This window comes from Salinivibrio sp. SS2 (assembly GCF_001722075.1).
Lineage (GTDB): Bacteria > Pseudomonadota > Gammaproteobacteria > Enterobacterales > Vibrionaceae > Salinivibrio > Salinivibrio proteolyticus.
In genome coordinates this window covers 1-55931 of record NZ_MEBP01000106.1, presented here as the reverse complement: position 1 = coordinate 55931, position 55931 = coordinate 1, and the positions used below count along the sequence as shown (strand labels likewise).

The window sequence follows — 55931 nt, the reverse complement described above, 5'->3', positions numbered from 1 at the left end:
ACTGCTCTTATTTGGTGTGTTCGTTCTAGTCGTTCTGCATGCGGAATATGTCACTGGGCTGGGCGCCCCCGTTGAGTCCAGTTGGGGGAGCCAATTTTATGTCCGATGACAGACTTAGTTATGCAAGCTAACCGTTCCGCTATGCGGAATATGTCACTGGGCTAGGCGCCACCAACTAGGCGTTCCCGATGACTTCAATCGGAGGAGCCAATTTCAAAAAATCTGTTCCCCCTTAGTTCAGTTGGTAGAACGGCGGACTGTTAATCCGTATGTCGCAGGTTCGAGTCCCGCAGGGGGAGCCACTTTGTGAGAAATTATACGTTTCGCATTGTCTGTATCATTTCTGCTACGCAGAATATGTCGCAGGACTAGGCGTCCCCGTTGACTCCCGCAGGGGGAGCCACTTTCCTTATCGCATCGATATTGTCTCTAAGTGTTTACCCTATCTGCTGCGCAGATTATGTCGCAGGACTAGGCGTCCCCGTTGACTCCCGCAGGGGGAGCCACCTTCCTTATCACATCGATATTGTCCATAAGTGTTTACCCTATCTGCGGCGCAGATTATGTCGCAGGTCTTTCTTAATCACTCTCCAAGCCGCTGCGCTTTTTTGCACCACCATAAAACTGATCGTCTTATTGTTCCATCCACTACCCTCAAGTAAGCGTTGTGGTGGTCCGTTACGTAGTCCTTACACGAGCCAACACAAAAACCCTGCTTTACAGCGGTTGTTATAGCCGCGCCAAAGGCCGATAATAGGCAGATCACAAAAACATTAAATGATTAAACAGCATGGCTGAGTATTTGTTGCTTTTAGTGGGCACGGTATTGGTCAACAACTTCGTACTGGTGGAGTTTTTGGGCCTGTGTCCATTTATGGGCGTTTCAAAAAAACTGGAAACTGCAATAGGTATGGGTCTGGCAACGACGTTTGTGCTGACCCTTGCCTCGGTGAGCTCATATTTGGTTGAAACCTATATACTGGTCCCACTTGAACTGGGTTATCTGCGAACACTGAGTTTTATCTTGGTCATCGCAGTCGTTGTGCAATTTACCGAAATGGTAGTGCACAAAACTAGTCCCACTCTGTACCGCTTGCTTGGCGTGTTCCTGCCTTTGATTACATCGAACTGCGCCGTTCTTGGGGTCGCGCTGCTTAATATCAAGCAACAACACAGTTTTATCGAATCCATCATCTATGGGTTCGGTGCAGCTTGTGGTTTCTCGTTGGTGCTGGTGCTTTTTGCCGCCATGCGTGAGCGTATTGCGGCCGCTGACGTACCCGCTCCGTTTCGCGGCGCCTCAGTGGCAATGATCACGGCCGGGTTAATGTCTCTCGCCTTTATGGGCTTTACAGGATTGGTGAAGTTGTCATGAGTGGAATTGTTATTGCCGTTGTGGTTATTGCGGCACTGGCAGCCATCTTTGGTGCCATCCTCGGTTTTGCGTCGATCCGCTTTAAAGTGGATGCGGACCCAATCGTGGATCAAATTGACGCGATTTTACCCCAAACCCAATGCGGCCAATGTGGCTATCCGGGCTGCCGTCCCTATGCCGAGGCCATTGCAAACGGCGATGATATCAATAAGTGCCCGCCCGGCGGCCAACAAACCATTGAGAACTTAGCCGACTTGATGGGTGTCGAAGCAACAGAACTTGCGCATGACGAAGAAAAAAGCGTCAAAAAAGTCGCCTTTATCCACGAAGAAGACTGTATTGGTTGTACCAAGTGTATCCAAGCCTGCCCAGTGGATGCCATCGTGGGTAGTACAAAAGCGATGCATACCGTTATCGAGCAAGACTGTACCGGATGTGACCTGTGTGTGGCCCCTTGCCCCACAGATTGTATTGAAATGATTCCGGTACAAGACACACCGGAAACTTGGAAGTGGAAACTGGAACAAATTCCTGTGGTTGACGTAACAAATAAACAGGGAGCACAAGCTTGATGTTAAGCCTTATTGAGCAAATCAAACACGGCCAAGTTTGGAACTTCCATGGCGGCATTCATCCTCCTGAAAACAAAAAACAGTCCAATCACAGCGCCATTTTACCGGTAGCCATGCCAGAAACCTTGGTACTACCGCTTAAACAACACATTGGCAGCAAGGGTAAACTGCTGGTCAAGGTTGGCGATCAGGTCTTAGCCGGCCAGCCACTGACCGAAACCGATATGCAGCAATGCGTTCCCATCCACGCCCCAACGTCAGGAAAAGTGATCGCGATTGAAGACAGAACCATCGCGCACCCATCGGGCTTATCGGATCAATGTGTGGTTATCGCACCGGATGGCAAAGATACTTGGGGATCAAAGCCACATTTACGGCAATATCGCGAACAAGCTCCAGAACAGCTGATCAACCATATTCGTGCCATGGGCATTGCCGGCATGGGAGGCGCAGGCTTCCCGACTGCACGCAAACTACAAAGTGGCGTCGCCCGCACCGAGATCCTGATTATCAACGCGGCAGAGTGCGAGCCTTACATCACGGCAGATGATCGTTTGATGCAAGATTGTGCCAACGAAATCATCACCGGCACCCAGATCCTCATGCATATTGTCAAACCCAAACTTGCCGTCATTGGCATTGAGGACAATAAACCCGAGGCCATCGCAGCATTAAAAGCAGCGGCAGCACAAGCTGAGCAAGAGATCTTAATTCAAGTAGTGCCCACCAAGTATCCATCAGGCGGTGAAAAGCAACTGATCAAACTGATCACGGGTAAGGAAGTACCCGCCAAAGCGTTTCCCGCCAGTATTGGTGTGCTAATGCAAAACATCGGAACGACCTACGCGATTAAGCGTGCGGTAATTGATGGCGAGCCCTTGATTCAACGTGTCGTCACCCTTACGGGGAAAACGTTACAAACACAGCAAAACCGCTGGGCATTATTAGGCACACCCATTGCGTTTTTGCTTGCCCAGCATGGCTACAAGCAAGATAAAAAATTACCCCGTGTGATTATCGGCGGCCCCATGATGGGCTTTACGGCGCCTCATGACGAGGTTCCCGTCACCAAAACCACTAACTGTATATTGGTCCCCACTCGCTGTGAAATCGCCCCTGCTCAGCAGGAAATGGCCTGTATTCGCTGTAGCGCTTGTGCTGACGCCTGCCCTGTCAATTTGCTTCCTCAGCAATTGCAGTGGTACGCCAAAGACCAAGACTACGACAAGTGCCAAGATTACGATTTATTCGATTGTATCGAGTGTGGAGCTTGTGCATACGTGTGCCCAAGCGAAATCCCCTTGGTGCAATACTATCGCCAAGCAAAAGCTGAAATACGTGAAATAGAAGCAGAGAAAGAGGCCGCCGAGCGCGCACGTCAACGCTTTGAGGCCAAAAAAGCACGTATGGAGCGCGAAAAGCAAGAGCGTGAAGAGCGACACCGCCAAGCAGCAGAACGGCGTAAGCAAGCCGCTCAGCAGAATGCAGGCAACAATGATGCACTCGCAGCCGCTGTTGAACGTGTTAAAGCGAAAAAAGACGCCCAGCAAAACAGTGACGTAAAACCCGCCGTTGCAGCAGCCATTGCTCGCGCTAAAGCAAAACAAGCAGAGGCCGCTAAAGCGGGACAAGAAACGCCCGACAACAGCGAAATGATAAAGCTGCGAGAGGCACGCAAGCAGCAAGCTCGTGAGCGAAAGGCAGCAAAAGCTGCTGCAACGCCTGTAGAGGCAGATCAAAACAGCGAAAAGAAAGATGCAGTCGCCGCTGCAATCGCCCGAGCTAAAGCGCGTAAAGCGGCTGAGCAATCTGATGCGCCTGCGAAACCAGCTTCTGCAACATCAGGCAGCACCGATGCAGATGATAAAAAAGCGGCGGTGGCCGCGGCCGTCGCCCGCGCTAAAGCCCGAAAAGCGGCACAGCAAGAATCAACGGACAGTGAGGTAAGCCATCAAGCGCCCACACCATCCGCTGAGCAACAAAACGATAAGAAAGCAGCTGTGGCAGCCGCCGTCGCGCGCGCTAAAGCGAGAAAAGCTGCCCAACAAACCAGTGAAGATAAGGAATAATTGCCGTGGCGTTTTTTATTGCTAGCTCTCCGCACGCCCACAACAAGCGTTCAACCAGTCAAATCATGCTTACAGTCCTTCTGTGTGCGCTACCTGGTTTGGCGGCCCAGTGGTACTTCTTTGGTTGGGGAGTCATCATTCAGTTGGCACTTGCCATCTCGACAGCATGGGCAGCTGAAGCGGTCGTTATGCGACTTCGTCAACGCTCCCCGCTTGCTTATTTGCGTGATAATAGTGCGCTACTCACCGCATTTCTGCTCGCTGTGGCCATTCCACCGCTCGCGCCTTGGTGGGTCATCGTGATTGGTACGCTGTTTTCAATTGTTGTAGCGAAGCATATTTATGGCGGCTTGGGGCAGAATCTATTCAACCCTGCCATGGTTGGCTATGTGGTGCTTTTGATCTCATTTCCTGTTCAAATGACCACTTGGCTTCCGCCAGAGAGTCTCGCCGCCAATCCACTCACCTTAGGCGATGCTTTATCTGCAATTTTCAGTGGTTTTACCTTAGACGGCTTTAGCGTTAACCAATTACGCATGACCGCTGATGGCATCACTATGGCCACGCCACTCGATACGATTAAAACAGCACTCGCTGGGGGTAAAACGGTCAGCGAAGCACTTCAACAGCCTATTTTCAGTGCCATTGCTGGCGAAGGTTGGGCATGGGTAAATGCCCTATATTTGGTGGGCGGATTGGTGCTAATTCAACGCGGCATCATCAACTGGCATATTCCAGTTGCCATGCTATCCACCTTGCTGGCCTGCGCGTTACTCGGCCATTTGATTGCGCCCGACCAGTTAGCCTCTCCGCTCGTTCACCTCTTATCGGGTGCAACCATGCTCGGGGCGTTTTTTATCGCCACGGATCCTGTTTCTGCCTCCACCACTGATAAAGGGCGTTTGTGGTTCGGCGGTATTATTGGGGTATTGGTTTTCTTAATTCGTACTTGGGGCGGTTACCCAGACGGTGTCGCTTTCGCCGTGATTATTGCCAATTTGTGCGTCCCTTTGATTGATTATTACACCAAGCCACGTACCTATGGCCACACCCATAAACGTGCAGAGAAGAAGTCACAATCATGATTGAAACCATTCGCAAACACGGTGGGATCCTTGCGATAGCGGCACTGCTCTCCACCGCGTTAGTTGCTATTACGCATACGCTCACCGAAGACACGATTCAAGAGCAACAACAAAGACAATTGGCGAAGGCTCTGAACCAAGTGATCCCTGAGTCAATGCACGACAACGCCTTACACAAGACCTGTCGTTTGATTCAAAATGCCGATGCACTAGGCACCGACGAAGCACAGCCTTTTTACGTTGCCACCCAAAATGACACAGTCACCGCAGTGGCCATCCAAGCCATTGCTCCCGATGGTTACAATGGCGCGATTAGCGTGCTCATTGGGATGGACGCCACCAGTCATAATGTACTGGGTGTGCGTGTTCTTGCCCACAACGAAACACCCGGGCTGGGTGATAAAGTCGATATTCGTGTTTCAGATTGGGTGCAAAGCTTTGCGGGTAAAAAAGTGACGGCAGAGAACGATAATCGTTGGGCTGTGCGCAAAGATGGCGGACAATTCGACCAATTTACCGGTGCGACAATCACGCCTCGAGCCGTGGTTAAAGCGGTGAAAAAGGCTGCTTGGTATGTCAGCCAAAATCAAGATGTACTGATCAATCAGCCGATTAATTGTGGAGGTCAATGATGAACGCCGCCCATAAAGAGTTGATGAAAAACGGCTTGTGGAGCAACAACCCGGCCTTCGTGCAACTGTTAGGTTTATGCCCGCTGTTGGCGGTATCAGCAACCGTCACTAACGCTCTCGGTTTGGGAGTGGCCACCCTCGCGGTCCTCGTCGGCTCAAACCTTATTGTGTCTGTCATTCGTGATTGGGTGCCCAAAGAAGTCCGCATCCCGATTTTCGTGATGGTTATTGCCTCTTTGGTAACCTGTGTGCAGTTGGTGATGAATGCCTATGCCTTCGGCCTTTATCAATCGCTAGGGATTTTTATCCCGTTAATCGTCACCAACTGCATCATTATTGGTCGTGCAGAGGCCTTCGCCTCTAAAAATCCTGTAGGACTATCAATCAGTGATGGCTTTTGGATGGGAACAGGAATGACCGCTGCTCTCGTGATTCTTGGCGCCATCCGCGAAATCTTGGGCAATGGCACTTTATTTGATGGTGCTGACCTATTGCTTGGGGACTGGGCAGCTGCGCTCAGGATTGAGATTTTTCAATTTGACACCAGCTTTTTGCTCGCCATTTTGCCCCCCGGCGCTTTCCTTGCGGTCGGGTTTCTCATTGCGCTGAAAAATATTATTGATAAGCACTTGGCCAGCAAAACAGAAAAAGACCAAAAGCCTGTTATCGAGCGCGCGCGGATCACAGGGAATCAGTAACTGAGTAGCACAATGAACAAACAAAAGCGTCAAGAGATACTAGAAAGACTGAGAGACAATAACCCTAATCCTCAAACGGAGTTGAACTGGTCAACCCCTTTTGAGTTGCTTATTGCAGTGTTACTCTCAGCACAAGCAACAGACGTGAGCGTGAATAAAGCCACGGCAAAGCTCTACCCGGTAGCCAATACACCACAGGGATTACTGGATTTAGGCGTTGAAGGCGTTAAACAGTACATCAAGACCATCGGGCTGTTTAACTCAAAAGCAGAAAACGTGATTAAAACCTGCCGCATCTTGGTCGAAAAGCACCAAGGCGAAGTGCCTGAAAACAGAGAAGCCTTGGAAGCCCTACCCGGTGTCGGTCGTAAAACGGCCAACGTGGTGCTCAATACGGCATTCGGTTGGCCCACTATTGCGGTCGATACGCATATTTTCCGCGTCTCCAATCGCACCAAGTTTGCTGTGGGCAAAAACGTGAACGACGTAGAAGAAAAGCTGCTCAAGGTGGTGCCAAAAGAATTCAAAGTTGATGTTCATCATTGGCTTATTCTGCATGGACGCTACACCTGCCTGGCGCGCAAGCCGCGCTGCGGGAGTTGCATCATTGAAGATCTGTGTGAATACAAAGAGAAAGTCTACCCCGAAAGCTAACCGCTACAGGTTAGTGACTGGTAAACGCAAAAAGGAGCAACGTCATGTCGAACGGCAGAATTTTACATACCATGATCCGTGTAGGAGACCTTGATCGTGCCATCAAGTTCTACACTGAGGTGATGGGAATGCGCCTACTGCGCACCAATGAAAACGAGCAATACAAATATAGCTTGGCTTTTGTCGGCTACAGTGATGAATCTGAAGGGGCGGTGATTGAGCTCACTTATAACTGGGGCGAGAGCGACTATGATCATGGCAACGCATTTGGTCATATCGCTATTGGTGTCGACGACATCTACGCGACCTGTGAGCAAATCCGTCAGGCTGGTGGAAACATTACCCGCGAGCCAGGCCCAGTAAAAGGTGGCAGTACTGAAATTGCCTTTGTGACTGACCCAGACGGTTACAAGCTCGAGCTGATCCAGAACAAAAGCGCGTCTGCCGGCCTAAACGGCTAACTCACGCGGTTAATTACCACGACTTAGACCGTGGTGAAAATCGAAAGCCCAGCAGTCATGCTGGGCTTTTTGACATTCAATCAGGGCTACAGCAAGGTCCGTCCCAAAGAAATCACCACGCGTCGGTTCTTACTTCGCCCAATCGGGTCTTCATTATCCGCAATTGGACGTCGCTCCCCATAGGCTTCCACCGTAATCCTATCTTCAGGAAGTCCAAGAGACGTAAAATAGTCGCGTAGCTTTTTGGCTCGCCGTTCAGACATTTGTTGGTTAGCGGCACGTGTCCCGCGAGAGTCCGAATACGTTGCCACAAGGATAAGATCGATATCGTCACTGTAACGAACAAACTCTGCGATCTGTGTCAGGCGCTGCATACTCGCTTTCGTCAGTTCATCACTGTTTTCCTGATACCGCAGCACCGTAAATGAAATATCTTCAAACGCATATGGCAGTAGGCTGTTTAAGCAACGGCTAAACTCATGATATGGCGCACCAAACGCCACTGCAGACAGCGCAATATCAACACGCTGCTGTTGTCGTTGCCAATCTTGAAAGCTAAAGGTAGGGAAGCGCCCATCTTCTAATTGACTGAGCATCGCCCACGCCGTTTGTCCGCCAACATAACCATCAAATTGCTTGAAGAACTTCAGTTGATCCATATATTTCGCCGGCTCACCAGGCATCCAGTCTGCGGGCATAGAGAGCAAAGAAACATCTGCGGTTTTTCCCATCGGACGTTGCATATCCAGCTCAAAGTCTAAATTCATCTCTTTACTGGCGCGAGAGGTAAATGATGCTTGCCCATAGCGAGGGATGGTGTGCTCCAAGCGACACTCAATCGGCGTATCTATCGTGACCGTCCAATTAGACGCCCCTAATGGCGCGACGTAAAGCTTGTTCGCCCACGCGGGCAACGCCAACCATAGGCCGCTGACTGCAAACACTATCCCGAGCACCGACGGGCGACTCATTGTCCTAAAAACCGATTTTCGCATCATACTCTCTTTACGCTTTAGCGCAGTGTGTAACTTAAGATATCGACGTGAGTCACGCCGACTTTAGCTTAACGCCGCGATTTGCGATAATCACGCTTTTATTCTTCCCAGTAAAGTGACGACTGCATGAGCCAAGATCTCGATCCAAATAGTCTTAAAGCCCGTTTCCGCGGCTATTTTCCTGTTGTTGTGGACGTAGAAACCGCAGGATTTAACGCAAAAACCGATGCTTTGTTAGAAATCTGCGCCGTCACCCTAAAAATGGATGAACAAGGCTGGCTGACCAAAGATAAAACTATTCACTTTCATGTCACGCCATTTGAAGGCGCAAACCTTGAGCCTGCGGCGCTCGAATTTACCGGTATTCGTGATCCATTTAGCCCACTGCGTGGCGCGGTTGATGAAGGAGAAGCTCTGCGCGAGATTTTTAAGCTGATCCGCAAAGAGCAAAAGGCGGCAGAGTGCCAGCGCGCGATCATGGTCGCCCACAATGCAAACTTTGATCACAGCTTCGTCATGGCCGCCGCTGAACGCGCGCAATTAAAGCGCAACCCTTTCCATCCTTTTGCGACATTTGATACGGCAGCTCTCAGTGGGCTTGCGCTCGGGCAAACCGTATTAGCAAAAGCCTGCCAAGCCGCTGAGATTGCATTCGACAATAAAGAAGCACATAGCGCCCTTTATGATACTGAACGCACCGCAGAGCTCTTCTGTGAGATAGTTAATCGCTGGAAACGCCTAGGCGGCTGGCCACTTGCCATCACGCCCGAGAACAGCGACGCATCGACCACATCGGAGACATAAGATTATTAATCCATGCATGACGCGACCCAATCGGGTCGCTTTTTTCACTCAGACACCTTCCCTCGACTCTGCGCTCTTAAGCCTTAAATACGCCCTACTCAGTTTGTTAACAATATGTTTGGCGTCACATTTTTGCGATCTAATTATCACCTTACCTAAACACTTCCACAGAGAGAACTTAAACAGGCACACAAAGCATGCGCAACAAAGCACAGCTAGAAAAAAGGCGTAAAATCAATAAAGATTTCACTAAATCACTGAGTAGAGTTTTTACTTAAAACGTCTAATACAAACACATGCTAACAATTCTCGCATATCACTTAGTTTTCCCTTTTGAAACCTCCCTTTAACAAATAGCAAATCGGTGCCACTATTAGTCGTGAATAACATCCGACCACTTTTGTAGCTCAGAGAACATGGGCGCGGAAGGGGGCGGCCCCAAAGGACAAGAAGCTAAATTAATCAAGGAGTGAGGCGCGCTATGTCATCACTATTTAAAAAATCGCTAGTGGCAACCAGTTTATCTTTGCTAGCCGTGCAAGCTCACAGTGCCGGCTTCCAAGTGTCAGAAACCTCGGTATCCGGTTTGGGGCGAGCCTTTGCCGGTGAAGCCGCGATTGCGGATAATGCGGCAGTCGGCGCACGAAATGCTGCCGCCCTAACCCGCTTCAATACCACCGCGTTTTCAGGTGGTCTAAGTATCATTGACCCAGATGTGCATGCGGATGTGCAAAGCGCTAATAATGGTGCAGTACCAAAAGCGACTCTAGAAGCTCTAGGAATGTCCACAGAAGCGAAAGATATTGCGCCGACGGAGTACGTGCCAAGCTTCCATTTAATCCATCCTATCGATGAAAAATTTGTCGTCGGCTTTTCCGCTTTTTCTAATTTTGGTCTATCTACTGAATATCCAAAAGATTTTGCAGCTGGCGTCGGTGCAGGGGATACAGCACTCGTCACGATGAACTTTAACCCTAACATCGCATATAAACTAAACGAACGATGGAGTATCGGTGCCGGTATCAGTGCAATTTATGCGGATGCAGAATTAAATCGATTTGCTGGTGCTGGGGCAGGAACCCCATCATTGCCTGGGACCTCGTCAGCAACAGATCGCATCGCGCATCTTAAAGGTGATGGCTGGGGGTTTGGCTGGAACCTCGGCGCTTTATGGGAAGTTAACGAAGATAATCGTTTCGGACTTTCTTATCGTTCACAGTCTGATATTACCCTTGAGGGGAACTATGAAGGGCTAGCTACCGCTTCTGTGGGCAAGCCTGGGCAATCAGTATCAGGGGAGCTTGAACTCAACCTTCCCGAGATCATTGAGTTTTCAGGCTTCCATCAGTTAAATCAACAGATTGCTCTTCATTATAGTGCCATGTATATCGGCTGGGATAGCTTCCAGGAACTAAAAGCAACCAGCTCCGCGTCCAACTGTAATGATGGTACCGCTGGGCAGTGCTTACAGAAAGATGAAAACTGGGATAATAGCTGGCGCTATGCGCTGGGTGCTACCTATACCATGGATAAACATTGGGCGTTCCGTGCGGGTTATGCTTATGATGAGAGCCCTGTCAGTGCAGAGGATCGCACGCTGAGTATCCCTGATTCTGATCGCCACTGGTGGAGTCTGGGCACGACGTACACCGCAAACGATAATCTCTCTATCGATGCAGGTTTTGCATACTTGGATGGTGACCAAGTAGACGGGAGCGAAGATGGCTTTGCTTTCTCAGCCGGTGGTGACGCGTATATCTACGGGTTACAGTTGAACTACTTGTTCTAACCTCAATCAGTAAATACTCGTATCAAACGGCCAGCTTTATGTTGGCCGTTTTTTTGTTCATGTCGAAGTAATAAAAACCTTTTCTGCTTCATCAATCAACCTGCCGCATAGGTAGACAATCAAGTAAACTGGCAAGCCAATTTTTTAGCGCTTTAGCGACCTTCACTTTTTTTGATGAAATAAAATAACAAAAAAAGTCGATTCCCCCTCGACACAGACAAATTTTTGCGCAAACTGGGTGGCTTAATTACAAAACCATAGATAGACCCCGCAGCATAGCTGCAGTCACAATGCCCATAACAGGAAAGTTTTCATGAACCCGGTAGTTATTTCGGTCTGTGTCATGCTGGCACTGGCGCTAATGCGCGTCAATGTCGTGGTTGCGTTGACATTTAGCGCCGTCTTAGGTGGATTGGTTGGCGGCTTGAGCTTGTCAGACACCATCAGCGCCTTTGAAGGTGGACTAGGTGGCGGCGCCACTATTGCTCTAAGTTATGCCATGCTTGGCACATTTGCCGTGGCGATTAGCCGCTCAGGGATAACAGATGTGCTCGCCCATGCGGTGATCCGTAAACTCAATGCACGCCCAACCGACGCTGCGACAACCACATTCAAGTATCTTGTCTTAATTTTACTCGGCTTACTCGCCATTTCGTCTCAGAACGCGATCCCCGTACACATTGCATTTATTCCTATTGTGATCCCACCGTTACTGCATGTGTTCCAACGCTTAAAGCTCGATCGCCGCTTGGTGGCTTGTGTGCTGACCTTCGGTTTAATTATGCCGTATATGGTATTACCCGTTGGCTTTGGTGGCATCTTTTTGAACAACATTTTGCTCAAAAACCTGAATGAAAATGGCCTCGATGTGGTTGCTGCTCAAGTACCAACTGCAATGTTGCTTCCCGCCGCTGGCATGGTCGTGGGCTTACTGATCGCCACTTTTATTAGCTATCGCAAGCCACGGCAGTATCAGGAAGGCGCAATTCTCGATGCCGAACCTGAAAACAATCAGGTTGAGTCACGAAATCTTTGGGTCGCTGGCGTCGCAATTGTCGCCGCTCTAAGCGTTCAGTTGATGGCGGGCTCAATGATTGTGGGCTCATTAGCCGGCTTTATGGTATTCACCTTTGGCGGCGTGATCCGCTGGAAAGACACCCAAGATGTGTTCACCAAAGGGGTCCATATGATGGCCATGATCGGCTTTATCATGATTACGGCAGCGGGATTTGCGGCAGTGATGAAGGCCACCGGCGGGGTTGAATCGCTCGTCAGCTCCTTATCTGGCTCAATTGGCGACAACAAGCCGCTAGCCGCGTTTCTGATGTTGGTCGTTGGCTTGTTGGTGACCATGGGCATTGGCTCATCGTTCTCGACCATTCCGATTATCGCGACCATCTATGTGCCATTGTCTTTGGCGTTTGGTTTCTCGCCAATGGCGACTATCGCATTGGTCGGCACGGCTGCCGCGCTTGGTGATGCGGGTTCCCCGGCATCCGACTCGACGTTAGGTCCAACATCAGGGCTCAATGCCGACGGACAGCACGAGCATATTTGGGATACAGTGGTTCCTACCTTTATCCACTATAACCTACCTCTGATTGCCTTTGGCTGGTTAGCGGCGATGGTGCTGTAATCGCAAAGGCCTCTGTCAGCGATAAAAAAGCCACGTTTCTCAACGTGGCTTTTTGCATGCTTCAGCGAATGAGTGTCTTCTCAATCACTCATTTTCGCTCGCGTCACGACGCTCTGCCGCTTCTTTGACGAGTGGCTGTAACTCACCCTTTTGGAACATTTCCAAAATAATGTCACAACCGCCGACTAATTCACCCTCAACCCACAGCTGTGGAAAGGTTGGCCACTGGGCATAAACGGGTAGTTCAGCGCGGATATCTGGGTTTTGGAGTACGTCTACATAAGCAAACTTTTCACCACATGCCATCAGCGCTTGTGATGCTTGTGATGAAAAACCACAACTTGGCAGCTTAGGAGAGCCTTTCATATACAGCAGAATCGCATTTTCTTCGATTTGCTGCTTAATCTTATCAATCGTTTCCATTGCTTCCTCGAACACTGTCTTTGAGTCTTACCCTTGATTCTACTTGCTAACCGATTGGAAAAAAATGCCTAAATCCATTGTGGGATTAGCAACAAAAATTTTGCCGCCATCCTTTTAATAAAGTAAAAACTTGCTAAACTAGGCGGAGCAAAACGAAAAAGAGTAGCCACACCGCCATGAGGTAATGTTTTACAGTGGTATCAGCTGAGAACATTCCCTCTTTAGATAATGTCGGTGTCGGACTACAGGAAGCACTCCCCATATAAAAACGGAGATATAAGCAATGTCATTCCAACTACCTGAACTGCCTTACGCGAAAGACGCGCTAGAGCCACACATTTCAAAAGAAACCCTCGAGTATCACTATGGCAAACACCACAACACGTACGTGGTTAAGCTGAATGGTCTGATCGAAGGGACTGAATTCGAAGGTAAATCACTTGAAGACATCATCAAAACCTCTTCAGGCGGTGTCTTCAACAACGCAGCTCAAGTGTGGAACCACACCTTCTATTGGCATTGCCTAAGCCCGAACGGCGGTGGCGAGCCAACTGGTGAGCTAGCAGACGCAATCAACAAAGCGTTTGGCTCTTTCGAAGAGTTCAAAACTCAGTTCACTACCTCAGCAGTGAACAACTTTGGCTCTGGCTGGACTTGGCTGGTCAAAAAAGCGGACGGTTCTGTGGCAATCGTGAACACCTCAAATGCTGAAACACCAGTGACTCACGACGGTGAAACGCCACTGATGACTGTTGATGTTTGGGAACACGCTTACTACATCGATTACCGTAACGTACGTCCAGACTACATGGCTGCGTTCTGGAAACTGATCAACTGGGAATTTGTCGCGAAAAACTTCGCCGCTTAATGACGTAACGTCACATACCCAGTCAAAAGGAGGCGATTATCGCCTCCTTTTTTGTGGTTCATGTTCATCATTACACAATGGCTAAAGCTCACCGGCGACGACCACTAAATGATGGGCAATAAAAAGCCGCCCAAATAGGCGGCTTGGTTTGGCGAAATAGTCCTCATTAATCTTGCGCGGTTTCCGCTAAGATAATGCGTAGCGAGCGACGCAGTGGCTCAGCCGCCCCCCAAAGCAGTTGGTCACCCACGGTAAAGGCGTTGAGGAAATCATCACCCATTGCCAGTTTACGTAGGCGGCCTACCGGGATCGATAACGTGCCTGTCACCTTCGCTGGGCTCAAGTCAGTCATGGTCACTTCACGTTCATTAGGTACTACTTTCACCCAATCATTGTGCGAACCAATCATCTCTTCGATTTCATCCATTGGTACCGCTTTTTTAAGCTTCACCGTTAAGGCCTGGCTGTGACAACGCATTGCACCAATACGTACGCAAGTGCCATCGATAGGGATTGGATTGTCTTGTAGACCTAAGATTTTGTTGGTTTCAACAGTCGCTTTCCACTCTTCCTTACTCTGACCATTATCACGTTTCACATCAATCCAAGGGATCAGTGAGCCCGCTAGTGGCACGCCAAAGTTATCGGCAGGGAAATCATCGGAGCGAAGGGTCTGGGCGACTTTACGGTCGATGTCGAGAATCGAGGTCGCGGGACTGGCAAGATCGGTGTTAACCGCATCATTAATCACACCCATTTGACTGATCAGCTCGCGCATATGCTTCGCGCCAGAGCCAGACGCGGCTTGATAGGTTTGTGCCGTCATCCACTCGACTAAACCTGATTGGTAAAGACCGCCTAGGCCCATTAGCATCAAGCTAACGGTGCAGTTACCGCCCACAAAGGTGCGTGTACCGCCGTGGATCCCCGCTTGAATCTGTTTAAAGTTAATCGGATCCAAGGTGATGATACTATCATCTGCCATTCGCAATGATGAGGCTGCATCAATCCAGTAGCCTTTCCAGCCAGCTTGACGCAACTTAGGATAAACCGCGTTGGTGTAATCCCCGCCTTGGCAGGTGATAATAGCATCTAGGGTTTTGAGGGCCTCAATGTCGTAAGCATCTTTAAGCATGCCCGCATCTTTGCCGAAATTCGGGGCCGCGATGCCAACTTGTGAGGTGCTGAAGAAGACAGGCTCAATATGGTCAAAGTCTTTTTCTTCTACCATACGCTGCATCAGCACAGATCCCACCATGCCACGCCAGCCAATTAAACCTACTCGCATCATAATTTCACACTCCATGTTGTGTGACTGAACCAAACGCTTAACCAGATAAGCACGGTTCGGTCAGTGAAAAAACGCTTTTGATACTAACACGTCGATTTACGATAGTCAGGTCAAGGTCGTTAACTGTTCAATTCCTCATCAAACCAAAGGAATCCAGACAGACGTGTATGAAGACATTTAACGTATGCGCGACGAAAAAACACACAGTCAGCAACAAAATGAAAACTGAATTTTAATCAATTTAAAACTAACTCTTTCCCTAGGTTTAACCTGAATACGGTAATCGCAACCTAATTCGCGGAAGACTCACATTACTGGCAAAAATGTTTCCCATCTCTTTGTGGTGTTAGCTAGAGTATGTCGCCTCACAAACGGAATAGGATACTGACACACGGAGAGTGATGTGAGTTTAGCCCTAGTTAAAGGGGGTAAATTGCGCAGGGAGTAGTCGCGCTATCACATTAGGTCCACCTTCCAATAATGATGTCGATACGTTCGCCCCACGGCTTTGCAAGGAGTGCGACGTGAAGAAGGTTAAGGTTATGACAACACAACAAGCAAGACTGCCATCAGTCTTTCAAGTGATTCTCTCGCTCGGTATATTTCTCGCGCTAGCGTTTTCATTTACGGCAAAACTCGATCTCCCGATCCAATTGGCCCTGTTTATCGGCTGGTTCGTGATCATGGTATTAGGCCTAAAACTCGGTCATCAATATAAAGACCTTGAGGCTGCTGCCACGAAAGGGATCTCAAATGGTTTAGGCGCTGTGCTTATTCTGCTTTCGGTCGGTGCCTTAGTCGGTACATGGATTGCAGGTGGTATCGTTCCAACCATTATCTTCTATGGTCTAAAAGCAATTCACCCTTCTATTTTCCTTCTTGCGACCATGTTGATTTGTTCCCTCACCGCATTGGCTACCGGAACCTCTTGGGGTTCGGCAGGTACAGCCGGCATCGCAATGATGGGCATTGGACAAGGGTTGGGTATTCCTGCCCCCATGACCGCAGGCGCCGTGCTTTCTGGTTGTTACTTTGGTGACAAAATGTCGCCGCTCTCAGATTCGGTGATTTTGGCCTCATCAATGTCAGGCGTTGAGATCGTTGAGCACATTAAAGGCATGCTGCCTATTGCACTGATCAGCTACATCATCACCGGTATCCTCTTTACCGCTGTAGGGTGGCACTACGCGGGCAACGTGGACATGGGCCAAGTTGAGACCGTGATGTTGGCCATGGAAGATCAATTTGTGATCACGCCGCTCTCTTTCATTCCAGTTTTGGCGGTATTGGTATTGCTTGCGATGCGTCTACCCTCGTTCCCTGTGATTAGCTTTGGCTCGTTACTGGGTATTGTATGGGCTGTGATGCTACAAGACATGACTCCCGTGCAGGCAATCAACACCGCGTGGGCGCCTTTTCACATCTCCTCGGGCGTCGATTTTATTGATGCCATCTTAAACCGTGGCGGCATGGAATCGATGCTAGGCTCGGTTGCGGTGATCGTGTTTGGTCTTGGTTTCGGCGGATTGCTGGAAAAAGTCGGCGTCTTACATACCATTGCGAATCTGTTTGAGCGTCGTGTTAACAGCGCAGGTAGCCTAGCCACCTCAACCATTGGTACGGCGTTTATGGGGAACATTTTTGGCTCAGCGATGTATGTATCTCTGATTCTGACACCAAAAATCTGTGCCAAAAACTACGACCGCTTAGGTTATCAACGCAAAAACCTATCGCGAAATGCTGAGTTCGGCGGCACGCTGACATCAGGCATGGTGCCGTGGAGTGACAATGGTATCTACATGGCCAGCATTCTGGGTGTCGCAACCCTGTCTTACGCCCCGTTCATGTGGTTAAGCTTTGTGTGTATCGCTGTCACCATCGTAACCAGCTACATGGGATGGTTTGTTGACAAAGTAGATGACAAACAAACTGCGGCGGAAACCATGACGCCTGCAGCAGAGAAAGCATAATCTTTTTTTGTTACGCGGCGAAGCACGCTCGCCGCGGGCAATCTGAAGATAAAGAAGGCGCCGAATCGGCGCCTTCTTTGTTTGCATACCAAGTACTCAACTCTCGCTAGCGCAATGAATCGAGGTACTCAGGTAAAAAGAGCGAAATTTGCGGAATGTAGGTAATCAGCATTAAGAACACCAGTAGCAAGCTTAGCCAAGGCAGCGCCGCCTTGATTGCCCAACCAATGGACTCACCAGTAATCCCCGCCGTCACAAATAGGTTTAGCCCAACCGGTGGGGTCAGCATCCCGATTTCCATATTGACCACCATAATGATCCCCAAATGAATGGGGTCGATGCCCAACTGCATGGCGATGGGGAACAAAATCGGCGCCATAATCAACAAAATCGCCGACGGTTCCATAAAGTTTCCCGCAATCAATAGGAGAATATTGACCACGATTAAAAAGCCCCATGCAGGCAGCCCCCATGCCACAATGCTTTCAGCAATGGTATGTGGAATACGCTCAGTGGTCAGCACATGAGCAAACAACATCGCATTGGCAATGATAAAGAGCAGCATAATGCTAACCTTAGCGGCATCTTTTACTACATGGGCCACTTCTTTATCGGTTGCCGAGCGTATCATCACCCAAGGCAGCTGGACGATATTACGCCCCCAAGCACGAATTGATGACTCGCCCTCAACACGCCACGGGGTGTCTTTCAGCGGTCCGATATCACGGTATCCCCACACACTCACCAACCATGCGTACACAGCCGCAACTGAAGCCGCTTCAGTCGGGCTGGCTATGCCACCATAGATAGAGCCCAACACAATGATGATAAGCATGAGTCCGCCCATCGCTCGCGCCCCTGAGCCAAGCACTGCGCTAACGCCTGGGAAAGGTTGTGAGGGTAAGCCTTTAATGCGTGCGACAATGTAAATCGCGACCATCAGGATCCCGCCCATCATTAAGCCCGGAATAAAGCCCGCCATAAACATCTTCGAGGCAGACACTTCCGTTGCCGCCGCATATACCAGCATCACAATTGACGGTGGGATCAATATCCCCAAGGTGCCCGCATTGGCGATTACCCCAGCGGCAAACGCTTTTGGATAGCCTGCTCTTACCATCCCAACAATCACAATCGAGCCAATGGCTGCAACCGTTGCAGGCGATGAACCAGAGACTGCCGCAAACAGCATGCACGCCATGACAGATGCCATCGCCAATCCACCACGTACATGGCCGACGCAATCAACCGCAAAATTAATTAACCGACGCGCCACTCCTCCAGTTGAGAGAAAGGCAGAAGATAAGATGAAAAAAGGAATCGCCAACAGCGTGTAATGGTGCGTCGTCGCTTCAAAAAGTTTCAGAGAAATCGAGGCAAGGGAATCATTGGAGAACAGCAAAATAGTACTGACACTCGATAACCCCAGCGCAATGGCAATGGGCATGCCCATGAACATGCACAAAAACAATAACCCAAACAAAACCGCAATGGTCATTTTGATTCCTCCTTGCCTTCCGCTGGACGGCGTGTTGGCATACCCTCAACACCTTCTTCAGCGAGATGCATGCTCTCCTTCGCTTCATCAGCAAAGCCAAAACCCAGACGCTTGCCTTGAATGACTTCGATAGCCACAGTGATCATGCGCAGTCCAAGCAAAGCGAACCCGATCAGCAAGCACAGCATGGCTTTCCACTTTTCTATCGGAATGTCTTCCATTTCAATCGCAATTAGCTTCATCTTGCTCAGGTAGACCCAACTGCCATAGAAAAACAGCATGCAGTACACCATGGCGAGCGCCAGTGCAATTAAGGTCACTGTCTTTTGCAGTGACGGTGAAAAGGTTTTCACCAAGGCATCTACCCCAATATGCGCGCCTTCTCGGATCCCCCATGACGCGCCAATCAGCACCATCCAGGCCGATAAATACAAGGTGGCCTCTTGTGCCCAAAGCAAGCCTTCGTTAAAGAAGAAACGCAGCACCACCTCCACAAAGACCAACAAGGTCGTCGCCACCAGCAGTAGCCCAATGACGGTTTCTTCGAATCGATGCAAGAACTTGATCATCCTACACTCCCTACGGATGAACCCGGTCAGACCGGAGATAAAACAAAAGCCGGGGTATCCCCGGCTAGATATTATTGATTGGCTTGTACCGCCGCTTGAATCAAGTCAGCACCAATCTCATCCTCAAATTGCTGCCACACTGGCTGCATAGCTTCGACCCACTCACCACGCTCTTTGTCGGTCAAAGTGAGAATTTGGCTGCGTCCTGAGTCAATGATCTTCTGGCGGTCATCATCTGCTTTTTGTTGCGCAATTTGATTGCCATAAGCCACTGACTCATCCAACGCTTTTTTCAGCACTTCACGGTCAGCATCTGGGAGTTGCATCCAAAATTCCGCCGAGGTGGTAACCATGTAATCAAGCACACCATGATTTGAGGCTGTGATATAAGGCTGAACTTCAAAGAACTTCTTCGAATAAATGTTTGACCAGGTATTCTCTTGGCCATCAATGGCTCGGGTTTGTAGAAGGGTAAAGACTTCTGAGAAGGGCTTTTTAAGCGGCACCGCGTCTACCGCATCAAATTGTGCCGCCAACACATCCGAGCTCATGATACGGAATTTCTTACCAGACGCATCACTCGGTACCCGTAGTGGCTCACTGGCAGACAATTGCTTGAGGCCGTTATGCAGATAGCCCAGCCCGATCATGCCTTTGCTTTTGACCGACTGCAGCAACGATTGCCCCGCATCTGATTGCTGAAAACGGTCAACCGCTTCCATGTCCTCAAACAAAAATGGCAAATCGAAGACTTGGAGTTTTTTGGTGTACTTGGAGAATTTAGATAAAGAAGGGGCAATAAACTGGACATCACCAAGTAGGAGCGCTTCCATCTCCTTGCCGTCACCAAACAATTGTGAGTTTGGATACACTTCCACTTCGTATTTGTCACCAATACGCTCAGCGACAAGATCTCGGAAATGCAGCGCCATTTGTCCTTTGGGCGTGTTTTCTGCCACCACGTGGGAGAACTTAATCACTTCAGGGGCAGCGTGAGCTGCACTCGCTAACGTGACTGATAGTGCAATTGCAGACAATGTCAGCTTTTTCATTGTTCAACCTCTTTCCTTGTGCCAGTGAGGTCACTCATGACATTTGAGTGACGTTTAAATAACGTTTCGTTTACGTTTTAGGCGCTCAAGGTCAATCTGTGAACAAGGAAGAAGGAACAATTCAGCGTGGATCGACGAAAACGGGATCGGACCAAAAAGAAATGGGTGAAAATTCACCCATTACTGATTAGCCTCATCGATCACTTTGGTCTTGATGATTAGTCGTCGCGACTGGTTAATCGTCGCTGCAGTTGATCACGCAGATTAGGCGGGGTGCCTTTGATAGTCAGGGTATCGGTCTCTGGATCATAAAAGACGCGTTCACCTAACAGCATGGCATCGAAGTTTACCGATAAGCCGCCACCAGCCCCTACAAATTTGGTAAGTTTTCGCATGGTCGTCCGATCGGCAGGAAATTGCTCTTCAAGCTCATAACCTTGTTGATTGGCATACTGGTAGAAATCGACACCGTCAGGCGTTGGCGGTAATTCTTGAGCAAGCTCTTTCACTACCACTTCATCGCCTGATTTAAGTTGATCATTACAATAATCAAAGACCTGCTTGCGATACGCGTTCTTTTCTTCTTTTTCCAAACGCGCATCATCGCAGTAATCTTCCACGGCCTGCATCAACACTTGGTTTTGCTGTTTACTGTCCATGCCCACTTGCGCTTGCAAGAAGTCGAGGAAAAAGTCAGCAATTTTGCGTCCGACTCGGCCTTTGATGAAGGACAAATATCGGTTGGAGTCTGCGTCGGTCTCCCATGTGGAGAGATCGATGCGCGCCGCAATATCCATCTTACTCACGTCAAGGTACTCAGTCGCATTGACGTCAAGCTCATCCGTCACCCGCAAACTGTGCTTAGATTCGACCACTCCAATAAACAGATAATCGGTCGCAAGCGCACGATAATGCGCCATGATTAATGTACCGCTGTCGGCAAAGGGGTACTTAGCAAGTTCATTACGCAAACGTTCGACAGCTTTTTCAGAAAAAGTACGAAAGTCGAGGGCTTGGTCACGATATTCCTTTAACCACTGCTGAAATTCACTGTCAGTGTCAAATAAAGCAAACCCTTTGCCTGCTTTTGCGTGATATACCCGATGTACATCGGCCATCAGATTGTCAGTTTGATCGTTGAGCGGTAACGGTCCGTCACGAAGATGAACGTTAAGCGAATCATCATCTTGCTTAACGATTTGATGCAATATTACGTTAGAAAGCGTGAGGCTCATGATTGAAAAGATTTTCAGTAAGACTAAAGTGTGGGTTATTATACGCAGCTTTGGTTTTATTACGACAAGACGAATTTATGCCTGTAACTTCAAAGTATGACGACAAACAAGTGGAACGCATCATCAGTGATGTTGTCAATGTGTTAGAACAACACGATGCGTCAACAGATTTGTCGCTCATGGTGGTCGGTAACGTCGCCACCAATATCCTGAATCAGAATATTCCTGCCGCGCAACGTCAGGCTTTTGCCGAGAAATTCGCCCAAGCGTTGTTGTCTTCTATCGACAAACAATAACGCACCGTGCAGCAGCATCTTAAAAGAGAAGAATAAAGACGTATGGTTGATAGCGGAACATCGTATCGTGACAAAGTATCTCAGCTGATTAGCTGGGGGCATTGGTTTAGCTTTTTTAATATCATTGCCGCTATGTTGCTTGGCACACGCTATATCAGCCAGTCAGGATGGCCCGAAACACTGTTAGGACAAACGTACCTGATTTTTAACTGGGTCGGCCATTTTGGCTTTCTTGTGTTTGCGTTGTACATACTGATCATCTTCCCGGCGAGTTTTATCATTCCCTCACAGCGCTTAATGCGCTTGTTTGCCGTACTGGTGGCAACCACGGGTATGATGGTGTTGCTGCTCGATATTTATGCCTACGAAACCCTCCACCTCCATCTTAACCCCTTGGTGTGGGAGCTGTTGTTAAGCGGCGAAAAAACTGACATGAATGCACACTGGCAATACCTCTTTGTTGCCGTGCCAGCTATCTTTATTCTCCAATTAATCATGTCAGAATGGGTGTGGCGTAAACTTCGTAAACTGACGCGCAAGCGCATCGGGATCCCGGTCGCGACCGTGTTTGCAATCTGCTTTATTTCTAGCCATCTGATCCATATTTGGGCCGACGCATTTATCTATAGTCCCGTGACTGCGCAACGCTCGACCTTCCCTGTCTCCTATCCAATGACAGCGAAGACCTTTATGGAAAAATATGGCTTGCTGGATAGGCAAGAATACCAACGTCTCCGCGAACAGCGGGGTCAGGAAAATAGCGAGGTCATTCGCTATCCCCTAGAGCCTCTCGCGTTTGCACCGGATGCGAGTAAATATCAGAAAAACCTATTGATGGTAATGATCGAGGGGCTGCGCGCCGACATGCTCAACCCAGTGACCATGCCGCATCTTTACCAGTTTGCCAATGAGAACCTGTGGTTTAAAAATCACTTCAGCAGCAGCAATGACGACATGGCTGGGCTGTTTGGGCTCTTCTATGGTCTTCCCGGCAGCTATGCACAAAGTGCACGCACGGAAGGCCTGCGTCCGGTACTCATGAATACATTGAATAATCGTCGCTACCAGATTGGACTATTCAGTGGCGATGGTTTTACCAATCCAATTTATTACCAAAGTATCTTTAGCGCCGACTTACAAAGCGATGATCTGCCTGATCTCCCAGCTTGGCAAGCCGATGCAGAAGCAGTCTCTCAGATGCAAGCATGGCTTGCGGCGCGTGATACATCGCCTTGGTTTGGTTATCTGGAGCTCGCTACCGTGAGTGACTACGAGCAAAGCGGTGACTATCCACAACCATTCCAGCCGTCATTAGATAGCGCAATGGCCGGCGTCGATACCCAAACGGCGCTGGTATTGAAAAATAGCTACAACAATGCCGCGCACTATGTCGATGATCAGCTTGGCGCTTTATTGGAAGACTTGAAACAATCGGGACAGCTCGAAAACACGGTGGTTATGATTACGTCCAACCATGGTATGGAGTTTAACGAAACCGGTTTAAATACATGGGGTTCCAATACCAATTACAGCCGTTATCAGTTGCAAGTGCCTTTAGTCATGCATTGGCCAAATCAAGCACCAGAACAAATTACTCATTACAGTAGTCACCTAGATGTGGCCCCCACCTTGATGGAGTCCATGCTGTCAGTGAGCTCACCCGCTGAAAACTACAGCAGTGGGACCAATTTGTTCGAGCTGAAAAATCGCCCGCGTAAATGGGTTATTGCTGGAGATAGCCGTGATATCGTGGTCGTGCAGCCACAAAAGACCACGGTAGTGGACAAATTTGGTAACTATAAAGTGTATGATAAGCACTATACCCCCTTGCCGGAAGGCAAGCCGCAGCTGTCTGTATTGATGCAAGTCATGCATGAATTGAAGCGTTTCTATCACCCAGAAGAGCATGACCGTTAATTTCAATCACGAAGTGGCGCATTAATAGCCAAACGATTGAAAAACAGGAAAACAATACCGTTGAGTAATTGACAGCTGTGAGGGTGATTCGTAATATAGCGCTTAGTCGGTCTGTAGCGCAGCCTGGTAGCGCACTGTCATGGGGTGTCAGGGGTCGCTGGTTCAAATCCAGTCAGACCGACCAATCTTCTCGCCCGCCACTCTCTGAGTGGCGGGCTTTTTCATTTCTACGGTTGGCTTGCGGTTCGACCGACAAAGGCGGCAACAATGGTGTCATCACCTAGCTGTCGGGAAAAGACATAAGCATTGTCTTGGGCAATGGCCCGATGTACCCCTGCGCCTACGGCGGGATGCTGCTGTCTAAACTGAGCCACCTTACGCCAATGGGCTAACAAACGCTGTTGCTTTGGAGTACGTGACCACACCATGTCAGAGCGCGTGCCCTGGTGGAAATCATCTCCATAGGGACCCAAGTCTCGCCCAACCTCGTCGCCATAATACACTTGAATAGCCCCCGGTGTGAGCAAGAGTGCATTGGCCGCGCCGCGTTGCATCGCCATATCTTTGAAGCGGCTATAGAACAGCTCGGTATCATGTGACGACATATAGCTCACAGGAATAAAATCCGCTTCGTTTTGCATGGTTTGGGCGTAAGCATGATAAGTGTCTTCCATTTGGCTGAGACAGTACGCACCTTTGTCCATCTGTTTTTGCAGGTCAAAGTTGATGAGCGCATCAAAACCTTGATCGAAATACGGGCTGCGATAGGCGCTGTGGCCCCACACTTCTCCCATCATCCAAAAAGGCGCGCCGGACTGCTGATGCTTCTGTCGCCACGATGCCAAAGCGGCACTGGCTTTCTGTTTGAGCGCTCGCCAGATCTCACCATCGACATGTTTAACCGTATCGACGCGAAACCCATCTATCCCAAAGCGTTCAACCCACTGAGTTTGCCACTCAAGTAAATAATCGCTAACCGTATAGCCATCTTGGGCTTTTACACGTGTGCCAGGGTTATCAAGCAACCACTGAGGCGGCGTCACTGACTGAGTCGATTCAGTTTTAAAGTCAGGAAGCCCTGCCAAAGTCAGGGTTTGATCGCTGGATCCAGGTGCATCGTAGCCCGGTAGTCCCGCACGTACCCAATCTTTACCCCACCAGTGCTGCCAGTTTGCACTTTGATAATTCACCGCTTGGTGAAAATCATGCCAATTTTGCCCTTTTTTGGGGTGCCAATCTTGCCATTGCGGTGGTAACGCGTCCGCATTCACCACCTCAATGCCATCTTGTTGTAAGTCCGCTAAGGTGGCGTAACCAGGATGGTTAACCACTGCATCAAGAAAGACCTTCATGCCACGTTGATGTGCGGCCTCTACCAGTTTTTTCAGCACCGCATCATCGCCAAAGTTTTGGTCTACTTGCGTAAAGTCTCGCGCCCAATAGCCGTGATAAGCATAAAAAGGAAACGCGCCTTTACTGCCGCCTCCAACAAAGCCGTGTACCTGCTCGACAATGGGTGACAGCCAAATCACATCCGTACCCAGTGATTGAATATAATCGAGCTTTTCGAGTACCCCCTGTAAATCACCACCATGGAAGGTACCAATGTTCTGTTGATTATCGGCGTGGCGACCGTAGCTGTGATCATTGCTTGGATCACCGTTGTGAAAGCGATCAACCATCACAAAGTAGATATTGGCATTGCGGTAGGTAAATGCCTGAGGTTCGCGCTCGGTCGGCGCTAATAATATCAATCCACCGCTATTTGATGCTGGTGTCAGCGTCACCTGATGGTCGCGAACACGTACAACCTGACCGCTGAGCGCCTCTTTCAATAGTGTGCCATCGGCGAATGCCTCACCAACAGTAAGGGTGACAGGGCCACCGCGATAAACTGGGCATTGCACATCAGGCAAAGGCCGTTTAAACACAGTCGCGTTTTTTTTAGGTTCTCGCTTAATACTCAGTGTGTGGGTGCTAGGATCGAAATAGAAACCATAGTCACCGGCAAAGCGAATATTGACCTCAAAGTGGCTCTCCGCGTGGCACGATAAAGGAATTGGCGTGTTGAATTTGACTCGGCTCGGTGAGGTCGCGTCGCATTCACCGTCAAGCCCACTAACCGAGACCTTGTAAGTGTTTTTACCCAATGAGAAAACAGTGGGATGCTGGTCAGTAAGCGGCCCATCCGTTTGCGTGGTTGACGTTGAAACCGTGATATGTGGCGCTGCAAACACCGAGGCTGAACAAGCAACCGCCACAGCCAGCGCAATGCGCCGCCAAGAAAATAAGGGGATCATGATCGTGCTCCTTGCCATTTTCTACTAGGGTAAAAAAACAGCAAGGTGATAACATCATTCTTGGCTCTCAGCCCTAAAAGTGTGAGGGCTAACCAGAGAGGGCGGAGTTAATCGGTTTTCATAGACTCTCATCAATGCCGAATAGCTCGGCGATCTCGTCTGCGGGCACAGGTCGGCTATACAGAAAGCCTTGTCCGAAGGTACAGCCTAGCTCACGCAATATCGCTTGTTGGTGAGTGGTTTCAATCCCTTCTGCCACTACGCCCATGCCGAGACTATCGGCCATTGCGATCATCGCAGACACGATCGCCACTTCCTCTTCATCCGGAGCTTCACTTTGGATATCTTTGATAAAGTGTCGATCGATTTTCAACTTAGAGATCGGGTATCGTTTTAAATAGGCCATCGACGAATACCCAGTCCCAAAGTCATCAATCGCAATACCCACCCCTTTTTCTCGCAACTGCTCCAACACTTTCAGTGCACTGGCTTGATTTTCAATTAGGGTGTTTTCGGTGATCTCCAACTCGAGAAAGCGCGGATCGGCGCCCGTTTTTTCCAGTGCTTCAGCCACGACCTGCGTAAAGGTAATATCCGCTAGATTGCGTGGTGAGATATTTACCGCCAACGAGACCATTAGACCCGCATCTTGCCACTGTTTTAACTGACGACACCCTGTTTCCACCACCCACTGGGTGATATCGTGAATAATCGAGCGCTCTTCAGCCACGTCAATAAAATGAAACGGCGAGAGCACGCCTCGTTCAGGATGGTGCCAACGCAGCAGTGCCTCAACACCAATAATGTTGCCGGTCACAAGATCCACTTGTGGCTGATAGAAAAGCTCAAGCTCTTCGTTTTGCACGCATTGCCGTAGCTCCACCGCTAAGCGCAATTTGTTGTTGGCTTCGACGGTTAGCGCATCATTGTAAAACGCATACGTGTTGCGACCCGATTTTTTGGCGAAGTACATCGCAGAATCGGCAAAGGTCAGTAGCTCTTCGGTATTGGCCGCATTATCTGGGTATTGGGCAATGCCGATACTGACACCGATCTGAGCATCAATCCCCCCGCTGAGCACAAACAAGCGGTTCATCGCCTGAATAATGTCTTCGGACAAACTGACACATGCGGCTTTGTCACTGTGAATTAAACGCAGCACCACGAACTCATCTCCGCCCAGTCGCGCTAAGGTGTCCCCTTCTCTTAACAAACCATACAAGCGTTGACTCACCAGCTTTAGCAGCTCATCGCCCACGGCGTGTCCGTGGTTATCATTAACAAATTTAAACTGGTCAAGGTCGAGGAACATCAGAGCCAGTTTGCCATGAGCCCCCATGGGCATCTTGAGTGCTTGTCTAGTGCGAGATGCCAATAGTAAGCGATTCGGCAAGCCGGTCAGTGCATCATAGTGCGCCAAATCAATCAGCTTTTTCTCTGAGTCTTTTAGCTTGGAGATGTCTGAAAAGACGCCAACATAGTTCACCACCTCACCGGCGTCGTTCTTTACCACACTGATAGAAAGCAGTTGTGGATATACCACCCCATCTTTGCGCCGATTCCATATTTCTCCTTTCCATCGGCCTTGTTGGGCAACCTCTTCCCACATCGCGCGGAAAAAGGCTTTATCATGACGTCCTGAGTTAAGAATGGACGGATCGTTCCCTAGAACATCGTCCTCTTGATAGCCCGTAATCGCACTAAAACCCCCATTGACTGCCACAATCTTGGCGTCTGCATCCGTCACCAGCACCCCTTCGCTCGATTGTTCAAAGATTTTTGCGTTGAGCATCAGCTTACGCTCAACCTCAAGTCGCTCTGAAACATCATGGATCACGGAAAAGAGTAATTTGACATGGCCTATGGTGATGGGTGAAGAGTGCACCTCAACCTGACGCACCTCACCGCTTTTTAAACGGTGAGAGAAAATAAAGTAGTTTTTATCACGCTGACGCGCTTGGGAAAGGCTTTGACGCAACGCACTCTCGGTATGGGTATTAATATCGCTGATCCGCATGGATGTCAGTGTCGCATGGTCATAGCCGTAAAACTGTTGGGCACTGTCGTTAGCATCGACAATGTCGCCACTTTTGGCATCCAGCAGTAACATCACAGCGTCGTGACGCTTAAAAATACTGCGGAAACGATGGCTATCATCCACAACCCGACCAATTGATTGTGCAAAGCTGCGGCCAGCATTATAGCGACCGTAGAGTCCTCCTAGCCAAAAGCCGAGTACAATGACACCCATTAGCCAGACTCTCGGGTGCCAACGCACACCGTGCCAGCCATCTTCAGGGATCCCGAGTAAACGCCATTGACCTGATGGCAAACTCATCGTCACGATGACTGGATCCTGCGTGTGTATCTGCGGCGTCCCATAGATAGGCTTAAACGACTCAGTCAGCCGTCGGCGCCCTTCTAAGGCAACTTGAACGGGTAACCGCTCACCTTGGGTAAAGCTGTCGGTAAACAACGCCTCAATGTCTAGCACCGTGGAAAGCACGCCCCACGGCAGGTGCTTACGGGCATTGGTAATGCTTTGTCGCGCAATTAACGCCGTTCCACCTTGCAGCAACTCAACAGGCCCTGAGATTACGGGTTTATCAGAGGCATGGGCGTTACGCACGCTTTCTAGTTGTGACGGAACATCGTGATAATCCGTACCGAGCAGGGTTTCGCCCACCGACTCCGGATAGACATGACTAATCACCCAATTTCGCGCGGCACCAAAATTAAGAATATGGGAAGATTGAGACATCAATTGCGCCGCGAACTCGGCAAATGCCTCTTGGGTAAGCTCAGGATTTAAACTGATATAGGTTGCTAGGCCGTAGCTTAAATCCATGTTTTGTGTCACGTTAAGCTCTATACGAGACCGATAGGCCAATAATGCCGCGCGCACTTTATCTATCTGTTTATCATGCTCTTGTTGGTATAGCCAGAATTCCACTGACGCGACAACAAGCACGAAGACCATGATAGAAATCAGTATATTGTATATAAACCCTACTCGGGCCGAACGACGGGCGACAGAGTCCAGCGCCGAGGGAACTGCTTGCTGCATGACGCAATACAACCTTATTTCGCCCACTTTTTTAGGCGAACATGATGAACAACTTCAGGCGTAGCACGGGATTATATAACCGCCGCGTAGAATCGCCAGCACTTAGGGCCGGTTTGTGATGAATGGTGTCCGACAACATGGTTTAGATCAAGTAACACATCAAAGACGTTGCACGACACATAATGCGTATTGACATAGTAAGAGATGCTGGCTTTTTAGACATCAGGAGACAAGGATGACACTGACCATGGAGTATGGCGCGATATTGGTCGCGCTTGGGTTTATTGCCGGTATTATAAATACCTTAGCCGGCGGTGGCTCCAACCTGACACTTCCAGCGTTAATGGTCATGGGGATGCCTGCCGACGTCGCCAATGCGACCAATCGCGTTGGCGTGTGGTTACAATGCGCCTCGGGGATGGCTGGCTTTAAACGCCACGACAAACTTGATACGCAAGATATCTGGCCAGTGCTGGTACCCAGCTTGATTGGTGGCTTACTTGGCGCACTTGCCGCCGCTTGGCTGCCCACCAGCTGGGTGAAACCTCTTTTACTGGGGACGCTACTTGCCATGACAGTGGTGATGTTAGTCAAACCCACCACCCTCACCCCGCCACCGGGAACACCGATTAAAAAAGTGAAAGACACACCGAGTGCGTGGCTGGGTTTATGTTTAGCAGGGTTCTACGGTGGCTTTGTCCAAGCTGGGGTTGGCTTTGTGTTACTGGCGGCTTTATGCGGTACCTTGAATTATGATCTGGTGCGCGGCAACGCGCTTAAGCTGGCTTGTACACTTGCATTCACCACCTTATCGTTGCTGGTTTTTATTGCTGATGATCTGGTGCGTTGGCTGCCGGGGCTACTCCTTGCCGTCGGCACCATGACTGGCGCACGCGTAGCCGTCAAATTTGCGATTTCTGCCAATCCAAAGACGCTCAAGCTCTTTTTGTTTGTCATGACGTTAGTGGGCTGTATTGCCGCTTATGCGTTTTAATCCCAAAGTATCAGCCTGTAGACGCTTGTCGTTTGGGTGCACGCTTGCGCCGGGGTGTTTTATCCCCTGTGCGACGTTTACGGGTAAATTGACGCTTGGGTGGCGGCGGTAAATTCTTCAACGATGTGGGGGGCGGTGCGGTTTTTACCGTCTCAATCAAACCTTGTAATTGTTCGGTCAGCGCACGCATAAAAGGTTGATAGGCGCATTTTTTTTCTGCCATGTCTTGCAGTTGGCGCTCCCATTGCGCGGTCATATCTGGATAGGTCGCGCTCTCCGGCAACGCGGCGATTAGCCCTTTTCCACTCGGTGTCGCATGTAAGGTTTTGCCTTGGCGCTGTAACAAGCCACGCTTTAGCAACAACTCGATGATCCCGGCTCGGGTTGCTTCAGTCCCTAAACCATCGGTTTCTCGTAAAATATCCTTCAGTTTTTTATCTTGCACATAGCGACCGATCCCCGTCATCGCCTGCAACAGGCTCGATTCGGTAAAGGCGGCCGGCGGTTCTGTCATACAATCTTTTATCTCACCGCGCTCACACACTAGTTGCTCGCCCGGCTGTAAGTGAGGCAAGGGGCTCGCTGACGCCTCAGCCACTTGCGTATTCGGCAGTAGCGAACGCCAACCTGCAACGGTCAAGACTTTTCCTTTGGCAATAAAGCAACCGCCCGCGATATCAAACACCAGTTTACCTTCTGCATATTCCGCCGGTGGATAAAATTGCATGAGATACTGGCGCGCGATGAGCTGGTAAAGCTTGGCTTCATCACTAGAAAGCCCAGCAGGCGCCGCTTTTGCGGTGGGAATAATGGCATGGTGCGCGCCGACCTTTGCATCGTTCCATGCTTTGTTCTTTCTAGAGGTATCTGCCTGATCGCACGCATCGATAAGCGGTTCGCACCCTTGTCGAATCGCTTGCACGACTTTACCTGCCTCCGCAAAGTGGCCCTTAGGCAGGTATCGACAGTCCGAACGCGGATAGGTAATCAATTTATGTCGCTCATAAAGCTGCTGGCAGATATCTAGCGCTTTTTGCGCACTAAAGCCAAACCGTTTGGATGCATCAATTTGCAGGGCCGACAAATTATAGGGCAGCGGCGCAGCCTGCTTGCGGGTTTGGCGCTCGGCCTCTGTCACCTTTGCCGGTTGGCCAGCAATACGATTGGCAACATTCTCAGCCAGAGCGCGAGAAATTACGCGCCCTTGTGCATCTTGCCATTGCGCGCACGCGTCACTAGGCTGCCATCTAGCTCGGATCATTTCACCTTGATACGGCAACAGAGCATCGAGTTGATAGAAAGGATGAGGGACAAAGTCTTCGATTTCTTGGTCACGACGGACCACCAAGCCCAGTACTGGGGTTTGGACACGTCCTACAGACAGCACGCCTTGGTAACCCGCTTGTTGACCGAGTAACGTGTAGGCACGTGACAAATTCATCCCATAGAGCCAATCAGCGCGAGAGCGCGCCAACGCTGACACGGACAGCGGAACAAAGGCGTGATTGTCACCCATTTTGTTGAGCGCTTTTTTCACGGCCGACACGTTTAGATCGCTGACTAACAAGCGCTGAATACGTGCCTTTTTCGCTTTACTCACTCCCGCATAATCAATGACTTCATCAACCAGTAGTTGTCCTTCGCGATCAGGATCACCTGCGTGTACGAGATGATCAAACTGCTTGATCAGTTTTTTCACGATCGCTAATTGACCAGCCGCTGATTTACGCGGACGCAGTTTCCATTGCTGAGGCACGATAGGCAGATGTGCTAACTTCCATTGCTTGTACTGGCTGTCATACGCGTCCGGCTCGACTTGCTCAAGCAAGTGGCCGATACACCATGTCACCACATCACCGTTGGCGGTTTCGATATAGCCTTTGTGGTTTTTTTGCGGTTTGGACAAACCGGCGGCAATGGCTCTGCCGAGGCTGGGCTTCTCGGCGATAAATAGGCGCGCCATATCACTCTCTAACTCTGTGCAATGAACCACATGGTATGCAAAGCGTATGGCGGGCGCAATAAAAAACCTGTACATATGCACAGGTCTTTAAAAGTGAATTAGAGATACTTCACGTATTTGCTGGTATCACGCGTTGGTGCATTGGCCGGTGCACAATCTGGAGTACCGAGATACAAAAAGCCGACAATCGCATCATCACCATCTACATCTAGCGCTTGGCGCACAACAGGGTGATAGGCAAAGGTGCCGGTACGCCAAAACCCTTGAAAACCTTGCGCAACTGCTGCCATTTGCATTGCTTGGGTAGCACAACCGGCGGAGATATGCTGTTCAATCGTCGGGACTTTTTCATGAAAGCGTGTACGCGCAATGACCGCAATGACCATGGGTGCACGAAACGGTGCTTGTTTGGCTTTTTCTATCGCAGTATCGTCCGCGCCATCGGCTTTCGCGGCCTCCACTAAAATCTGAGATAGCCGCGTTAATCCTTCACCTTCACACACCACAAACTGCCAAGGCGTTAATGCGCCATGATCAGGGGCGCGCAATCCAGCTTGAAGAATGTTCTCTAACGTTTGGCCGCTTGGCGCTGGCTCGGCTAAACGTGGAATAGAGCGGCGCTGTAATAGCAAATCAAGTGCGTTCATGGTCTTTTCCTTGTAACCCGTATATGCAGCCACGGTATCACCGCAGCGTATCGTACTGATTGCTTTATGCTAACACAGCCACTGCGCGACAAAGTCGCGCAGTTTATACGGGTTTATAGCGCGAGTGCGGTTTCAATGCCCTGACGAATGGCCCGTTTAGCGTCTAGCTCTCCCGCATGCTCCGCCCCGCCAATCAAATGGAATGGCAAACCTGCCGACTCAAGTGTCTTGGCCAACGCATTCACAGACTCTTGACCGGCACAGAGAATAATCTGGTCGGCAGGAATGACATGAGGCTCATCTTTGATGCTGATGTGTAATCCCCCATCATCAATTTTATGGTAGGTCACACCGCCCACTAAGTTTACGCCTCGTTTTTGCAAAGTTTTACGATGGATCCAACCCGTGGTTTTCCCTGGGCCTTTGCCAACGCGGCCTTCCCGACGCTGCAGGACCCATACTTGCTTGTCACTCTTAGTGTCATGGGCAGGATACAATCCTCCTTCGTGGGAAATAGTTTTATCGATCCCCCACTCTTTCAACCAGTCATCCAGTTGTTGATTCGCAGGTTCAGTGATCATAGTGGCCACATCCACGCCGATCCCGCCCGCGCCGATAATCGCAATGTGACTCCCCAACTCAGGTTGCTCACGAATAAAGGTTTGATAGTCAATCACCTTAGGATGATCAATGCCCTCAATCGCGGGGCGGCGAGGCTTAACCCCGGTTGCAACCACTACCTCATCGAATTCCCTGAGGGTGTCGACCTCAACACTGTGATTAAGATGGACGGTGACACCGGCTTTCTCCAAACGACGCAAGTAATAGCGAATGGTCTCTTGGAACTCTTCTTTGCCGGGAATGGTCATCGCTAAATTAAACTGCCCACCCAAGCGATCAGATTTTTCAAACAAGGTCACTGTATGGCCTCGCTCAGCCGCTTCGGTGGCACAGCTGATCCCAGCCATTCCGCCTCCCACGACAGCCACCGTTTTCACCTGCCGAACTGGCGTCGCCACCAACTCTGTTTCGTAGCAAGCTTTCGGGTTCACCAAGCAACTGGCTCGCTTGCCTTTAAACACATGATCCAAGCACGCTTGGTTACAGGCAATACAGGTATTGATGTCCTCCGATTGCCCAGCCTTAGCTTTGGCAACAAAGGCAGCATCGGCCAAGAAAGGACGTGCCATCGAAACCATATCAGCCTGACCGCTGGCGAGAATCTGTTCGGCCACCTCTGGGGTATTAATTCGGTTGCAGGTAACCAGAGGCACCGACACCTCACCTTTGAGTTTTTCTGTCACCCAACTAAAGGCGCCACGAGGAACTTGCGTTGCGATGGTTGGAATGCGCGCTTCATGCCAGCCAATACCAGTATTAATAATGGTGACACCGGCCTGCTCTAGGCCTTTCGCTAGCGCGACCACATCGTCAAAGGTGTTGCCTTGCTCGACCAAATCCAACATCGATAATCGGAAGATCACAATAAAATCGTCACCGGCCGCTTTTCTCACCGCCCGCATGACTTCCACGGCAAAACGCATGCGATTTTCCACCGAGCCGCCCCATTGATCATAACGGCGGTTGGCACGATGGCAGAAAAATTGGTTGATGAGATAACCTTCAGATCCCATGATTTCAACCCCATCATAACCCGCTTCTCGCGCGAGCGCGGCGCTGCGGCCGAAGGCTTTGATCGTGCGCCAAATCGCTCTCTCGCTCATGGCAAAAGGCGTGAACTTACTGATCGGAGCGCGGATTGCGGAAGCACTTTGGGCAAACGGATGGAAGGCATAACGCCCAGCATGAAGCAATTGAAGTGCAATCTTTCCGCCATTGGCATGTACCGCATCTGTGATGGCTCGATGAGTACGAGCGGCACGTCCAGAGCTAAACTGTGCGCTAAATGGAGTCAATCGACCGCGAAAGTTCGGCGAAAAGCCACCAGTGACAATTAAGCCAACGTCGCCTTTCGCGCGCTCTGCATAAAAGGCTGCGAGCTTTTTAAAACCGTCATTGGCTTCTTCTAATCCGGTATGCATCGAGCCCATCAGAACGCGGTTTTTCAATGTTGTAAACCCGAGGTCTAGCGGGGCTAGCATATGGGGGTAAGAGTGCTGTTCCATTGCTTGCTCACTTATTGTTGTGGTCTGACCAGACTATAGCGCTGTCGGCTACTGTTTTTCAAACGTTCGTTTACAAACCAGCAACATCGATTGTCGAATAGTTGATCTCAGTAGGACTTTCCTCCCCACTCTGTCGGATACGGGATAAGCTTGGGCTATCGATCCTTGCAGTGATCAGCTAGGATATCAGCGACATATATCGATGGATTAGAGTATGAAAAAACTGTTTCGCTTCATTGCATCTTTGTTCCGATGGCTTTGGGTTGCTATCGGGTTCGTGCGTCAGCTTTTGTTAAATGTGCTTTTCATTGCTGTTATTGTGGGCATTTATTGGGCGATAACCGCCGACTCGCCCCTGCCAACCGGTGACACAACCGCGAAAAAAGCCGTTCAAGCTAAACCCGCCCCACACGCGTTGTTACTGAATATAAACGGCCCCATTGTTGAACAGCGCCGTCGTATCGATCCGATCGATACCCTCTCACGCAACGCGCTCGGACAACCGATTGAAACCGAAAACGTACTCTTTGATATCGTCGATACCATCCGCCATGCCGCGACGGATGATAAGATTAACGGGTTGGTGCTTAGCCTAGGCGACATGCCATCCACGAGCCTGACCAAGCTTCGCTATATCGCCAAAGCTATCGATGAGTTCAAGCAAAGTGGTAAAGAGGTCGTGGCGATTGGTGGGATGTATAGCCAAAGCCAGTACTATTTAGCGAGCTATGCTGACGAAATTCTGATGTCACCAGATGGCATGGTGATGCTCCAAGGGTATGGCAGTTACAACCTGTATTGGAAGGATCTACTCGATAAATTAGATGTCTCGACTCACGTTTTCCGAGTCGGCACTTATAAGTCCTTTGTCGAACCTTACACACGCACCGACATGTCTCCACAGGCGCGTGAAGCGAATCAAGCATGGCTCGACCAGCTTTGGAACGCGTATGTAAGCGATGTGGCGAAAAACCGTGGCATTAAAGCGGCAATGTTCTCTCCCTCTGCCGATACACTCATTACCTCATTAGAGGCGTTTGGGGGAGATTTTGCGTCGCTTTCCAAACATATTGGCATTGTTGATGAGTTGATGACCCGTCAAGAGATCCGTCGTTATCTTGCCGATAAATTTGGCAGCGACGGGGAAGACAGTTTTGAGTACACCAGCTACTACGACTATCTACCCAAAATTCAATCTCGCTTTGCCATCCCCGGTGACAATAATATTGCCGTCGTTGTCGCCAGTGGCCCGATTATGGATGGCGTTCAGCGCCCAGGAACCGTCGGTGGTGATACCACGGCGGCGATGCTACGCGATGCTCGCCTTGACGACAGTGTTAAAGCAGTGGTGTTGCGTGTAGATAGCCCAGGCGGTAGTGCGTTTGCTTCTGAAATTATCCGCAATGAGGTCGATGCACTGCGCGAAGCTGGTAAGCCTGTGGTGGTTTCTATGTCTAGCGTCGCGGCTTCTGGCGGCTATTGGATCTCTGCCAGCGCAGATCGCATCGTCGCACAGCCAACCACCATTACCGGCTCTATCGGTATCTTTAGCCTGTTCACCACCTTTGAGAACACGCTGGAAGATATTGGTGTCCACACAGATGGCGTAGGCACAACCCCCTTCTCGGGAGTTGGTGTGACTCGGGCCTTGCCTGACGATGTCAGCCAGATCATGCAACTAGGCATTGAGCACGGCTATCACCGCTTTATTTCCTTGGTCAGCACGCACCGTAACCTGTCTTTGGAAGAAACAGATAAGGTAGCTCAAGGTCGCGTATGGACTGGTAGCGATGCGCTGAAATTCGGGTTAGTCGATCAATTAGGCGACTTTGATGATGCGGTGACACAAGCAGCAGAATTGGCGGGCTTGGAAAACTATCAGCTAGATTGGATGCAAAAACCGCTGACGCCGTTCGAGCAGTTTATGACTGAGATGCTCGGCCAAACCGCGTCAGTTTTTGGCCAAGCGATGCAGGCGAACCTCCCGACGTTTGCAAGCCAGTTACTGGCATCACCGCAGTTACAGTCGGTGACAATGCTCGAACAATTTAACGACCCTCAAGGGCGTTACTTGTTCTGCTTAAATTGCCAGTATCAGTAGCACGCTTTGCTCCGGCCGTCCTGGTCGGAGCTTTATCCCAAAGTTTTCCTCGATTCTGTGTGGTTACGCAGTACCAACCATGTAACGGTTACATGTATACTGTGCTCACGCTCATTTAATGCAGATTTGTCATGATGGAACGTAAACATATTTATATCGCCTACACGGGCGGCACCATCGGCATGCAGAAATCCGATCATGGCTATGTGCCTGTTTCTGGGTTTCTACAGCAACAGCTCGAAAACATGCCAGAATTCCATCGTCCAGAAATGCCTCGTTTTACCATTCATGAGTACGAACCACTCATTGATTCATCGGATATGACGCCAGAGGATTGGCAACGCATTGCTGACGATATTGGAGCGAATTACGACGACTACGATGGTTTTGTGATCTTACATGGTACCGACACCATGGCGTATACCGCCTCGGCGTTGTCGTTCATGTTAGAGAACTTGGAAAAACCTGTGATTGTCACCGGATCTCAGATCCCCATTGCCGAGCTTCGCTCTGACGGACAGGCGAACTTATTGAACGCCCTGCATATTGCAGCGAACTATCCGGTAAATGAAGTGACTTTATTCTTCAATAATCAATTACTGCGCGGTAATCGTAGTACCAAATCGCATGCAGATGGATTTAATGCGTTCACTTCACCGAATTTACCCGCACTGCTGGAAGCGGGCATTCATATCGAAGTGAAAGCCACCGATCTTAATCAGCCGGCACAAGGTCCGTTTAAAGTACATACCATTAACGACCAGCCGGTGGCTGTGATTATGATGTATCCGGGAATCTCACCCGATGTGGTACGCAATGCATTAAAGCAACCTGTTAATGCCATGATTTTACTTACGTTTGGGGTGGGTAATGCACCGCAGAATCCTGAGCTACTGTCGCTACTCAAACAAGCAACAGAACGCGGGGTGTTGGTACTGAACTTAACCCAATGTTTGGCTGGCCGTGTCAATATGGGGGGGTATGCCACTGGCTGTGCCCTTGCTGATGCCGGCGTACTCAGCGGCTATGATATGACGCCTGAAGCAGCCCTCGCCAAACTCCATTTCTTGCTCAGTCAAGACTTGCCTTTTGAGACCCTTCGCACCATGGTACAAAAGGATCTACGTGGTGAGCTAAGCTATTACTAGCTCGTCTCAAGTTTGGTCAAAAAATCATGAGTTTGTGAAGCCGACAATGATGTCGGCTTTTTTATCTGCTAATTTATTCATACATTTCGCCGATCAGGGTGTTCCACAATGATGGTGTTGCACGGTGATTCTTTATCACCACAAACGCGAAAAATTGCGCTGGCTTTACGATTTAAACAACTAAATTACGAACTGGTCCCAGCTTCTCCGTTTGAAGCGCATGAAGTCGTGCTGCGCCACCCGCCCATGCAAACCATCGTTGCACTGCTCGATGGCGGGCACACGATTTATCACGATACAATCGTGGCCGAGTACCTTGATGATGCGTACCCTGATCCTTTGCTGTATCCCGGCAATGCCCGTCACCGTGCCGATATACGCTGGATTGAGTGGTATTGTCGTCACCATCTCAGCCCTTTAATCGTGGATACCTTGTTTTATCAGCGTGTAGTTCGGGGTCACATGCTCGAAAAAGACATAGACCACCAAGCCGTCAATGATGCGTTAAAAACGCTACCAGAAGCTTGCCAATACCTTTCACAACTCCTTACCCATATTCCTGCGGATAAGGTCAATATGGCCACCATCAGTGTATGGAGTCTATTTCGTTGTGCTCAAATGGCAGGACTGGTGCTTGACAGCAGCTACACCAAGCTAAATCAATATCTCGAAGCACTCAGCCAGCACCCGCTGTTTGGCGATTATGCACAGGAAGAGAACCACCAACTGACACCTTTTTTCGCCAGTCCAATCAGTCTCTCTGCGCCAAATGATTAGTTGGCACCAATGCTCACCCTTGGTGGAAACTGTGAGTCGCTTTACGGTTTTCACCGACTAGCATTCCTCACAGTCTGTATTCTGGTATATACAAATTTAGGATATTGTATAGCTGGAGACTGACATGGAGCACGTCAGACAAGTTACTTCCCATTCGCAGGTGTTATGGCGCCTGTTCGGACTGAGTGCCATTGGCATTGTGTTTTTCTTCGTCCCTATTTCTATTGATGGCAACACCACCATTCCGCTCGATCACCTTGTTAGTTGGATAAAAAACACCTTTGGCAACCTGATCAACCTGTATGTGCTCATGATTATTTTAGCCGGTGCCATTATGCCACTATGGACGGGGCAGTGGCGGCAAAGCGGCGGTCAAAAGCTATTCTCGTTATTGAAATGCATTGGTGCCGTTAGCGCATTCATGGCGCTCACCCAAATTGGCCCAGCCTTTCTCCATGAGCCTGATATCCTGCCCTTTCTGTTCAACAAACTAGTGGTCTCAGTCGGCGTGATTGTCCCCGTCGGTGCGATTTTTCTGTCCTTTTTGGTCAGTTACGGTCTACTTGAGCTTATCGGTATTTTGCTCCAGCCGATTATGCGTCCCATCTGGCGAACCCCAGGCCGCTCTGCCATTGATGCGGTCGCCTCGTTTGTTGGCAGTTATTCACTCGGCTTGCTCATTACGGATAAGGTCTACAAAAATGGGCAATATTCGGTCAAAGAGGCCACCATTATCGCAACCGGTTTCTCGACCGTCTCAGCCACATTTATGATTATTGTGGCCCGTACCCTCGATTTAATGTCTCACTGGAACCTGTATTTTTGGAGTGCGTTAATCATCACTTTTATTGTCACCGCCATTACAGTGCGGCTACCGCCTATTAAAGGCTTAAGTGACAATGTGCTAGCGCCGGAACCACAAGCTATTAAGGGACAGCGCTGGGGGCTGGCTTATCAAACTGGATTATCTCAAGCCGCTCAAGCAGGCCGAGTCAGTCACAACCTGCTTGCCACCGTGAAAGATGGCTTGTTGATGACGATGACAATCTTGCCTGCGATCATGTCGGTAGGGTTGTTAGGGCTGTTAGCTGCCAAATACACCCCCGTCTTTGAGTGGTTAGGCTGGATTTTTTACCCCATCACTGCGCTATGGGGGTTAGATAACGGCCACCAGCTTGCCCAAGCTGCATCTGCTGGCTTGGCAGAAATGTTTCTGCCTGCACTGTTACTGAGTGAGGCAGACTTTGTATTACGTTTTAGTGCGGCGATTACTTGCGTGTCGAGTGTACTGTTTTTCTCCGCATCGATTCCCTGCATTCTCGCTACCAGCATTCCGATCAGCGTGTTCCGATTGGTTGTGATTTGGGCATTGCGCACGGCATTAAGTTTGATGCTTTCCATCCCCCTCGCCTTGCTCATTGCCGGCTAAATGATACAAAAACGCGCCGCTTTAACAGGCGGCGCGTACCACGGTCGCAGCGGCTCATCAGTGCTTCGTCTTTACATCAATACGCACTTCGTCCGGCTTCGCAAACTCACGTTTTAACTCTGCTTTCGATTTGAACGTTACCTGTCCACCTTTAGCAACCGTCATATGCTGAGGCTGTTCGTTATGTCGCGATTGGTAAAGCATCACCGCTTGAAGTGCTTGATCACGTTGGGTTTGGTTAAGCGCTGTTCCATCGGGCCACTTTCCCGTTTCGACGGCATAACACAAGCGATCGTAAACCTCTGGTGTCATCGCTTTTAACAGTTGTTCAATATCCATGGATGGCTCCGCTTTTTGACATGTCCCTATTATGCCTTAACCGACCTGCCTTTCGGCATCTCGAGTTCAGTGCGCAAAATCACGCTTTAGGACATAAACTACACTTAGATTTGAAGTATACTCACCGCAACTGATTGAGGATACGAACAACCATGCATTTGAGATTACCTAAATCACTCACTGCTGCTCCCTTTGCTGGCGTAATGCTTTTGCTACTGGCTGGCTGTGAGGGAGAACCGACCACCAACCAAGTGTGTGATACGCATCCTGAATTGTGCGAAGGGTTAAACATTGGTGATGGCCAATGCCGTTTTGAGCGTTCAGACTTGATTTTCAAACGGTTAGCGGTGGATGAAAAGCCCAGTGATCTCAATAAACTGGCCGAACTCAAACAGACGCAAGTCTATTTACGCTGCATGGAGCTGGTTGCGGGAATCGAACCAACCACTCTAAAAGAGCGAAAAACGAAGCGCACCGAAGCGGTCTATCACGCCTATGATTCTATCGAACGCTTAGAACGCGAATTGAAAGACTCGTATCAACCACCGGTGATTTATTACCGCTGGTCACAAGGCGATAACAGCGCTTTACCTCAATTTCTAAAACTTGAGGGAACACAGCATCTTGAAACGCCCCAGCTTCAACTTGGACTCGCCACCTATTACGTCTCTCGTGACAGGCCCAAAACCGTTCGTATCTTGTTGCATGTGCTTGAGCTGTATGACGGCAACGATGAAGAGGTACGTGACGAAGTGATCCCTGAAGCGATTAAATCCTTAGCGACCACCAACCATGCGTTGGAGCGCTTCGATCATGCGTATCTATGGGCCAAAGTGGGTAAAGACTATAACTTACCCATTGCCGATAGCGATCGGTTAGCACGGCTGTATCCTCTGTCAGAGGAACGCCGCAACCAGTTGGAAAGCTTAGCAAAAGACATCTCTTCAGCGATCCGAGACGGTGATTTCGAAGCCACGCTAGTCAACGCGCTGGATCCCAAATAACCGACCTAACCTCAAAGCGCCTGCGAATGCGGGCGCTTCCCTCTATCTGTCAGTAATTTACCAACCCATTGCTCGCCAATAAATAACGGAATTGATGTGCTTACCTTTCACGATTGCGCATCTGCTTCTACGCTTTTCAGTACACCAGCAGTCATCCAATACCTCACCCTTTCGTTTTGTACCTATTGGTCAAAGAAGGGGCAGGTAGAGTCGCAGGGGCGCAAAATGTTTAGGTGATGTAAAAAAAATCCGTACTTTTTTTTGACTTTAAACAATTTTGGGCGCGATTACCCTTGCATGGACGGGTCCTATTCTGTAATTTTACTACCAGTTTCATCTCACTAGAAATTAAGTTGTGGAGCAACATAATGACTATCAAAGTAGGTATTAACGGTTTTGGTCGTATCGGCCGCTTCGTATTCCGTGCTTCTGTAGAGCGCGACGACATTGAAGTAGTAGCAATCAACGACCTGATTGACGTTGAGTATATGGCTTACATGCTGAAGTACGACTCAACTCACGGCCGCTTCAACGGCACTGTTGAAGTGAAAGACGGCAACCTGATCGTTAACGGTAAGAAAGTACGTGTAACGGCAGAGCGCAACCCAGCAGATCTTAAGTGGGATGAGGCTGGTGTTGACGTTGTTGCTGAAGCAACTGGTATCTTCCTGACTGACGAAACAGCGCGTCAGCACATCCAAGCGGGTGCGAAGAAAGTTGTTCTGACTGGTCCATCTAAAGACGCAACACCAATGTTCGTTATGGGTGTAAACCACAGCGAGTATGCGGGTCAAGATATCGTGTCTAACGCATCTTGTACCACTAACTGCCTAGCGCCAATCGCGAAAGTACTGAACGACAAGTTCGGTATCGAGTCTGGCCTGATGACCACTGTTCACGCAACCACTGCAACTCAGAAAACTGTTGACGGTCCTTCTGCGAAAGACTGGCGCGGTGGCCGTGGTGCGTCTCAGAACATCATCCCATCTTCAACTGGTGCAGCAAAAGCAGTAGGTAAAGTACTTCCTGAGCTGAACGGTAAACTGACTGGTATGGCGTTCCGCGTACCAACTGCCAACGTTTCTGTTGTTGACCTGACTGTCAACCTAGAGAAAGCAGCATCTTACGAGCAAATCTGTGCCGCGATGAAAGAAGCGTCTGAAGGTGAGCTGAAAGGTGTTCTTGGTTACACTGAAGATGCGGTTGTTTCTCAAGACTTCATCGGTGAAGTACAAACATCAGTATTCGATGCTAAAGCAGGTATCGCACTGACCGACAAATTCGTTAAAGTTGTATCTTGGTACGACAACGAAATCGGCTACTCAAACAAAGTACTTGACCTAGTTGCACACATCTCTAAGTAAGATGCAATTACCATAGTATCGATTAAAGGCGGCCGTTGGCCGCCTTTTGTTTATGGGCTCTATGCCGTTTCTGCGCAATAAAGGACGCGATTATGACCTCTCATACTCTGCACTTCGAGCGCCGGCTCTCGGCGTCAGTTGATTTATGTTATCGCCAAGCCGTCCCCGTTCTTCGGATTCAACATCCAGCCTGTGATGCGACCATCAGTCAATTTGGGGCACACTTACTGTCATTTTCTCCACGCGATGCGGCGCCACTAATTTGGATGAGTGGCAATGCAGTCTACGATGCAAAAACGCCTCTACGAGGTGGTATTCCTGTTTGCTTTCCTTGGTTCGGCCAAACGGGTTCTCCCTCTCATGGCTTTGCACGCCGCGTGATGTGGGACATTCAACACATTGAAGAAGATGCACAAGGTGTGACGATTCAATTATCGCTGGTCTCCTCTGCAAAAACCTGTGCACTGTGGCCACACGATTTTGAAGCCGTTATGACATTCACGCTCACCCACACACTCGATGTCGCTTTAACAGTAAAAAACACCGACTCACTGCCATTTAAGATCGGAGGCGCCCTGCACAGTTACCTTTCCGTTGCGGATAGTGAACAAGCAACCGTAGCGGGTGTGGGAAGCCACTATCTCGACAATTTCAGCCACGGACAGAGAAAGCCCGCCTCTGGCACCGTGACTTTTGAAGAGCCCGTCGACCGCATTTATACCGACTCAGCCTCGTCATTAACCCTGACTGATATGGCAGGATATCGACGTATTGTCGTCAATAATCAAGGCGAGACGAGCGCAGTCGTCTGGAATCCAGGCCAAGCGGCTTCGGTACAAATGTCTGATATGGACGACGATGGCTATCTACATTTTGTCTGTATTGAAGCCGCCATTGAGCAACCCAGTATTCAGCTGGCACCGGGAGAAAGCCACACACTGACTACCTGTATTCATGACGAAAAACATGGTGAGTTGCTGTTCTAGATAATCTGCAAACACGAAAAAGGCAGCCTGCGCTGCCTGTTTGCATGTTGGTCGCGGCCAAGCGAATAGGCTAACCACTCGCTGGGGCCTGAATCAATAAAAAATATAATTCATTCCAAGGTAGCCTGATGCGGCCGTTGATTGGTCTACCATCGGGCTATCTGCAATGTTGTCATCTAAATTGGTGTAACGAACACCACCAAGCAGCTGGATGCGCTCTGTCAGCATCACATAACCACTCGCACCGATAAAATAGTGTCCCGCAGAGCCGGGTTCGTAGGCGGATAGTCCAGAGCGTGATGCCTCCGCGGCGCTGATCCCATAAAGGTGTTGATTAAGGTCACTACTGTTGTAGGAATACCCCACCTCGGGTGAAATCCCCCATCGCTGGCGGTTCATTCCATATTTCCAGCTGACTTCCCCGTACAAACCATCTCTATCATGGGTCACACCCTCACCGACTAATGCTTGGAATCGGCCGATTGGCGAGTGGTATTGATACGCTAGAGCCAAAACAACCGACGTATCGCGCTTATCAAGTAAACTTAGCTGTGGGTCATCGGTATCTGCAGGGTCAAAACGACGTGGATCATAAGTCGTTGATAAAACCAAATTATGTGTTGAATCTTTCGGCGCCAAACGCGCGCCAGCGGTGAGCCCGCGGAAATAGAAATGATCGGTATCGACATTGACAGTCGGTACGATAAGTGGGTCCGTATCTGTGTCCTTATAAGGCTGGGGGGAAAAAGCGGCTAGGACACCGGCAGACACACGTGTTTCTGCGGAAACACTTCCCGCGGCGAGTAGTAGGCATGATGCCACCGCCGCTTTAACAAGCTTTTCAGTCATTCTTCTTCCTTAATTTGCTGGTCAACGCACAATTTAGAATTAGGCCAGTAGCTGTCCATACACCACACTTATCGTGGACACCATCACTGATATTACCTTCTCAACGTGACAGCCTACTACAACAACTTGAATCTAAGCTGTCTTACACGTGGCTATTTGATTTACCTATCAATGGTAGGGGAAAAAATATCGAAAAAACAATCAATTCTTTCACGCAAAAACGTGGATTGGGGTCTAACATTATTATGAGGAAAAGGGAAATTCAGCCAAAGGACCACCTTTTCTTTATGAGTTATCAGACGATTTAGGGGGCAGGACCATGACTATTTTCGATCATTATCGTCAGCGTTACGAAGATGCAAAAGACGAAGAATTGAGCCTTCAGGAGTTCTTGGATCTGTGCCGAGACGATCGCAGCGCTTATGCCAATGCCGCCGAGCGCCTGTTGATGGCCATCGGTGAACCAGAGAAGATTGACACCTCCCTCGACCCACGGCTCAGTCGTATTTTCTCCAACCGTGTTATTTCACGCTATAAGACCTTTGAAGACTTTTATGGCATGGAAGAGTCGATTGAGCAAATCGTCTCCTACCTCAAACACGCCGCGCAAGGGCTGGAAGAACGCAAACAGATCCTTTATTTACTCGGCCCTGTCGGCGGCGGTAAATCCTCGCTTGCAGAAAAACTGAAAAGCTTGATGCAGCAAGTACCGATTTATGTGCTAACCGCGAACGGCGAACGCAGTCCGGTCAATGATCATCCTTTCTGCCTTTTTGATGCTGAAGAGGATGGTCACCTGCTGGAAAAAGAGTACGGTGTCCCGCAGCGTTATATTCGTAGCATTATGTCGCCTTGGGCCGCTAAGCGACTTAAAGAGTTTGGTGGCGACATCAGTCAATTTAAAGTCGTGAAGGTTCGCCCCTCAGTACTCAACCAAGTCGCCGTGGCGAAAACCGAGCCCGGGGATGAAAACAACCAGGATATTTCCTCCTTGGTGGGCAAGGTCGATATCCGTCAGCTCGAACACTTTTCGCAAGACGATCCTGATGCGTATTCCTACTCTGGCGCACTGTGTAAGGCCAATCAGGGATTGATGGAGTTTGTGGAAATGTTCAAAGCACCAATCAAGGTGCTACACCCCTTATTGACTGCGACGCAAGAGGGCAACTACAACGGGACCGAAGGTCTGTCTGCCCTGCCGTTTGATGGTATTATTCTCGCTCACTCCAACGAATCGGAATGGCAGTCATTCCGCAACAACAAAAACAATGAAGCATTCCTCGACCGTGTTTACATCGTCAAGGTGCCTTATTGCTTACGCGTCTCCGAAGAGATCCGTATTTACGACAAACTCTTGTCGCACAGTGAGCTAAAACAAGCGCCTTGTTCACCAAGTACGCTAGATATTCTCGCTCGCTTTACGGTGCTTTCTCGCTTGAAAGATCCTGAGAACTCGTCCATTTATTCGAAAATGCGCGTCTACGACGGTGAAACCCTCAAAGACACCGATCCCAAAGCGAAGTCGTACCAAGAGTACCGCGATTACGCCGGGGTCGATGAAGGCATGGATGGGCTCTCAACCCGCTTTGCGTTCAAGATTCTGTCTCGTGTGTTTAACTTTGACCACGCAGAAGTCGCCGCAAACCCGGTCCACCTCTTTTACGTCCTTGAGCAACAAATTGAACGTGAGCAATTCCCACAAGAAATTGCAGAGCGTTACCTCGAGCACCTAAAAGGCTATCTAATCCCGAAATATATCGAGTTTATCGGCAAAGAAATTCAAACGGCGTATCTCGAGTCTTACTCGGAGTATGGTCAGAATATCTTTGACCGCTACGTAACTTATGCAGACTTTTGGATTCAAGACCAAGAGTTCCGCGACCCAGACACCGGCCAACTGTTCGATCGCTCGGCACTCAATAGCGAGCTGGAGAAAATTGAGAAGCCTGCCGGGATCAGCAACCCGAAAGACTTCCGTAACGAGATCGTCAATTTCGTCCTACGTGCACGTGCCAATAATGAGGGAAAAAACCCTGCTTGGACCAGCTACGAGAAGCTGAAAACGGTCATCGAGAAGAAAATGTTCTCCAATACCGAAGACTTGCTACCGGTGATTTCATTCAACACCAAAACGTCTAGCGACGAGCAGAAAAAACACGACGACTTTGTCGCTCGTATGATGGAAAAAGGATATACCCGCAAGCAGGTTCGCTTGCTATCTGAATGGTATTTGCGCGTACGTAAATCGTCGTAGCACATCCCTTTCAGGGCGGACACACGTGACGGGAGAGAGTTATGGCGCATTTTATTGATCGTCGGCTCAATGGCAAAAATAAAAGCACCGTCAATCGACAGCGCTTTTTACGCCGCCACAAAAGGCAGATAAAAGAGTCAATCGCCGACGCCGTCAACAACCGGTCAATCACTGATGTCGAAAGTGGCGAGGATATTTCGATTCCATCACGCGACATCCGTGAACCGACCTTTCACCAAGGCAAAGGAGGACAGCGTGATGCTGTCCATCCTGGCAACGACCAATTTAGCCCCGGCGATCGTATTGCACGCCCCCCCGGTGGCGAAGGCGGTGGTGGCGCAGGTGACGGACAAGCGAGTCCAGACGGTGAAGGCCAAGACGATTTTGTCTTCCAAATTTCGAAAGATGAGTATCTCGATTTGTTGTTTGAAGATCTCGAGCTACCCAATCTGAAGAAAAATCAAATGCAAAAAATGGTGGAGTATAAGACCCACCGTGCGGGGTATACCTCCAATGGTGTGCCCTCGAATATCGCCATTGTGCGCTCATTGCAAAACTCGTTGGCGCGTCGCACCGCGATGTCTGCGAGCAAGCGCCGAGAGCTGGCAGAGCTAGAGGAAGCGCTGGAAAGCTTGCGTCACTCTGAGCCAGCACAGCCTTTGGAAATGAAGCGACTTGAAGAGGAAATTGCAGCACTGAAAAGCAAGATCGCCGCGGTACCTTTTATTGATACCTTCGATCTTCGCTATAAAAACTACGAAAAACGGCCACAGCCCAGTAGCCAAGCGGTGATGTTTTGTCTGATGGACGTGTCAGGATCAATGGATCAGGCGACTAAAGATATCGCAAAACGCTTTTATATCTTGTTGTATCTGTTCCTAACCCGTACCTACAAAAATGTAGAGGTGGTCTTTATTCGCCATCATACCCAAGCAAAAGAAGTCGATGAGCACGAATTCTTTTACTCGCAAGAAACCGGCGGCACCATTGTCTCCAGTGCATTGCGCTTGATGGATGAGATCATCAAAGACAGGTACAACCCCACAGAGTGGAACGTGTATGCCGCCCAAGCGTCTGACGGCGACAACTGGGCAGACGATTCACCGGGTTGTCGTGAGCTACTGCAGAAAAGCTTACTGCCGGTCAGCCGCTATTACGCCTATATCGAGATTACGCGCCGCGCGCATCAAACGTTATGGCGTGAATATGAGGCACTCGCGGAAAGCCATGACAACTTTGCGATGCAGAATATTCGCTCGGCGGAAGATATCTTCCCCGTGTTCCGCGAATTGTTTAAGCGTCAGGTCGAAGCCTGACGCCATCTCTGCATCGGTATGTTTTTTCAGGGAGATTAGGTATGGCTGTCACTAAAGGCAAACGTAAGACGCCGCTCCATGATGGGCCGGATTGGACCTTTGAGCTGCTTGAGCAGTATCACAAGGAAATTAAACGCGTTGCCGAGCACTACAGGCTCGATACCTACGCCAACCAGATTGAAATTATCGCTGCCGAGCAAATGATGGATGCTTACTCAAGCGTCGGCATGCCGATTAATTATAATCACTGGTCATTTGGCAAAAAATTTATCGAGACCGAACGTCACTATAAGCACGGCTATATGGGGCTTGCCTATGAGATAGTGATCAATTCAGACCCTTGTATTGCCTATTTAATGGAAGAAAACACCATCACCATGCAAGCCTTGGTGATGGCACATGCCTGTTATGGCCACAACTCTTTTTTTAAGGGCAACTATCTATTCCAAACTTGGACCGACGCCGGTTCGATCATCGACTATCTGCTGTTTGCGAAAAACTACATCAGTGAATGCGAAGAGAAGTATGGCCTCGCCGAAGTCGAAAACTTGCTCGACTCTTGCCATGCGCTGATGAATTACGGGGTAGACAGATACAAACGTCCGCAGAAAATTTCTCTCGCTGAAGAAAAAGCGCGACAAAAAGCCCGCGAAGACTACCTACAAACCCAAGTGAATGAACTGTGGCGTACCATTCCGGGCGGTAAGAAAGAACAGGAGCAAGAGACACGGCGCTTCCCCGCCGAGCCGCAGGAAAACCTGTTGTATTTCTTTGAGAAACACTCGCCATTGCTAGAGCCGTGGCAGCGTGAAATCGTGCGGATCGTGCGCAAGGTTAGCCAGTATTTTTATCCACAAAAGCAAACTCAGGTGATGAATGAAGGCTGGGCAACCTTCTGGCACTACACCATTTTGAATCATCTCTACGATGAGGGCTTGGTGACGGATAGCTTTATCATGGAGTTTTTACACAGCCATACCAACGTGGTCGCACAGCCGCCTTACAACAGCCAGTATTACTCAGGGATCAATCCCTATGCCCTCGGGTTTGCCATGTTCCAAGACATTCGCCGAATGTGTGAAAACCCAACCGAAGAAGATAAGTACTGGTTCCCAGAGGTTGCAGGCAAAGATTGGCTCGATACGGTGCATTTTGCGATGGCGAACTTTAAAGACGAGAGCTTTATCAGCCAGTTTTTATCGCCCAAGGTCATGCGCGATATGAAGCTTTTCGCCGTCAATGATGACGATAAGCAAAGTTACATCGAAGTCACCAGTATTCACAATGAACAAGGTTACCGCCAGCTGAGAGAAAAACTCTCTGCTCAATATAACCTCAGTAATCGTGAACCCAATATCCAAGTCTATGATGTCGACTTACGCGGTAATCGGTCACTCACCCTGCGCTATGTGCCTCATAACCGCATCCCATTAGCCAATTCCTATGAGGAAGTGCTGAAACATGTCCATCGACTCTGGGGATTTGAAGTGATCCTCGAAGAGGAAACCAGTGAAGGACGAGGGAAAATACTGAGTAGCTGTCCGAAACGGCCGCAATTTGATCCAGACATGTTAGTCGGGAGCTAGTCTTGCCACCTGTCCCGTCCTAAGATAAATAGACAAAAAAGCCAGAGGCACAAGGCCTCTGGCTTTTCACTGTTTAAACCGATGAGGCGCAAAACAGCATTACACCTCGGTTGAAGCAATGCGTCGGTTAGGCCTCTTCTTCGGCCATATTGGCCGCAATGGTTTCACGATTGCCAAACCACAATGCACCACTTTCACGACCGTACTGCTTCACTCGATCGCTGATGGCATTATGTTGATTGTTTTCAATCAAACCGCGCAAGTCGCTGTAAAAGCGTAATGCAATCTCACACGCACGGCGATCCATAAAGTAGTAGCCACCCACTCGCGAATAAATCTGACGCATACCATTAATGGTCAATACATACACTTTATTGCCAGAATAATGTGCCATGCCTTGGAACAGCATATAGTCGAAGTGGTTAAAGGCACGTCCCATTGAAATCCGCTCACACAGTGCGGGATCTTGTTTGCCGTACTTATCTTGAATCTTCTTGACGTCTTTAAGCACCTCGGCTTGCTCATCAATCAAGGCGATAAACTGCTCAAAGCTTTCACTTTCAAGCACTTGTTCACAGCGTTTAATCACATGATCGATAAGATTAATACACTCTTGCGGGCGATTTTTTGCAGCATAGCGCATGTAAACACCGCTAATATCGGTGCGTGCAGCCAGCAGGTCTTCCAGCACTCCGTGGACGTCTTGGCCTTCCAGCGTCACCAACGTATCGAGAATGCTCAGCCCAGAGGTGCGCATATAATCGTTTACACGGGTTGGTTTGCCATGTTGGATAGTTAACCAACCATCGCGCGCTAAGCGCTGCAAGACTTCACGTAATGTGGTTCGGGTCACACCGATAAGCTCTGATAATTCACGCTCAGCCGGTAGAATCGACCCTTTCGGGAAGTGATTATTCCAAATACTTTCAATTATATATTTTTCAGCAAACGTTGCTGGGCTATCCGCCTTTATAACCATTGAATCTTAATTCCAATTTGCTTCTTGCTCTGATTAATAACTCATCATACCACTAGTCTTTTCAGGCAGAAACCGCTACGTGTTTTCAGGGCCAATGAAGTGACATCCTGCAGATTTTTGTACCAGATCAATGAAAATCTGGGCATAATTCGCAAAATTATGTCATACAAGATGTAACAAAGTATGTCTAAGGCAAAATAGCGCACATCCGTCATGCAGTTGCGACCAACCGCCTACGCTGCTCGCCATTGCCGAACACCGAATTTGTACAGTGACCCGCTCCTCGTACTGGATCCATCGCTCTCTCAAACGGGCTGCTATGGTTTCTGTGTACGTGTGTTTTCTCGCCATGCGCCGCCTGTACGATGCATACATAACCATGAGACTTTCACTATGGCTAAGACCATGACACTCAGAACCGCGTTTTTGAAGAACTTTCTCGGTAAAGCGCCAGATTGGTACAAACTGGCCATTGTCGCCTTTTTAATTATCAACCCGATTGTATTCTCGATTGACCCCTTCATTGCCGGCTGGCTACTGGTGGTCGAATTCATTTTCACCTTAGCCATGGCGCTAAAATGCTACCCTCTGCAACCGGGCGGTCTGCTTGCGATTGAGGCCGTCGCTATCGGTATGACGAGTCCCGCGCAAGTAAAGCATGAATTGGTCGCCAACGTTGAAGTCTTGCTGCTACTGGTCTTTATGGTGGCAGGGATTTACTTTATGAAGCAGCTGTTGCTGTATATTTTCACCAAAATCTTATTGGGGATCCGTTCCAAAATTGCACTCTCTCTCGCGTTTTGTGGTGCTGCCGCCGCGTTATCCGCCTTTTTGGATGCCCTCACCGTGATTGCCGTGGTGATTAGTGTCGCCGTGGGTTTTTACTCGATTTATCACCGCGTTGCCTCAGGGAAAGAGTTTGGCGCCGCGCATGACCACACCTCAGATGAAAGCCTGAGTGATGATCTCAGTCGTAACGATTTGGAAAACTATCGCGCCTTCTTGCGCAGCCTACTGATGCATGCGGGCGTGGGTACCGCGCTCGGTGGCGTGATGACCATGGTAGGTGAACCTCAGAACCTGATCATTGCCGATCAAGCTGGCTGGCATTTTGGTGAGTTTATTCTGCGGATGGCACCAGTGACTCTGCCGGTCTTTGTCGCAGGCCTCCTCACCTGTGTGTTGGTGGAAAAGTTACGTCTATTCGGATACGGCGCACAGCTTCCAGATAACGTCCTTAAAATTCTGGTGGAATACGATAAAGCACAACGCGCCAAACGCACGCCACAAGATGTGGCTAAACTGGTGGTTCAAGCGTTGATCGCCGTTTGGTTGATTGCCGCCCTTGCCCTTCACTTAGCCGCAGTCGGCTTGATTGGTCTCAGTATTATCATCTTGGCAACCGCATTTACCGGGGTAATCGATGAACATCACATCGGCAAAGCATTTGAAGAGGCACTGCCCTTTACCGCGCTGTTGGCGGTGTTCTTCTCGGTAGTCGCCGTGATTATCGACCAACACTTATTTGCGCCTGTGATCGATCTCGTCCTATCGTTGGAGGGCCATATGCAGCTCACCATGTTCTATATCGCGAACGGGTTGCTGTCTATGGTGTCTGATAATGTCTTCGTCGGCACTGTGTACATTAATGAAGTGAAATCCGCGCTTATTAACGGCGTTATCGACCGTGAACAATTCGACATGCTGGCCGTCGCCATTAATACTGGGACAAACCTGCCTTCGGTCGCCACCCCGAATGGTCAAGCCGCCTTCTTGTTTTTGCTCACCTCCACATTGGCACCGTTACTTCGCCTCTCCTACGGGCGCATGGTCTATATGGCATTGCCTTACACCATCGTAATGGGCCTACTCGGCGTGGTGGGGATCGAGTTTTTCTTGGTACCGGCCACTGAATGGATGCTACATCAAGGATGGATTTCTGAAACCATTCATATGACCCAACAAGCCTTACCGAGTGCGCACTAACGCACTTCTACCATTGACCTTAGGCTCAACAAACGATTGAATAGCAAGGCCCTGTTTAGGGCCTTTTTTGTATCAGGAGTAATTTGAGTTATGTGGCGCGCCTTAAACCAGTTTTCTCGCAGTCGTTTTTCTTGGCTGCTGTTACTCGTGAGTGTTGTCGGTCTTGAGGCTACAGCGCTGTATTTCCAATATCACCAGTCACTCGCGCCTTGTGTGATGTGTATTTATGAACGGGTTGCACTGTTTGGCGTGGGAGCAGCCGCACTGGTTGGCGTGATTGCGCCGCAAAATGCTGCATTACGCACCTTGGGGTTACTCGGCTATGGGGTGACCGCTGCCTGGGGGCTAAAACTGGCACTTGAGCATGTCAGTTACCAATTTCCGGATCCGAATCAACTGTTCGGCCCGACGTGTGATGTCGCGGTGAACTTCCCGACTTGGGCCCCACTCAATCAATGGCTTCCGCAGGTATTTGAAGCTTATGGTGATTGCAGCAAGGTGGTTTGGCAATGGCTTGGCTTTTCGATGCCACAATGGTTAGTAGGCATTTTCTCGGCCATGCTGGTAGTGTGGGGGTTGGTCGTCATCGCCCAATTTATTGGCCGACCACCGCGCCGTATCTTTTCTTAGTAACCTTGACGCGCCGCCTCCAAATCGAGGGCGGCGCATCTGCAGCCACTTAGGCTTCGCAGACGATTTGCGTATCGGCTTGTAGCTTAGCTAGCAAAGGTCTATCCGCTGCACTAAATACCGCGGGATCGAGTCGGTTTGGTTCGCTCCAGTGAATGGCCTGATGACTCAAGGCTTCAGGCTCTCCCTTGGAGAGGGTGCACCAATAGCTACACAACAAAATGCGCTTATCACCGTAGTCATATTCTGTTTCGACAATCGGCGCGCCGACGGCTACCGTCACTCCCAGCTCTTCTTTTAGCTCACGCGCGAGGGCTTGTTGATCGCTTTCATCCGCTTCTACCTTACCCCCCGGAAATTCCCACCAGCTAATGTAGGCCTTGTCTGGGTGGCGCTGAGCAACAAGCACTTGGTTTGCTTGCTCAATCACACCGGCGACCACACGAATCGCCGCTTGCGTGTTTACTTGCGTCATCGTTCTCTCCTGCAATCGCTTATCGCCCACAACACTTTTTAAACTTGGTGCCACTGCCACACGGACAAGGATCGTTACGCCCTACCGACTTAAACGGGTTAATTTGATGGGCGCCATGGCTGCCTTGCTGCACTTCATCTGCTGCTTTGGCGACTTCTTGGATCATTAGGTCCAATTGGTCGATGTAGCGACCGGGCTCAATATCTAAGCCAACTTCTTTCATTTGCGCCAGCGTCCCCGCCTCGTCATGCAGCAACAGCATCGAGGTCACCAGTGCAGATAACATGCGGCGACTTCCATCGCCGACGGTAGCCTCTTGCCAATGCGGCTCAACATAAGGCCATACCGCAAGAAAACCTTCGGCAAACGCTTGAGCCGGTTCGCTACGTAACGACAGCATCAACGCGTCTGACAACTCATAGTCGTTGCGCATGAGGGCGTGATACTGCACGTCAAGATGCGCAAGGATCGTCTTTTTATCGGCGTCAGGTAAATGGACATCGTCTTCATCAAGGCCTGCCGTCATCAATACCGATAACCATGTGTCCGGTGATAGCGTTGCGGGACAGATATTGGCGGCCAGCAGGGCGCCTTCTACAAAGCTGGCTGGCATGCCTTCCCATTCAGAAGAAAGCGTGATTAGTGTTGACATTCTGTCTCCCGTATCTGTTGAGTCGCGTCAGCGAGGCGAGCGTTATCCAGCTCACGCACTATCTCATCGGCGCGATTGAGCACGCGAATCGCTTTAAAACAAGCGTCTGCTTGCGGATAGTACTGACGTAAATATTTGAACCACTGTTTTATTCGGTTCGGGAAATACTGGCCCTTATCACCTTGTAGCTCGAGTTCGGTATAGCGTACCAATAACGTAAGCACGTCTGTCCACGCCATTGGTGCAACATTGTCTCGAATGTGGGCGCCAAGGTTGGGCATGTTCAGGGCACCACGACAAACCATTAAGGTGTCGCACCCCGTGATGGCTTGGCAGCGTAGCGCATCCTCTCGGTGCCAAATATCGCCATTCGCGGTGACAGGAATAGGCAATTGTTGATTTATCTCTGCGATCAAATCCCAACGAATGGTACCCGCTTTGTAGCCATCACGCTTAGTTCGACCGTGGACAACAAGCTCAGAGGCACCAGCTTGGTATACCGCATCAGCAATCTCCGGGTAGTCATCCAAATCGTTGTAGCCAAGACGAATTTTGGCACTCACCACATGGGCTGAGTCCACCGCATCGCGCACCGCTTTCACCACATCAAACATATGCTCTGGGGTCTTGAGCAAGGCCGCACCACCTCGGTTGCCATTCACCGTTTTTGACGGACAGCCAAAATTAATATCTATCCCGTGGGAGCCAAGCTCAATGGCTCGGACGGCATTGCGCGCCATCGCCACCGGATCTTGTCCCAACAGCTGCACACGCACCGGCGTGCCGGCGGCGGTGACGCCTCCTTGATGCAATTCAGGGCACAAGCGATAAAAGACCTTCTCGGGTAAACGCTGATCGACCACACGCACAAATTCCGTCACACAGAGACTGTAATGATTAATCTCCGTGAGCAGGTTTCTCATTAAGGGATCGAGTACCCCTTCCATTGGGCCTAAAACCACGCGAGGGGCAGATGGATATGTTTGACTCATGCCATGACCTTTACCAGTAAGGCGCGCTATTTTGCCAGCTTTTGCCGCAAAGCGCAGCTAACATCGAGTAGGGTGAGG

46 protein-coding genes and 2 tRNA genes are annotated in these 55931 nt (G+C 49.6%); 30 read left to right on the top strand and 18 right to left on the bottom strand.

Features of this window, described 5'->3' with window-relative positions; genetic code table 11:
• The first annotated feature begins 226 nt into the window (after positions 1-226).
• The 9 genes from BGK46_RS13540 to gloA all read left to right on the top strand — a co-directional run bounded on the left by BGK46_RS13540 (position 227) and on the right by gloA (position 7546).
• Positions 227-302 (top strand) — tRNA-Asn (locus tag BGK46_RS13540).
• Between the two features lie 488 nt (positions 303-790).
• Positions 791-1375 carry an electron transport complex subunit RsxA gene (gene rsxA, locus BGK46_RS13535; protein ID WP_069590073.1) on the top strand — a complete coding sequence of 195 codons (585 nt, stop codon included), beginning with the start codon at positions 791-793 and terminating at the stop codon, positions 1373-1375.
• The gene (rsxB, locus tag BGK46_RS13530) at positions 1372-1947 is read left to right on the top strand and encodes an electron transport complex subunit RsxB (RefSeq protein ID WP_069590072.1); all 576 of its coding nucleotides are present in this window, start codon (positions 1372-1374) and stop codon (positions 1945-1947) included. Before rsxA ends, rsxB begins: the two co-directional genes overlap by 4 nt.
• Complete coding sequence (rsxC, locus tag BGK46_RS13525; protein WP_069590070.1) at positions 1947-4016, top strand: electron transport complex subunit RsxC; 2070 nt, start codon at positions 1947-1949, stop codon at positions 4014-4016. The genes rsxB and rsxC overlap by 1 nt, the downstream gene beginning before the upstream one ends.
• 5 nt (positions 4017-4021) lie before the next feature.
• Positions 4022-5101 (top strand): electron transport complex subunit RsxD, encoded by a 1080-nt coding sequence (gene rsxD, locus BGK46_RS13520; RefSeq protein ID WP_069590069.1) that lies wholly within the window; start codon positions 4022-4024, stop codon positions 5099-5101.
• Positions 5098-5733: an electron transport complex subunit RsxG gene (gene rsxG, locus BGK46_RS13515; protein WP_069590067.1), complete on the top strand. Its 636-nt coding sequence runs from the start codon at positions 5098-5100 to the stop codon at positions 5731-5733. Before rsxD ends, rsxG begins: the two co-directional genes overlap by 4 nt.
• Positions 5730-6431, top strand: a complete 702-nt coding sequence (locus BGK46_RS13510; RefSeq protein ID WP_084781473.1) for an electron transport complex subunit E — start codon at positions 5730-5732, stop codon at positions 6429-6431. Before rsxG ends, BGK46_RS13510 begins: the two co-directional genes overlap by 4 nt.
• 12 nt (positions 6432-6443) lie before the next feature.
• Positions 6444-7085, top strand: coding sequence for an endonuclease III (gene nth, locus BGK46_RS13505; RefSeq protein ID WP_069590063.1), 642 nt, complete (start codon positions 6444-6446; stop codon positions 7083-7085).
• A 44-nt stretch (positions 7086-7129) separates the two neighbouring features.
• Positions 7130-7546 (top strand): lactoylglutathione lyase, encoded by a 417-nt coding sequence (gloA, locus tag BGK46_RS13500; RefSeq protein ID WP_069590061.1) that lies wholly within the window; start codon positions 7130-7132, stop codon positions 7544-7546.
• A gap of 86 nt (positions 7547-7632) precedes the next feature.
• On the opposite strand, the gene motY is transcribed toward gloA, so the two are convergent.
• A complete protein-coding gene (motY, locus tag BGK46_RS13495; protein WP_069590059.1) occupies positions 7633-8517 on the bottom strand; it encodes a flagellar protein MotY in 885 nt (294 codons plus the stop codon).
• Positions 8518-8667: 150 nt separating this feature from the next.
• On the opposite strand from motY, the gene rnt reads away from it, so the two are divergent.
• The 3 genes from rnt (at position 8668) to BGK46_RS13480 (ending at position 12770) form a co-directional block, all read left to right on the top strand.
• Positions 8668-9345, top strand: a complete 678-nt coding sequence (rnt, locus tag BGK46_RS13490; protein ID WP_069590057.1) for a ribonuclease T — start codon at positions 8668-8670, stop codon at positions 9343-9345.
• A 481-nt stretch (positions 9346-9826) separates the two neighbouring features.
• Positions 9827-11134 carry a porin gene (locus BGK46_RS13485; protein WP_069590055.1) on the top strand — a complete coding sequence of 436 codons (1308 nt, stop codon included), beginning with the start codon at positions 9827-9829 and terminating at the stop codon, positions 11132-11134.
• 313 nt (positions 11135-11447) lie between these two features.
• Entirely contained in the window at positions 11448-12770 is a 1323-nt protein-coding gene (locus BGK46_RS13480) for a Na+/H+ antiporter family protein (protein WP_069590053.1), read from the top strand.
• 84 nt (positions 12771-12854) lie between these two features.
• Here BGK46_RS13480 and BGK46_RS13475 read toward each other — a convergent pair whose 3' ends face one another.
• The gene (locus BGK46_RS13475; protein ID WP_069590051.1) at positions 12855-13193 is read right to left on the bottom strand and encodes a Grx4 family monothiol glutaredoxin; all 339 of its coding nucleotides are present in this window, start codon (positions 13191-13193) and stop codon (positions 12855-12857) included.
• A gap of 283 nt (positions 13194-13476) precedes the next feature.
• Here BGK46_RS13475 and sodB point away from each other — a divergent pair, with 283 nt between their 5' ends.
• Positions 13477-14061, top strand: coding sequence for a superoxide dismutase [Fe] (gene sodB, locus BGK46_RS13470; protein WP_069590049.1), 585 nt, complete (start codon positions 13477-13479; stop codon positions 14059-14061).
• Positions 14062-14227: 166 nt separating this feature from the next.
• On the opposite strand, the gene asd is transcribed toward sodB, so the two are convergent.
• Positions 14228-15349 (bottom strand): aspartate-semialdehyde dehydrogenase, encoded by a 1122-nt coding sequence (gene asd / locus BGK46_RS13465; protein WP_069590083.1) that lies wholly within the window; start codon positions 15347-15349, stop codon positions 14228-14230.
• A gap of 545 nt (positions 15350-15894) precedes the next feature.
• Here asd and nhaC point away from each other — a divergent pair.
• The gene (gene nhaC / locus BGK46_RS13460) at positions 15895-17322 is read left to right on the top strand and encodes a Na+/H+ antiporter NhaC (protein ID WP_069590047.1); all 1428 of its coding nucleotides are present in this window, start codon (positions 15895-15897) and stop codon (positions 17320-17322) included.
• 106 nt (positions 17323-17428) lie between these two features.
• Here the strand turns inward: nhaC and BGK46_RS13455 are convergent, their stop codons facing one another.
• The 4 genes from BGK46_RS13455 to yejK all read right to left on the bottom strand — a co-directional run bounded on the left by BGK46_RS13455 (position 17429) and on the right by yejK (position 21676).
• The gene (locus tag BGK46_RS13455; RefSeq protein ID WP_069590045.1) at positions 17429-18820 is read right to left on the bottom strand and encodes a TRAP transporter large permease; all 1392 of its coding nucleotides are present in this window, start codon (positions 18818-18820) and stop codon (positions 17429-17431) included.
• On the bottom strand, positions 18817-19389 hold the full coding sequence (locus tag BGK46_RS13450; protein ID WP_069590043.1) for a TRAP transporter small permease: 573 nt from the start codon (positions 19387-19389) through the stop codon (positions 18817-18819). Before BGK46_RS13450 ends, BGK46_RS13455 begins: the two co-directional genes overlap by 4 nt.
• Positions 19390-19460: 71 nt before the next feature.
• A complete protein-coding gene (locus BGK46_RS13445; RefSeq protein WP_069590042.1) occupies positions 19461-20441 on the bottom strand; it encodes a TRAP transporter substrate-binding protein in 981 nt (326 codons plus the stop codon).
• Between the two features lie 218 nt (positions 20442-20659).
• Complete coding sequence (gene yejK / locus BGK46_RS13440) at positions 20660-21676, bottom strand: nucleoid-associated protein YejK (RefSeq protein ID WP_069590039.1); 1017 nt, start codon at positions 21674-21676, stop codon at positions 20660-20662.
• A gap of 77 nt (positions 21677-21753) precedes the next feature.
• On the opposite strand from yejK, the gene BGK46_RS13435 reads away from it, so the two are divergent.
• The 3 genes from BGK46_RS13435 (at position 21754) to BGK46_RS13425 (ending at position 24073) form a co-directional block, all read left to right on the top strand.
• Positions 21754-21972, top strand: a complete 219-nt coding sequence (locus BGK46_RS13435; RefSeq protein ID WP_069590037.1) for a YejL family protein — start codon at positions 21754-21756, stop codon at positions 21970-21972.
• Between the two features lie 42 nt (positions 21973-22014).
• Positions 22015-23889: a DUF3413 domain-containing protein gene (locus BGK46_RS13430; protein WP_069590034.1), complete on the top strand. Its 1875-nt coding sequence runs from the start codon at positions 22015-22017 to the stop codon at positions 23887-23889.
• A gap of 107 nt (positions 23890-23996) precedes the next feature.
• A tRNA-Pro gene (locus tag BGK46_RS13425) sits at positions 23997-24073 on the top strand.
• A 43-nt stretch (positions 24074-24116) separates the two neighbouring features.
• On the opposite strand, the gene BGK46_RS13420 is transcribed toward BGK46_RS13425, so the two are convergent.
• Complete coding sequence (locus BGK46_RS13420) at positions 24117-26189, bottom strand: alpha-amylase (protein WP_069590033.1); 2073 nt, start codon at positions 26187-26189, stop codon at positions 24117-24119.
• Positions 26190-26307: 118 nt separating this feature from the next.
• A complete protein-coding gene (locus BGK46_RS13415) occupies positions 26308-29256 on the bottom strand; it encodes a bifunctional diguanylate cyclase/phosphodiesterase (protein WP_084781469.1) in 2949 nt (982 codons plus the stop codon).
• A 235-nt stretch (positions 29257-29491) separates the two neighbouring features.
• Here BGK46_RS13415 and BGK46_RS13410 point away from each other — a divergent pair, with 235 nt between their 5' ends.
• Complete coding sequence (locus BGK46_RS13410; RefSeq protein ID WP_069590029.1) at positions 29492-30250, top strand: sulfite exporter TauE/SafE family protein; 759 nt, start codon at positions 29492-29494, stop codon at positions 30248-30250.
• Positions 30251-30260: 10 nt separating this feature from the next.
• Here BGK46_RS13410 and BGK46_RS13405 read toward each other — a convergent pair whose 3' ends face one another.
• From BGK46_RS13405 to BGK46_RS13395, 3 genes are all read right to left on the bottom strand, one after another.
• The gene (locus BGK46_RS13405; RefSeq protein WP_069590081.1) at positions 30261-32213 is read right to left on the bottom strand and encodes a DNA topoisomerase III; all 1953 of its coding nucleotides are present in this window, start codon (positions 32211-32213) and stop codon (positions 30261-30263) included.
• Positions 32214-32311: 98 nt separating this feature from the next.
• Positions 32312-32860, bottom strand: coding sequence for an NAD(P)H nitroreductase (locus tag BGK46_RS13400; RefSeq protein ID WP_069590027.1), 549 nt, complete (start codon positions 32858-32860; stop codon positions 32312-32314).
• A gap of 113 nt (positions 32861-32973) precedes the next feature.
• The gene (locus BGK46_RS13395) at positions 32974-34986 is read right to left on the bottom strand and encodes an NADPH-dependent 2,4-dienoyl-CoA reductase (protein ID WP_069590026.1); all 2013 of its coding nucleotides are present in this window, start codon (positions 34984-34986) and stop codon (positions 32974-32976) included.
• A gap of 214 nt (positions 34987-35200) precedes the next feature.
• On the opposite strand from BGK46_RS13395, the gene sppA reads away from it, so the two are divergent.
• The 4 genes from sppA (at position 35201) to BGK46_RS13375 (ending at position 40441) form a co-directional block, all read left to right on the top strand.
• Positions 35201-37087 carry a signal peptide peptidase SppA gene (gene sppA / locus BGK46_RS13390; protein ID WP_069590024.1) on the top strand — a complete coding sequence of 629 codons (1887 nt, stop codon included), beginning with the start codon at positions 35201-35203 and terminating at the stop codon, positions 37085-37087.
• Between the two features lie 134 nt (positions 37088-37221).
• Positions 37222-38235 carry an asparaginase gene (gene ansA / locus BGK46_RS13385; protein ID WP_069590079.1) on the top strand — a complete coding sequence of 338 codons (1014 nt, stop codon included), beginning with the start codon at positions 37222-37224 and terminating at the stop codon, positions 38233-38235.
• 108 nt (positions 38236-38343) lie between these two features.
• On the top strand, positions 38344-39012 hold the full coding sequence (locus BGK46_RS13380) for a glutathione S-transferase family protein (protein WP_084781467.1): 669 nt from the start codon (positions 38344-38346) through the stop codon (positions 39010-39012).
• Positions 39013-39136: 124 nt separating this feature from the next.
• Entirely contained in the window at positions 39137-40441 is a 1305-nt protein-coding gene (locus BGK46_RS13375) for a YjiH family protein (protein ID WP_069590023.1), read from the top strand.
• Between the two features lie 57 nt (positions 40442-40498).
• Here BGK46_RS13375 and BGK46_RS13370 read toward each other — a convergent pair whose 3' ends face one another.
• On the bottom strand, positions 40499-40780 hold the full coding sequence (locus BGK46_RS13370; protein WP_069590022.1) for a YeaC family protein: 282 nt from the start codon (positions 40778-40780) through the stop codon (positions 40499-40501).
• A 152-nt stretch (positions 40781-40932) separates the two neighbouring features.
• Here BGK46_RS13370 and BGK46_RS13365 point away from each other — a divergent pair, with 152 nt between their 5' ends.
• From BGK46_RS13365 to BGK46_RS13355, 3 genes are all read left to right on the top strand, one after another.
• A complete protein-coding gene (locus BGK46_RS13365; RefSeq protein ID WP_069590020.1) occupies positions 40933-41784 on the top strand; it encodes a DUF2989 domain-containing protein in 852 nt (283 codons plus the stop codon).
• Between the two features lie 368 nt (positions 41785-42152).
• Positions 42153-43148 (top strand): glyceraldehyde-3-phosphate dehydrogenase, encoded by a 996-nt coding sequence (gapA, locus tag BGK46_RS13360; protein ID WP_069590018.1) that lies wholly within the window; start codon positions 42153-42155, stop codon positions 43146-43148.
• 92 nt (positions 43149-43240) lie between these two features.
• Positions 43241-44134, top strand: a complete 894-nt coding sequence (locus BGK46_RS13355; RefSeq protein WP_069590016.1) for a D-hexose-6-phosphate mutarotase — start codon at positions 43241-43243, stop codon at positions 44132-44134.
• A gap of 93 nt (positions 44135-44227) precedes the next feature.
• On the opposite strand, the gene BGK46_RS13350 is transcribed toward BGK46_RS13355, so the two are convergent.
• On the bottom strand, positions 44228-44983 hold the full coding sequence (locus tag BGK46_RS13350) for a MipA/OmpV family protein (RefSeq protein WP_069590014.1): 756 nt from the start codon (positions 44981-44983) through the stop codon (positions 44228-44230).
• A 319-nt stretch (positions 44984-45302) separates the two neighbouring features.
• Here BGK46_RS13350 and BGK46_RS13345 point away from each other — a divergent pair, with 319 nt between their 5' ends.
• From BGK46_RS13345 to BGK46_RS13335, 3 genes are read left to right on the top strand one after another with little or no spacing between them, the layout of a single operon-like run.
• Complete coding sequence (locus BGK46_RS13345) at positions 45303-47237, top strand: PrkA family serine protein kinase (RefSeq protein WP_069590012.1); 1935 nt, start codon at positions 45303-45305, stop codon at positions 47235-47237.
• A 41-nt stretch (positions 47238-47278) separates the two neighbouring features.
• Positions 47279-48553, top strand: coding sequence for a YeaH/YhbH family protein (locus BGK46_RS13340; protein WP_069590011.1), 1275 nt, complete (start codon positions 47279-47281; stop codon positions 48551-48553).
• 41 nt (positions 48554-48594) lie between these two features.
• Complete coding sequence (locus BGK46_RS13335) at positions 48595-50139, top strand: SpoVR family protein (RefSeq protein ID WP_069590009.1); 1545 nt, start codon at positions 48595-48597, stop codon at positions 50137-50139.
• Between the two features lie 127 nt (positions 50140-50266).
• Here BGK46_RS13335 and fadR read toward each other — a convergent pair whose 3' ends face one another.
• Positions 50267-51118 carry a fatty acid metabolism transcriptional regulator FadR gene (fadR, locus tag BGK46_RS13330; protein ID WP_069590007.1) on the bottom strand — a complete coding sequence of 284 codons (852 nt, stop codon included), beginning with the start codon at positions 51116-51118 and terminating at the stop codon, positions 50267-50269.
• 405 nt (positions 51119-51523) lie between these two features.
• On the opposite strand from fadR, the gene nhaB reads away from it, so the two are divergent.
• Both nhaB and dsbB read left to right on the top strand, forming a co-directional pair.
• Complete coding sequence (gene nhaB / locus BGK46_RS13325; RefSeq protein WP_069590075.1) at positions 51524-53104, top strand: Na(+)/H(+) antiporter NhaB; 1581 nt, start codon at positions 51524-51526, stop codon at positions 53102-53104.
• 90 nt (positions 53105-53194) lie between these two features.
• Positions 53195-53734: a disulfide bond formation protein DsbB gene (dsbB, locus tag BGK46_RS13320; protein ID WP_069590005.1), complete on the top strand. Its 540-nt coding sequence runs from the start codon at positions 53195-53197 to the stop codon at positions 53732-53734.
• Positions 53735-53783: 49 nt separating this feature from the next.
• Here the strand turns inward: dsbB and BGK46_RS13315 are convergent, their stop codons facing one another.
• From BGK46_RS13315 to dusC, 3 genes are read right to left on the bottom strand one after another with little or no spacing between them, the layout of a single operon-like run.
• The gene (locus tag BGK46_RS13315; protein WP_069590003.1) at positions 53784-54209 is read right to left on the bottom strand and encodes a (deoxy)nucleoside triphosphate pyrophosphohydrolase; all 426 of its coding nucleotides are present in this window, start codon (positions 54207-54209) and stop codon (positions 53784-53786) included.
• A gap of 19 nt (positions 54210-54228) precedes the next feature.
• Positions 54229-54861 carry an SEC-C metal-binding domain-containing protein gene (locus BGK46_RS13310; protein ID WP_069590001.1) on the bottom strand — a complete coding sequence of 211 codons (633 nt, stop codon included), beginning with the start codon at positions 54859-54861 and terminating at the stop codon, positions 54229-54231.
• Positions 54849-55853: a tRNA dihydrouridine(16) synthase DusC gene (gene dusC / locus BGK46_RS13305; RefSeq protein ID WP_069589999.1), complete on the bottom strand. Its 1005-nt coding sequence runs from the start codon at positions 55851-55853 to the stop codon at positions 54849-54851. Before dusC ends, BGK46_RS13310 begins: the two co-directional genes overlap by 13 nt.
• Positions 55854-55931 lie beyond the last annotated feature (78 nt).

Excerpts from the sequence above, each read along its gene's own strand:
- rsxA (WP_069590073.1), top strand. The coding sequence starts at position 791 with ATGGCTGAGTATTTGTTGCTTTTAGTGGGCACGGTATTGGTCAACAAC.
- rsxB (WP_069590072.1), top strand. The coding sequence starts at position 1,372 with ATGAGTGGAATTGTTATTGCCGTTGTGGTTATTGCGGCACTGGCAGCC.
- rsxC (WP_069590070.1), top strand. The coding sequence starts at position 1,947 with ATGTTAAGCCTTATTGAGCAAATCAAACACGGCCAAGTTTGGAACTTC.
- rsxG (WP_069590067.1), top strand. The coding sequence starts at position 5,098 with ATGATTGAAACCATTCGCAAACACGGTGGGATCCTTGCGATAGCGGCA.
- BGK46_RS13510 (WP_084781473.1), top strand. The coding sequence starts at position 5,730 with ATGATGAACGCCGCCCATAAAGAGTTGATGAAAAACGGCTTGTGGAGC.
- nth (WP_069590063.1), top strand. The coding sequence starts at position 6,444 with ATGAACAAACAAAAGCGTCAAGAGATACTAGAAAGACTGAGAGACAAT.
- gloA (WP_069590061.1), top strand. The coding sequence starts at position 7,130 with ATGTCGAACGGCAGAATTTTACATACCATGATCCGTGTAGGAGACCTT.
- motY (WP_069590059.1), bottom strand. The coding sequence starts at position 8,517 with ATGAGTCGCCCGTCGGTGCTCGGGATAGTGTTTGCAGTCAGCGGCCTA.
- rnt (WP_069590057.1), top strand. The coding sequence starts at position 8,668 with ATGAGCCAAGATCTCGATCCAAATAGTCTTAAAGCCCGTTTCCGCGGC.
- BGK46_RS13485 (WP_069590055.1), top strand. The coding sequence starts at position 9,827 with ATGTCATCACTATTTAAAAAATCGCTAGTGGCAACCAGTTTATCTTTG.
- BGK46_RS13480 (WP_069590053.1), top strand. The coding sequence starts at position 11,448 with ATGAACCCGGTAGTTATTTCGGTCTGTGTCATGCTGGCACTGGCGCTA.
- BGK46_RS13475 (WP_069590051.1), bottom strand. The coding sequence starts at position 13,193 with ATGGAAACGATTGATAAGATTAAGCAGCAAATCGAAGAAAATGCGATT.
- sodB (WP_069590049.1), top strand. The coding sequence starts at position 13,477 with ATGTCATTCCAACTACCTGAACTGCCTTACGCGAAAGACGCGCTAGAG.
- asd (WP_069590083.1), bottom strand. The coding sequence starts at position 15,349 with ATGCGAGTAGGTTTAATTGGCTGGCGTGGCATGGTGGGATCTGTGCTG.
- nhaC (WP_069590047.1), top strand. The coding sequence starts at position 15,895 with ATGACAACACAACAAGCAAGACTGCCATCAGTCTTTCAAGTGATTCTC.
- BGK46_RS13455 (WP_069590045.1), bottom strand. The coding sequence starts at position 18,820 with ATGACCATTGCGGTTTTGTTTGGGTTATTGTTTTTGTGCATGTTCATG.
- BGK46_RS13450 (WP_069590043.1), bottom strand. The coding sequence starts at position 19,389 with ATGATCAAGTTCTTGCATCGATTCGAAGAAACCGTCATTGGGCTACTG.
- BGK46_RS13445 (WP_069590042.1), bottom strand. The coding sequence starts at position 20,441 with ATGAAAAAGCTGACATTGTCTGCAATTGCACTATCAGTCACGTTAGCG.
- yejK (WP_069590039.1), bottom strand. The coding sequence starts at position 21,676 with ATGAGCCTCACGCTTTCTAACGTAATATTGCATCAAATCGTTAAGCAA.
- BGK46_RS13435 (WP_069590037.1), top strand. The coding sequence starts at position 21,754 with ATGCCTGTAACTTCAAAGTATGACGACAAACAAGTGGAACGCATCATC.
- BGK46_RS13430 (WP_069590034.1), top strand. The coding sequence starts at position 22,015 with ATGGTTGATAGCGGAACATCGTATCGTGACAAAGTATCTCAGCTGATT.
- BGK46_RS13420 (WP_069590033.1), bottom strand. The coding sequence starts at position 26,189 with ATGATCCCCTTATTTTCTTGGCGGCGCATTGCGCTGGCTGTGGCGGTT.
- BGK46_RS13415 (WP_084781469.1), bottom strand. The coding sequence starts at position 29,256 with ATGCAGCAAGCAGTTCCCTCGGCGCTGGACTCTGTCGCCCGTCGTTCG.
- BGK46_RS13410 (WP_069590029.1), top strand. The coding sequence starts at position 29,492 with ATGACACTGACCATGGAGTATGGCGCGATATTGGTCGCGCTTGGGTTT.
- BGK46_RS13405 (WP_069590081.1), bottom strand. The coding sequence starts at position 32,213 with ATGGCGCGCCTATTTATCGCCGAGAAGCCCAGCCTCGGCAGAGCCATT.
- BGK46_RS13400 (WP_069590027.1), bottom strand. The coding sequence starts at position 32,860 with ATGAACGCACTTGATTTGCTATTACAGCGCCGCTCTATTCCACGTTTA.
- BGK46_RS13395 (WP_069590026.1), bottom strand. The coding sequence starts at position 34,986 with ATGGAACAGCACTCTTACCCCCATATGCTAGCCCCGCTAGACCTCGGG.
- sppA (WP_069590024.1), top strand. The coding sequence starts at position 35,201 with ATGAAAAAACTGTTTCGCTTCATTGCATCTTTGTTCCGATGGCTTTGG.
- ansA (WP_069590079.1), top strand. The coding sequence starts at position 37,222 with ATGGAACGTAAACATATTTATATCGCCTACACGGGCGGCACCATCGGC.
- BGK46_RS13380 (WP_084781467.1), top strand. The coding sequence starts at position 38,344 with ATGATGGTGTTGCACGGTGATTCTTTATCACCACAAACGCGAAAAATT.
- BGK46_RS13375 (WP_069590023.1), top strand. The coding sequence starts at position 39,137 with ATGGAGCACGTCAGACAAGTTACTTCCCATTCGCAGGTGTTATGGCGC.
- BGK46_RS13370 (WP_069590022.1), bottom strand. The coding sequence starts at position 40,780 with ATGGATATTGAACAACTGTTAAAAGCGATGACACCAGAGGTTTACGAT.
- BGK46_RS13365 (WP_069590020.1), top strand. The coding sequence starts at position 40,933 with ATGCATTTGAGATTACCTAAATCACTCACTGCTGCTCCCTTTGCTGGC.
- gapA (WP_069590018.1), top strand. The coding sequence starts at position 42,153 with ATGACTATCAAAGTAGGTATTAACGGTTTTGGTCGTATCGGCCGCTTC.
- BGK46_RS13355 (WP_069590016.1), top strand. The coding sequence starts at position 43,241 with ATGACCTCTCATACTCTGCACTTCGAGCGCCGGCTCTCGGCGTCAGTT.
- BGK46_RS13350 (WP_069590014.1), bottom strand. The coding sequence starts at position 44,983 with ATGACTGAAAAGCTTGTTAAAGCGGCGGTGGCATCATGCCTACTACTC.
- BGK46_RS13345 (WP_069590012.1), top strand. The coding sequence starts at position 45,303 with ATGACTATTTTCGATCATTATCGTCAGCGTTACGAAGATGCAAAAGAC.
- BGK46_RS13340 (WP_069590011.1), top strand. The coding sequence starts at position 47,279 with ATGGCGCATTTTATTGATCGTCGGCTCAATGGCAAAAATAAAAGCACC.
- BGK46_RS13335 (WP_069590009.1), top strand. The coding sequence starts at position 48,595 with ATGGCTGTCACTAAAGGCAAACGTAAGACGCCGCTCCATGATGGGCCG.
- fadR (WP_069590007.1), bottom strand. The coding sequence starts at position 51,118 with ATGGTTATAAAGGCGGATAGCCCAGCAACGTTTGCTGAAAAATATATA.
- nhaB (WP_069590075.1), top strand. The coding sequence starts at position 51,524 with ATGACACTCAGAACCGCGTTTTTGAAGAACTTTCTCGGTAAAGCGCCA.
- dsbB (WP_069590005.1), top strand. The coding sequence starts at position 53,195 with ATGTGGCGCGCCTTAAACCAGTTTTCTCGCAGTCGTTTTTCTTGGCTG.
- BGK46_RS13315 (WP_069590003.1), bottom strand. The coding sequence starts at position 54,209 with ATGACGCAAGTAAACACGCAAGCGGCGATTCGTGTGGTCGCCGGTGTG.
- BGK46_RS13310 (WP_069590001.1), bottom strand. The coding sequence starts at position 54,861 with ATGTCAACACTAATCACGCTTTCTTCTGAATGGGAAGGCATGCCAGCC.
- dusC (WP_069589999.1), bottom strand. The coding sequence starts at position 55,853 with ATGAGTCAAACATATCCATCTGCCCCTCGCGTGGTTTTAGGCCCAATG.